Annotated in this window: 47 protein-coding genes (1 of these 47 running past the window's edge); 16 read left to right on the top strand and 31 right to left on the bottom strand. The window is 39.4% G+C overall.

Going from position 1 to position 57671, the window contains the following annotated elements; all coding sequences use genetic code 11:
• Window positions 1-231 precede the first annotated feature (231 nt).
• From GGR21_RS17660 to GGR21_RS17695, 8 genes are all read right to left on the bottom strand, one after another.
• On the bottom strand, window positions 232-1761 hold the full coding sequence (locus GGR21_RS17660) for a BACON domain-containing protein (RefSeq protein ID WP_183308568.1): 1530 nt from the start codon (window positions 1759-1761) through the stop codon (window positions 232-234).
• Between the two features lie 27 nt (window positions 1762-1788).
• Window positions 1789-3186, bottom strand: coding sequence for a BT_3987 domain-containing protein (locus GGR21_RS17665; protein WP_183308569.1), 1398 nt, complete (start codon window positions 3184-3186; stop codon window positions 1789-1791).
• Between the two features lie 31 nt (window positions 3187-3217).
• A complete protein-coding gene (locus GGR21_RS17670; protein WP_183308570.1) occupies window positions 3218-4354 on the bottom strand; it encodes a DUF1735 and LamG domain-containing protein in 1137 nt (378 codons plus the stop codon).
• Between the two features lie 5 nt (window positions 4355-4359).
• Window positions 4360-5406 (bottom strand): glycoside hydrolase family 18, encoded by a 1047-nt coding sequence (locus GGR21_RS17675; RefSeq protein ID WP_183308571.1) that lies wholly within the window; start codon window positions 5404-5406, stop codon window positions 4360-4362.
• Between the two features lie 13 nt (window positions 5407-5419).
• Window positions 5420-6985: a RagB/SusD family nutrient uptake outer membrane protein gene (locus tag GGR21_RS17680; RefSeq protein WP_246348107.1), complete on the bottom strand. Its 1566-nt coding sequence runs from the start codon at window positions 6983-6985 to the stop codon at window positions 5420-5422.
• A 12-nt stretch (window positions 6986-6997) separates the two neighbouring features.
• Window positions 6998-10351, bottom strand: a complete 3354-nt coding sequence (locus tag GGR21_RS17685) for a SusC/RagA family TonB-linked outer membrane protein (protein WP_183308572.1) — start codon at window positions 10349-10351, stop codon at window positions 6998-7000.
• 177 nt (window positions 10352-10528) lie between these two features.
• On the bottom strand, window positions 10529-11545 hold the full coding sequence (locus GGR21_RS17690) for a FecR family protein (RefSeq protein ID WP_246348108.1): 1017 nt from the start codon (window positions 11543-11545) through the stop codon (window positions 10529-10531).
• Window positions 11546-11683: 138 nt separating this feature from the next.
• Window positions 11684-12271, bottom strand: coding sequence for an RNA polymerase sigma-70 factor (locus GGR21_RS17695; protein WP_183308574.1), 588 nt, complete (start codon window positions 12269-12271; stop codon window positions 11684-11686).
• Between the two features lie 1081 nt (window positions 12272-13352).
• Here GGR21_RS17695 and GGR21_RS17700 point away from each other — a divergent pair.
• Window positions 13353-14084, top strand: coding sequence for a sensor histidine kinase (locus GGR21_RS17700; protein WP_183308576.1), 732 nt, complete (start codon window positions 13353-13355; stop codon window positions 14082-14084).
• Between the two features lie 44 nt (window positions 14085-14128).
• Window positions 14129-14890, top strand: a complete 762-nt coding sequence (locus GGR21_RS17705) for a LytR/AlgR family response regulator transcription factor (RefSeq protein WP_183308577.1) — start codon at window positions 14129-14131, stop codon at window positions 14888-14890.
• A 22-nt stretch (window positions 14891-14912) separates the two neighbouring features.
• On the opposite strand, the gene GGR21_RS17710 is transcribed toward GGR21_RS17705, so the two are convergent.
• Both GGR21_RS17710 and GGR21_RS17715 read right to left on the bottom strand, forming a co-directional pair.
• The gene (locus tag GGR21_RS17710; RefSeq protein WP_183308579.1) at window positions 14913-16121 is read right to left on the bottom strand and encodes a hypothetical protein; all 1209 of its coding nucleotides are present in this window, start codon (window positions 16119-16121) and stop codon (window positions 14913-14915) included.
• Window positions 16114-17454 carry a DUF4270 family protein gene (locus tag GGR21_RS17715; RefSeq protein WP_183308581.1) on the bottom strand — a complete coding sequence of 447 codons (1341 nt, stop codon included), beginning with the start codon at window positions 17452-17454 and terminating at the stop codon, window positions 16114-16116. Before GGR21_RS17715 ends, GGR21_RS17710 begins: the two co-directional genes overlap by 8 nt.
• A 280-nt stretch (window positions 17455-17734) precedes the next feature.
• Here GGR21_RS17715 and GGR21_RS17720 point away from each other — a divergent pair, with 280 nt between their 5' ends.
• The 5 genes from GGR21_RS17720 (at window position 17735) to GGR21_RS17740 (ending at window position 21712) form a co-directional block, all read left to right on the top strand.
• A complete protein-coding gene (locus GGR21_RS17720; protein WP_183308582.1) occupies window positions 17735-18751 on the top strand; it encodes a Kelch repeat-containing protein in 1017 nt (338 codons plus the stop codon).
• The gene (locus tag GGR21_RS17725) at window positions 18738-19085 is read left to right on the top strand and encodes a DUF4907 domain-containing protein (protein WP_221233035.1); all 348 of its coding nucleotides are present in this window, start codon (window positions 18738-18740) and stop codon (window positions 19083-19085) included. Before GGR21_RS17720 ends, GGR21_RS17725 begins: the two co-directional genes overlap by 14 nt.
• 190 nt (window positions 19086-19275) lie before the next feature.
• Window positions 19276-20175, top strand: a complete 900-nt coding sequence (locus GGR21_RS17730; protein WP_183308585.1) for a nucleotidyltransferase family protein — start codon at window positions 19276-19278, stop codon at window positions 20173-20175.
• A 263-nt stretch (window positions 20176-20438) separates the two neighbouring features.
• Window positions 20439-21308, top strand: a complete 870-nt coding sequence (locus GGR21_RS17735) for an AraC family transcriptional regulator (RefSeq protein ID WP_183308586.1) — start codon at window positions 20439-20441, stop codon at window positions 21306-21308.
• A gap of 146 nt (window positions 21309-21454) precedes the next feature.
• Window positions 21455-21712 (top strand): hypothetical protein, encoded by a 258-nt coding sequence (locus GGR21_RS17740; RefSeq protein WP_183308587.1) that lies wholly within the window; start codon window positions 21455-21457, stop codon window positions 21710-21712.
• A 262-nt stretch (window positions 21713-21974) separates the two neighbouring features.
• Here the strand turns inward: GGR21_RS17740 and GGR21_RS17745 are convergent, their stop codons facing one another.
• The gene (locus tag GGR21_RS17745; protein WP_221233036.1) at window positions 21975-22739 is read right to left on the bottom strand and encodes an NUDIX hydrolase; all 765 of its coding nucleotides are present in this window, start codon (window positions 22737-22739) and stop codon (window positions 21975-21977) included.
• Window positions 22740-22951: 212 nt separating this feature from the next.
• Between GGR21_RS17745 and GGR21_RS17750 the strand changes: the two genes are divergently transcribed.
• The 3 genes from GGR21_RS17750 to GGR21_RS17760 all read left to right on the top strand — a co-directional run bounded on the left by GGR21_RS17750 (window position 22952) and on the right by GGR21_RS17760 (window position 28713).
• On the top strand, window positions 22952-25279 hold the full coding sequence (locus GGR21_RS17750; RefSeq protein ID WP_183308589.1) for a glycoside hydrolase family 3 protein: 2328 nt from the start codon (window positions 22952-22954) through the stop codon (window positions 25277-25279).
• A gap of 27 nt (window positions 25280-25306) precedes the next feature.
• Window positions 25307-27529 (top strand): TonB-dependent receptor, encoded by a 2223-nt coding sequence (locus tag GGR21_RS17755; protein ID WP_246348109.1) that lies wholly within the window; start codon window positions 25307-25309, stop codon window positions 27527-27529.
• Window positions 27530-27795: 266 nt separating this feature from the next.
• Window positions 27796-28713 (top strand): endonuclease/exonuclease/phosphatase family protein, encoded by a 918-nt coding sequence (locus GGR21_RS17760; RefSeq protein ID WP_183308662.1) that lies wholly within the window; start codon window positions 27796-27798, stop codon window positions 28711-28713.
• Between the two features lie 21 nt (window positions 28714-28734).
• On the opposite strand, the gene holA is transcribed toward GGR21_RS17760, so the two are convergent.
• Window positions 28735-29739 carry a DNA polymerase III subunit delta gene (gene holA / locus GGR21_RS17765; protein ID WP_183308591.1) on the bottom strand — a complete coding sequence of 335 codons (1005 nt, stop codon included), beginning with the start codon at window positions 29737-29739 and terminating at the stop codon, window positions 28735-28737.
• Between the two features lie 3 nt (window positions 29740-29742).
• Window positions 29743-30516 carry an AMP nucleosidase gene (locus GGR21_RS17770; RefSeq protein WP_183308593.1) on the bottom strand — a complete coding sequence of 258 codons (774 nt, stop codon included), beginning with the start codon at window positions 30514-30516 and terminating at the stop codon, window positions 29743-29745.
• A gap of 74 nt (window positions 30517-30590) precedes the next feature.
• Between GGR21_RS17770 and GGR21_RS17775 the strand changes: the two genes are divergently transcribed.
• On the top strand, window positions 30591-31040 hold the full coding sequence (locus GGR21_RS17775) for a type I restriction enzyme HsdR N-terminal domain-containing protein (protein ID WP_183308594.1): 450 nt from the start codon (window positions 30591-30593) through the stop codon (window positions 31038-31040).
• Between the two features lie 52 nt (window positions 31041-31092).
• Here the strand turns inward: GGR21_RS17775 and secG are convergent, their stop codons facing one another.
• Genes secG through GGR21_RS17795 form a run of 4 tightly spaced genes read right to left on the bottom strand, consistent with a single transcriptional unit; the run spans window position 31093 to window position 34028 of the window.
• On the bottom strand, window positions 31093-31473 hold the full coding sequence (gene secG / locus GGR21_RS17780; protein ID WP_183308596.1) for a preprotein translocase subunit SecG: 381 nt from the start codon (window positions 31471-31473) through the stop codon (window positions 31093-31095).
• Window positions 31470-32255 carry a hypothetical protein gene (locus GGR21_RS17785; RefSeq protein ID WP_183308597.1) on the bottom strand — a complete coding sequence of 262 codons (786 nt, stop codon included), beginning with the start codon at window positions 32253-32255 and terminating at the stop codon, window positions 31470-31472. The genes secG and GGR21_RS17785 overlap by 4 nt, the downstream gene beginning before the upstream one ends.
• Window positions 32256-32271: 16 nt before the next feature.
• Window positions 32272-32775, bottom strand: coding sequence for an LPS assembly lipoprotein LptE (gene lptE, locus GGR21_RS17790; RefSeq protein ID WP_183308598.1), 504 nt, complete (start codon window positions 32773-32775; stop codon window positions 32272-32274).
• The gene (locus GGR21_RS17795; RefSeq protein WP_183308600.1) at window positions 32772-34028 is read right to left on the bottom strand and encodes a sigma-54 interaction domain-containing protein; all 1257 of its coding nucleotides are present in this window, start codon (window positions 34026-34028) and stop codon (window positions 32772-32774) included. The genes lptE and GGR21_RS17795 overlap by 4 nt, the downstream gene beginning before the upstream one ends.
• A gap of 225 nt (window positions 34029-34253) precedes the next feature.
• Here GGR21_RS17795 and GGR21_RS17800 point away from each other — a divergent pair, with 225 nt between their 5' ends.
• On the top strand, window positions 34254-35369 hold the full coding sequence (locus GGR21_RS17800) for a DUF4419 domain-containing protein (protein WP_183308602.1): 1116 nt from the start codon (window positions 34254-34256) through the stop codon (window positions 35367-35369).
• Here the strand turns inward: GGR21_RS17800 and GGR21_RS17805 are convergent.
• Together GGR21_RS17805 and menA are read right to left on the bottom strand one after the other, a co-directional pair.
• Window positions 35359-35850: a metallophosphoesterase family protein gene (locus GGR21_RS17805; protein WP_183308604.1), complete on the bottom strand. Its 492-nt coding sequence runs from the start codon at window positions 35848-35850 to the stop codon at window positions 35359-35361. The genes GGR21_RS17800 and GGR21_RS17805 overlap by 11 nt on opposite strands.
• Window positions 35850-36755: a 1,4-dihydroxy-2-naphthoate octaprenyltransferase gene (menA, locus tag GGR21_RS17810; RefSeq protein WP_183308606.1), complete on the bottom strand. Its 906-nt coding sequence runs from the start codon at window positions 36753-36755 to the stop codon at window positions 35850-35852. Before menA ends, GGR21_RS17805 begins: the two co-directional genes overlap by 1 nt.
• Before the next feature lie 678 nt (window positions 36756-37433).
• Here menA and GGR21_RS17815 point away from each other — a divergent pair.
• Window positions 37434-38978 (top strand): glycosyltransferase family 39 protein, encoded by a 1545-nt coding sequence (locus GGR21_RS17815; protein ID WP_183308608.1) that lies wholly within the window; start codon window positions 37434-37436, stop codon window positions 38976-38978.
• A gap of 210 nt (window positions 38979-39188) precedes the next feature.
• Here the strand turns inward: GGR21_RS17815 and GGR21_RS17820 are convergent, their stop codons facing one another.
• Window positions 39189-40448, bottom strand: a complete 1260-nt coding sequence (locus GGR21_RS17820) for a DNA recombination protein RmuC (RefSeq protein ID WP_183308610.1) — start codon at window positions 40446-40448, stop codon at window positions 39189-39191.
• 114 nt (window positions 40449-40562) lie between these two features.
• Here GGR21_RS17820 and GGR21_RS17825 point away from each other — a divergent pair, with 114 nt between their 5' ends.
• From GGR21_RS17825 to GGR21_RS17835, 3 genes are all read left to right on the top strand, one after another.
• A complete protein-coding gene (locus GGR21_RS17825) occupies window positions 40563-40907 on the top strand; it encodes a hypothetical protein (protein WP_183308612.1) in 345 nt (114 codons plus the stop codon).
• A 427-nt stretch (window positions 40908-41334) separates the two neighbouring features.
• On the top strand, window positions 41335-42273 hold the full coding sequence (locus GGR21_RS17830) for a bifunctional methionine sulfoxide reductase B/A protein (protein ID WP_183308614.1): 939 nt from the start codon (window positions 41335-41337) through the stop codon (window positions 42271-42273).
• Window positions 42274-42411: 138 nt separating this feature from the next.
• A complete protein-coding gene (locus tag GGR21_RS17835; RefSeq protein WP_183308615.1) occupies window positions 42412-42843 on the top strand; it encodes a DUF5606 family protein in 432 nt (143 codons plus the stop codon).
• A gap of 69 nt (window positions 42844-42912) precedes the next feature.
• On the opposite strand, the gene GGR21_RS17840 is transcribed toward GGR21_RS17835, so the two are convergent.
• The 11 genes from GGR21_RS17840 to GGR21_RS17890 all read right to left on the bottom strand — a co-directional run.
• Window positions 42913-43983: an SGNH/GDSL hydrolase family protein gene (locus tag GGR21_RS17840; RefSeq protein ID WP_183308617.1), complete on the bottom strand. Its 1071-nt coding sequence runs from the start codon at window positions 43981-43983 to the stop codon at window positions 42913-42915.
• A gap of 89 nt (window positions 43984-44072) precedes the next feature.
• Window positions 44073-47519 (bottom strand): DUF1080 domain-containing protein, encoded by a 3447-nt coding sequence (locus tag GGR21_RS17845; RefSeq protein WP_183308618.1) that lies wholly within the window; start codon window positions 47517-47519, stop codon window positions 44073-44075.
• A 67-nt stretch (window positions 47520-47586) separates the two neighbouring features.
• Entirely contained in the window at window positions 47587-48846 is a 1260-nt protein-coding gene (locus tag GGR21_RS17850) for a Gfo/Idh/MocA family oxidoreductase (RefSeq protein WP_183308663.1), read from the bottom strand.
• An 869-nt stretch (window positions 48847-49715) separates the two neighbouring features.
• A complete protein-coding gene (locus GGR21_RS17855) occupies window positions 49716-50819 on the bottom strand; it encodes an ABC transporter permease (RefSeq protein WP_183308620.1) in 1104 nt (367 codons plus the stop codon).
• Window positions 50816-51916: an ABC transporter permease gene (locus GGR21_RS17860; RefSeq protein ID WP_183308622.1), complete on the bottom strand. Its 1101-nt coding sequence runs from the start codon at window positions 51914-51916 to the stop codon at window positions 50816-50818. Before GGR21_RS17860 ends, GGR21_RS17855 begins: the two co-directional genes overlap by 4 nt.
• Window positions 51913-52650, bottom strand: a complete 738-nt coding sequence (locus GGR21_RS17865) for an ABC transporter ATP-binding protein (RefSeq protein WP_183308624.1) — start codon at window positions 52648-52650, stop codon at window positions 51913-51915. The genes GGR21_RS17860 and GGR21_RS17865 overlap by 4 nt, the downstream gene beginning before the upstream one ends.
• Before the next feature lie 81 nt (window positions 52651-52731).
• Window positions 52732-53625 (bottom strand): ABC transporter ATP-binding protein, encoded by an 894-nt coding sequence (locus GGR21_RS17870; RefSeq protein WP_183308625.1) that lies wholly within the window; start codon window positions 53623-53625, stop codon window positions 52732-52734.
• Between the two features lie 68 nt (window positions 53626-53693).
• Window positions 53694-54590 (bottom strand): HlyD family secretion protein, encoded by an 897-nt coding sequence (locus tag GGR21_RS17875; protein ID WP_246348110.1) that lies wholly within the window; start codon window positions 54588-54590, stop codon window positions 53694-53696.
• 2 nt (window positions 54591-54592) lie between these two features.
• Window positions 54593-55864 (bottom strand): TolC family protein, encoded by a 1272-nt coding sequence (locus tag GGR21_RS17880; RefSeq protein ID WP_183308629.1) that lies wholly within the window; start codon window positions 55862-55864, stop codon window positions 54593-54595.
• 13 nt (window positions 55865-55877) lie between these two features.
• Window positions 55878-56492: a TetR/AcrR family transcriptional regulator gene (locus tag GGR21_RS17885; RefSeq protein WP_183308631.1), complete on the bottom strand. Its 615-nt coding sequence runs from the start codon at window positions 56490-56492 to the stop codon at window positions 55878-55880.
• A 289-nt stretch (window positions 56493-56781) separates the two neighbouring features.
• Window positions 56782-57671 carry the 3' portion of an ATP-dependent DNA helicase gene (locus GGR21_RS17890; protein ID WP_183308632.1) on the bottom strand. Its footprint extends 520 nt past the window's final position, so the window shows 890 of its 1410 coding nt (coding positions 521-1410); the start codon falls outside the window, past its right edge; its stop codon occupies window positions 56782-56784.

Below are 57671 nucleotides of genomic sequence, written 5' to 3' on the forward strand. Positions count from 1 at the left end.
GGAAGAGGCTAGCACGGCCATTCCAAACAATAGATAACCTAAACACCTATGTATATTCTGAATATAATCTGATCTCATTGTAGTATTATGGTTTTACATAAGCTGTTCTTCAATATAATTCTTTTTAAATAAGGGACATAGAAGAGACTGTATTTCCGGTAGAAAATGTCTTCCCCAGTTTAAAAAACACCCCTGCTGGTATGCAGGGGTGTTTTTTAAAGATCACCTGTTTTATTTTACAACAATATCCATTGTGTTGTAACTATTAGTAATTTTAAGAGTACCCGCATCATAAGCGTCTTTTTGAGCCTGAGTCACATATACAGTCTTCAATTTGCCTCCGTACCTGTTAGCCGTTACAGTAGTCATCGCAGGACAACCTGTAATGTCGATCCATTCTACCTTTTCGTAACTCGCATAGTATGACGATGTCATATTTAAAGTTAAGGAAGTCAATTTACTACTCGAAATAGTGAACGATTCGGCACAATTAGAGTTATTATAATAATTGTATAGATATGTCAATGAAAGACTTGTTCTATTCATATCTCCCAATATCAGTTCTTCTATTGGAATATAACTCAATGTTAAAGTTGTAATCTTTGTATTATTACTAAGATCGAGTTTTTTCACATCCGAATAATACAAGGAGAACGAGGTTAGATTTTCAAACCTTTCTATTCCTGCGACTGATTCCATTGCCGAATAAGCACTGGAACTAAAAGACAAAGAAGTTGCCGTATACCCTGAATAAGTCATATAATACTTATTATCTTTAGCAACAATATATCCAAGAGCAACAAGACGGGCTGCAAAAACGGCATCAGGCACATCAAATAATTCCGGATTTGGATCTACCTGAGATATATTTACAGTAGCAGATGTACCCGAAGCTGGAGAAATGGTAACAACTCCGCTACGAGTCCAATTTCCTGCAGCACAAGTTATTTCAAATGTTTTTGTTATAATATCCGTTCCTGTTGATGATGTTTCCACTGCACTTATCCATACTGCATTGGCGGTAGTAATAGACGGATTGAAATTGACATTTCCTGTAGCGGTTACAGTGGCAGTTCCCCCGGCAACTCCAAATTCAAAGTCGGAAGTTCCACTGATGATAACTCCTGTAAATTTGGTCTGAGTTACAGTAAATGAAGTTTCCCAATCAGTACCTTTAAACATGGTAATCTCTACAGTCCTGTCATAAAAGGTAGTATTAGCCTCAAAGACGAATTGTACCCATTTTGTTTCGGAGTCGTCTTTTTCCGCACGAATAGTTACCCAGTCTTCCGATATATCAGTATTGAAAACATCGAGATTGGTGTTTACCATAACTGTTATACGACCACCGGCAGTGGCCATTGTATATGAATCACTTATTTTCGTAAATTCTACTATCTCTTCAGGAAGCTGTTTTACTGTCAGCTTTTGCGTAGCATTGCCACAAATAAAATGCAGATTTACTTCCCGTTCTTCTCCGGTATCATTCGTCGCTGCCGAGAATGTAACAGTAGTGCCATTGCTACCTTTTGTTGCAGAAGCTGTTACCCATGAAAGATCTCCGGTAAGTCGCCAATCAGCAGTAGATGTCACAGTTACCGCACTGGAAGAACCTGTTGAAATCCCTTCCATATCCAGCAATATGTTTGCGGCACTGATTGATATCTCCTGATTCTCAAAGCTTTCTGCATTGTCATTGCTGTCGCCACACGCAGTAAATATTGCAGCCAGCGACATTAATATAATTAATAACTTTTTCATACGATAATCATTTTTTAATATAAAACATTACCATTCCACAGGATAGCTTTTCCCGGTATAATAAAGTTCATCATTAAACATAGTACTTGCAATAGTACGTAGTGCCGGGAGTCCGAACGAATTCCAGTTGGTGCGATGCTCACTCAGTGCGAATACCATAATCCCCCCCCAGTTACCACTTACAATTGTTGAAGGCGAGCCCGTAGTACCAAGGGCAAATTCATAAGGACGAGGCATACCCTGCTTGGTTGTAGAACCTGCAAAGCTGCTAATAGCAACAGTAGAACCGTAATTAGATGTAAAATAGTCTACATATTCTCCGGCTTTTACCCCATCAACTTCATTCAGTCCATTAATCGTAGAATAGGCAAAAACTACATTCAATTTGTCAGGCATAGCCCTTTTAGCTTCAAATATCAGCCTTGACGCATTGGCTTTACTTGCCGTAGAAAACCCGGGAATAGAAGCGTTGGGAGAAGTATATTCGTCATCCCAAAAAATACCATCCAAACCATATGCTTCTACCGCAGGTTTAACCTGGGTTTCGATAAATTCGATAGCAGTAGACTCCTGCAAATGAGACACTCCCGCAGGATCATGATTACCCATTAATCCCATAAGAACCTTTATACCCATATCCTGAAGCGGTTTGATATACCGGTCTCTATTATTCAGAATAGGACCAATACTGTTATTCATGTGAATATATACTTTACCTGTAGAGGCATTGTAATTCATATTAGCAGAAAACAAAGCTACAATATCGAACAATGGTTTGCCCTCGTTTGAGAGGAAAAATTCACAATGTATACGTGGATCGGCATCTCCGGTTTCCATACAGCTCAGCACTTTGTAGCCGGCACTCTTATTGGGATCGAGACGTTCGCCCTGTGCCACCACAAAGAAAAGATACTGCTCTTGTGTCTCGGTCAATTTTACTTCAGCATCATCAGTCGAAATACGAAGAGGTATAACATAGGTTGTACCCTCAACAAGGTTAGCCGAAGGCGAAATGGTTATTTTCACCGGTTCAGATTTGTTATATCCCGGAGGTATTACAACTACACCATCTTGTCCGATAGTGACTAAAGAAACCGGAAGCATAGCAAAATCCTGCTTGTTGGCGCTATTGTATGCTGTAAGAATACTTTCGTCGATAGTTATTTTCATATCCACAGCCCTATCCATGCTTTTGGTTATTCCTACCTCTATCTGTTTTTCAACATCGGTCTGGTAAAGATCGACGAGCCTCTCCGCCGGAGCAATAGCGTTTTTAATATATCCATATGGATGATTTGCAGCCTCATATTTACTATAATCGCCATTTGTGACCACAATATCATCTGTACAAGAAACCGACAGAGACATTATTGCCAGTAAAGCAGGTACAAGTACATATATTCTTAATTTCAAATACTGTTTCATTTTACAATCATTTTTAGTTAACAGACAACTATTATTCAGGCAACGATACACTGGTCCACTTCAATGCTGAATTTGCCGTAACAGAAGTGTTATTGCCGGAGTGATCCGTTATTGTATTACCATTGCCCTCGTCAAATTTCCAATAAGCTACAAGACCTTCCGAGTCTGTACTTACAGCATATATATGCGCTGCGATCTCTTCCTGTGTACGGACTTTATTCCATACGCGTGTTTCGGCGATCATTCCCGGCCAGTAACGGTTGTCGTTATACGATTTTCCTATATAGCAACCGGACGCAAGGCTGAATGTGCCACTCGCGGCTGAGGTAGTTGACATCAATTCTCCGTCGATATAGATACGGATTGTATTGGATGCATCATGTGTCACCGCCAGATGGAACCATCTGCCTACAGGAGCTTTGGTACGGTCATTCGCATTGTCAGGATATTTACCTGAGGAGTTTTTAACAACCATTATCTGTCCCGGATCAAATGTATCTCCTAAACGGATAAGGAATGAACTTTCTGTTCCGAAGAAGGTCATAATGTGGCTATCTGAGCCATCTCGTTCCGCCTGGCGGAGGTATAACAAACCTTCTATGGTTACTTCTGTCATGCCAGTTACAAGAGAACTGTTACCCCAGTTGACAGGGAAAGAATTTTCTTCGATATCGGCTGCCCAGTTGATAAGAGCACCACCTTTGAATATATAATAATGGGTGCGGGCACTTTCCAACAGTTCTATACCGGCACTGGCAATAGTTACGGGAAGGACGTAAACAATATCCCTGTCGAGCAGATTGACATCTTTAAATTCGATTTCGATATCAGTTGAACGTACACTTTCCTTTGCTATTCTTGCTTTAGTTTCGGGGATTGTATAATAGTCCGACGGCAGGATCACTGCATTGTCCGAAAATGAATTATTATAAGTCGCTACAAGAGACTCATCAACTTTGAAGATAAATTCGATATCCTCAACGGCCGGCCTCGGAACACTTACATTCAACAATGTGGAATATTCTGAGACATCCGGTTTAATCAGGTATGTAGTAAGTTTAGAGTCTGAATCAATAAATGCCTTACTGTCAAAATCTTCATAATCTTCGTTACACGAGAACAGTATAACAGCCAACAGGCAAAATATACATATTTTAATCTTGTTCATATCTTTCATTCTTTTGGTGAAGGATTCATTGTGCTGATAGAATTGCGGATATTCATATAACTATTACCCGAATTGTAGTAGTCGTTCTGTACATTTAGAATACCCAATCCTGCCTTTTTAAATTTAGATTCATACGTATCAATCCATTCGGCAGCCAAAGGTATACAGGAAACTAACTCATTTTCACTGTTATAGTAATATCCGGTCTTAAGGTCTGTCGCATCGAGAGATTTAGTATTTACAGTAATCAGAAAACGATCGGTCGGCACTCCGTCCTCAATAGTCAAAAGAACTTCATAGCTAAGCCCCGAAGCGTATTTCAAAGACTCGGTACGGACAACGATGAATTCGGCTTCCTGCAAGATGGATTTATCTGTCAGGTTCTGCGGATTCCCTTCGAAAATGAATATCTTATCAGACTTCTGGGCAACCCATGTGCTTATCTTCGACATGAAGGCATTTTCCCTGGCCAGATATGCTTCTTTAGCCTCATCTCCCAGATGGATTGTCTTCATTCCATAAAAAAGGACTGAAATGCCATCGTAGCCATATTTATCAATAAGGGCGAGTTTCTTATCTACAAAATCTGCTGCATATGCAAGGAAACCATCTGCCGATTCATCTCCCTCTTCGTTTTGTGACAGGTATTGTTCATACTCTTTTTCTATATCAGGATAACTGATAGTGAAGACAAATTTCATTCCTTTATTTTCACGGACGCTTTTCATATCGGACATAACCCATGACGAGAGATCGTCAGGATTAGTCAGGTTTACGACATCTATACTATCGGGAATAGCGCTGATCTGTTCTCCCCGGCTAACCGGTGCATTTTTCGTATTGTCGAACCATACGTAGGTAACTTTATGGTCAGTATTGCGATATGCCCGCAGATTAGCAAGATACTGGGCATAAAGCTCCGGATTATCTTTTTCTATATCAGCCTCGATGAGGTTGATACTTTCAGTACCGGTCCAGTCGTCACAGGATGCAAAGGCAACTAAAAGACTGGAAACAATAGCTATGATCTTATATTTAAGCATTTTATTCATGGCTTGTCATTTATTATGGTTTGCAATCCCACCACACACGGGTAGCAATATTGTCTGCTCCGCCCAGAATAGCTACTGCAGCATTATAATTACTTGTATTATTAATTGCCTCCTGTGCAGGATACGGGCATCTTCTTGGTACGTCCGAATTGGCGAGTATGTTATTAGGACTATTATTCACAACAACAGGAATCATTACAGGATATCCCGTACGACGGCGATCAGCCCAGGCTTCTTGTCCCAGCGGGAAATTGGCCAGCCATTTCTGTATAATGATCCGTTCCAGGCTTCTTTCAAAGTTGGTTTCATCGGTTGTATCCCATTTAACTGTTACAGTCGACAACTGTGTATTGTAAGAATATTTTCCTCCCGGATCGGTGTACCCGTTAGGGTAAGAAGCCGCATCGGCCAGATATGTTTCAGCACCGGTTACACCCCATTGGCTGAACGATAATGTAACCCCCTGGTTGTAGAACGTTTCGGCTGTTCCGCCCATATTCCAACCACGTAAAGCTCCCTCAGCCCTCAGGAACATAACTTCCGCCACATTCATCCATTGCAGAGGGGTAGTCCTGTCTATGTTGAATATGGAATAATTCTCAAATTCGCTTACACTCCCAATGGATATTCCCGAACGATAACCGGCATAATCTACCGATGTAAATCCTGATTTTATGAAATAGGCAGCTCTACGCGGATCATTATAGGCATTCATATATGCCGTCATATCTGCAACCGAACGGTTGTCGCCATCGTTATATTTAACAGCTACATTTATCGGATTACCATCAACGTCGAAAGTTGTGAGGGCAGCATTATCATCATTGGATGTCATCACTCCGATCGAGTGATTCACTGCTTCTTCTGCTTTTGTTTGGGCTGTACCCGGTTCTGCATATACGATACGCATAGCAAGGCGCAGTTTCAGTGAATTGGCCAGTTTAACCCATTTTACGAGGTCTCCCTTGTAAATAAGATCTGCATTTGTACTGATCGATCCTGTCTGGCGTTCTGTCAGAGCATCGATCGCAGTATCAAGCTCGTCAAACATCTTCATATAGACATCCTTTTGAGAGTCATAAGCAACTTGTATCGCACCATCTGCACCGATCTTGGAATAAGGTATCGGCCCGTATGCATCAGTTACCCTATGTATGGCCAGGACTTTCAGTATTTCTGCTATCGAAAGAGTGATCGGGTCGTCGGTAAGGCTGTTTAATTTAATATAAGCAGGATATACCTGAGGAATAACTTCGTTGAACATAACACTCGACCATCCGTCAGGCGCATCGAATGTAGAGAATTTATTCGGCCACGAACCAGCTTTCGATTCAGATGCATATCTGCCATAAGCACCTCCCAGCAATATATCAGTCTGATGACAACGGTTAACATCTGTCGAAATCACATTGGATTGCATTGTGCGCAACGGTGCCGATATATTGTATCCGTCACGCCCCTGTTCCTCCGAATCAGTCGTATACGGATCTTTATTTATACTTTCGTAATTAGCTGTACATGCGGCAGCTGCCAGCGAAACAGCAAGCACGAGAAGCGTTTTGAATGTTTTCATTTTCATAGTCATTGCGAATTAAAATTTCACTCGTACACTAAAACCAATATTCCTTGTACTTGGAGTTATAAAATAGTCTAGCCCCTGGTAATAGTTGTCGGTAATTGTGGCAACAGATTCAGGATCGAATGGAGCTCTTTTATAGATCATCAACAGATTACGTCCGACAACAGATACAGTCGCATCACATATTTTTGTCCATTTTCTTGGTATTGTATATCCGATAGATGCTTCCTGCAGACGAACATTGGTAGCGCTGTAAGTATAATATTGAGGTATTCCGTCTGAATTGGCCACTACATTATACCAGTTATATGCATCCAGAAGATTTCCGTTTATTGATACTCCTCCATTATCACGGGCCGCCGCCGAAGCTTCCGACACTCCATAGTAGTCGAGAGTGGCTTGTGTGCGTGAGAATACAACTCCACCCAGACGCGCAGTTATAAGGAAACCCAGATTGATTCCTTTATAACTAAAATCATTTCGCCAGGCCAGATTTGCTTTAGGGAATACACTTCCCAGTTTCTTCCACTGGCTCATGTCTTTTATTCCCCGGATAGCCTGTACTTCTCCATTTTCGTCTACATATATTTTTCCGTCACTATCACGTACCAGGTCTGCCGAAGAGTAAAGGTCTCCCAATGTTCCTCCTTCAGCTATCAGGTAATGTACATCACCTAAGCCCCCCATATCGAGATGAGAAAAAGAGAACGTTTCTCCGGTTTCATAGTTTGTTACATTTCCGGCAAGTTTCATAACCTTGTTCCTGTTAGCACTGAAAGTGAAGTTACTGTTCCATGCGAAGTTTCCCCATTTTTTATCATATCCCAGACTAACTTCAATACCACGGTTGCGCACATCGCCCGTCTGTATATACATGGTATTGTATCCCGATCCCGGAGATATTCCTGTGTTGATAAGCTGATCCAGCGTATTGGTGTTATAGAGTGTGACGTCGAGATTAAAATCATTAAAGAGCTTTGCTGTAAGCCCTACTTCATATGAATGTGTACGCTCGGGTTTCAGATTTTTAATAGGGTATGAATCGTAAGTGGTAGACCATTGATTACCAGACCACGAATATGTCGGATTTGATAAATATCGTTTGAATGCAAGTCCCACATTGGCGTAAGAACCCCTGACTTTAAGGTAATTAATTTGTTTGGGTAGTTTGATAATCTCCGATAATATTACGGATCCTCCTACCGAAGGATATGTGAAGGAGCTATTGACAGATTCAGGGCCTGCCAGTTGTGAAGGCCAGTCGGTACGAAGAGTCGCCGATAAGTAATATGTACTCTTAAAGCCAACTTCGGCACTGGCAAAAACCGATTGCTGCTGCTCTTTTATTCCCGACACATCTCTTTTTGAAAGAGAGTTACTTATTTGCAAGATGTTGAACACATTAGGAATAAGGGCTGTTTCTCCTTCAACAGAACCGTCACGTATGGGACCATATATGCCATTTATATTTGTACGCGTATCCTGTATCGATCCACCTACAAATGCATCAAGGCTCCAATCCTCTCCGAAACGCCGGTTTACCCTTGCCATGGCATCGGCATATATCTGCCTGTTGTCTAATGTGCTTTCACCATAAAGTCCGTTTGTTGAATTTTCAGTAAGCAAAGTATTTGTAGAGGCGTAATATTTTTTTGTCGATTTTTCCCGTGAATCATCTAAACGGACACGCCCTGACAATGTCAGCCAATCGAGAACTTTATAATTTAATGCCGCATTCAGCATGTAACGGTCTTTCTTGTTCTCCCGCAGGTTACGGTAATTCACCCAGTAAGGGTTTTGCAAAACATACTCACCGGGAGCCATATCCCAGTTTTGGGTGTATATTTTGCGTTGATCGTCATAATGCTCAAACATTTTTACATTGTTCCAGTCATTTCCGCGGGGATAAAGATAAGCTGACGCAATAGGGTTACTATATACCCCCTGGTTGGTCATATTCAGGTCTTTTTGCTTAATATAACTCGCTCCTACATCCAGAGTCATCTTATCATTGAGAAACGAAGTTGTATTGCGGAATGTAAAATTGTAACGGTCGTATTCGTTATTTGGAATAATACCTTCGGAATTCACCACTCCGGCCGAGAAATAAGTCTGGTTCTTATCGTTTCCTGTTGTAAGAGAAACGGTTTCGGTTGTAACAACTCCTGTATTAAAATAGTCACTGTAAGGATCATAGCCCATATAGTTAGAGCTATTGAGCTTACTACCCCAACTCATGTTGGTATCACTTGTGCCATACCTGTTCTGAAAATCATATTTAACAAATGGTTTCAGGAATTCAGTATTTTGTGTTATAGTCACACTTGTTTTGCCTGCCTTTCCCTTTTTTGTAGTGATAACAACAGCTCCATTGGCTGCACTACTTCCATAAAGCGCAGCAGCGGAAGCACCCGTAAGGATAGAAATAGATTCTATATCTTCGGGATTAATGTCTGCTGCAAAGTCAGACGAACCTGTCGAGTCGAACCCCGTACTGGTGTCGTTTGTTCTGGTTACATTATTCATTGGTACTCCATCGATGACATAAAGTGCATTCGACGATTGTTCTATCGATCTGGAACCGCGCATTACAACTTTACTGGCTCCTCCAATACCGGACGAACTGGCATTGATGTTTACTCCGGCGACTTTACCATTGAGCGCATTTATAAAGTTAGCATCTTTTACTCCGACTATATCTTCGGAAGTCACTTCCTGTACATTGTAACTAAGTGCTTTCTTTGAGCGTTCGATACCAAAGGCAGTAACCACAACTTCGCTCAGTGTAATATCTTTTTCCCGTAGGGTAATTTTGAACTGAGTCTGATTTCCGATTGTGGTATTTACCGGCTCATAGCCTACACAGGATACTGCTAAAACCGCATTTGTTAAAGGAGGCTGGGCTTGTAATATAAAATTCCCGTCCACATCACTTATTGTACCGCTGGTTGTTCCACTGACGGCAACGACAGCTCCGATAACAGCATTTCCCTGGTCATCGGTAACCGTTCCCGATATTGTAACCGGTTTATTGTCTGAAGGGTTTTGTTTTGAAAGGAGGATATTGGAGTTACTTATTTTATAAGCTATATCCGTACCCTTTACCATTTGTGCCAGAGCTTCACTGACTGGCTTATCCTGAACGTCAATACTTATTTTGCGTTTGATATCGATCTCTTTGTTGGAGATAAACAGATATTTGGTCTGTTTTTCGATCTCATTCATGACACTTTCCATCGGGACATCCTGCATCTTTATCGTCACACGAATATTTTGCGCATGAATCGGTAGGCTTATCAGGAAAAAACCAATGGCAATGACGTACGCAAAAAGCCATTTTTTTTGCTGAATACTTTTTTTATCCATAACTTTGTGAAATAAGAATCATTAGTGGTTAGAACTTTAAAGTTAATCTGCTGTGATTGCTGGCCTGCTAATGTCACGAGCGTTGGCAGGCTTTAATTTTTCATCACAGGCTTAAATTGTTTTTCCGGTATTTTAACTCATAGGCTATAAGGGTTTAGTTCATATATAAAAATTTAATTACAGGATTGTTATCACTCCTGTTTCGGGGTCTTTCTTATAGGAGAAATTCGATGCATCCTGCAGCACTCTCAATGCGTGGTCTATTCCGTCAGAAACCCGTATCTTACCCCGGCTGTAATTGATATTCGGCATATTCTTACTACGGATATCTATCTGTACATTATATGTACGTTCAAATTTGGCCATCAGTTCTTCGAAACCTATATTGTGTATACTGATAATTCCTTCAGGCCAAAGGTATTCATCATGGTTCTCGATTTTCTTCAATTGTAAATATCCGTCAACAAGTAATACTTTATCGTTGACCTTCATTATAATCGGGTTATCTTTTTTCAGACGGTTTGTTAGTTTTATAGAACCTTTCATCAATGCCGCTGAAAAGAAATTATCCGATTCGTATGCCTCGATATTAAATTTTGTTCCAAGGACTTCTATATCACAGGCAAAAGTTTCTACAATAAATGGATGTTTTGTATCGTGCTCCACATCAAACATCACTTCTCCCGAAATTCTTACACGACGCTCTTCTCCCGAAAAGACAGAGGGATATTCCAGTTTTGCACCGGCATTGAGCCAGACTTCGGTTCCATCTCCAAGCGTCATATTTATACGTTGCCCATCAGGAACCTCCACTGTTGTTTTTTGACTGGACAGACCGTTTAATGTATTCTGAAAATATTTATAACCTATTCCTGCAACTATAATTATTGCAATGGAAGCAGCGATTGATACCCTCGAAAGTTTTACCAAAAGGCTAGTCCGGCGAGAAGGGACCGATGCATTCATCTCCTTTATTTCCGGGGCACAAAGGGCCAAACCTTCCATCATGAGTTGCATTGCATCCAATTCCTTTTGGTTCTCAGGATCGGCATCCAGCCAATCGATCAGAAGTTTTTCTTCCTCGGGAGTGGTTTCACATTTCAAAAATCTTAGTAGCAATTCTTTTTCCATATATTTAGTAGACACATCAGAAACTGATGTTTGTAATCCGAATGATATTTTTTTTAATTTCAAATTAAAGTGTTGTTCATACATTAAAGACACACAGCTTGTTTCGATTTGTAATTAAAAAATATAAATTTTCGGATTGTTTTTTAGATTATACATAAAACACAATAAACAAGACACTTGTGAGAAGAGAAAAATAATACATTAGAGAAAAACACGAGATAGATATACTAGAATAAGAGCCGGAAGATAATCTTTTAAGGCTAATCGAAGGATTTGTGTTGCTTTTCTTATTTCAAAAGATACCTGATTAAAAGACAATCCGAACTTCTCTCCGATCTCATTATATGTCTTTTCTCCAAAACGGCTGGCAAGGAATATCCGTCGTGTCTGTTCCGGCATGTTTGCAAGTTCACGCTTGATTATAGCAGATATTTCTTCCAGAAACAGATTATTCGGGTCAGTTGCTTCTAAAGTTACAATACGGGAAGATATCAGCCGTAATGCCGAAGAATGAATATCTTCGTGTACTCTCAGATGTACGCTTTGATCTCTCAACCAGTTTAAACAGCGTCGCTTAACCGAGATCAGGATATATGACGGAATACTTTGTACTGCTTCAATTTTCTCCCTGTTTTCCCAGAAAGATATGAAACAGTCCGTTACTAAATCTTCTGCGATCATAATATCGCGGACGTAGGAACGGGCAACAATTACAAATTGAGGTTTGTACCGCTCGAACAATTGGCCAAATTCCAAAGAGGTTATATGAGTAGACGATCCTTGAGACATCTTAACCAGGATTTGTTTGTTATGTTTCTCTAGTTATCAGGTATTATATTTATTCATCGAAACTTTGGTGTCAATATAAAGACACATACCTGATTACTGTTTGTAATTAAAAATGAAAGTTTCATTTTTTACATATAAGATTACATATTTTTTTCTATTTCTTCTCCTCAAATATTTGAATTTATTAATTACAATATGTAAAATCAAAACGGGTAATTTTATATTTAACATGTAACAAATATACAATAAAAACACAGCTATACAAAGCCAACCACAATATCATTTTGACATATTTAAACGCACAAAACCGCTTATTTCTATTCAGAGATGCAGCATACCTTAACAAACAACACAAACAATGCAGCTATTTGCCACTACCCCTTTCTCTTACTAAATGATTCGAAGTGAAATAAATCTAATTTCAGATTTTGTAGGCTTTAGATTATTTAGAAACTAAAAGTAGTTATAAAGACACCTACATCAAGATACATTACAAGTGCTAAATTTACGTTTTCAGGTATTGTTCACTATTCTATAATTGCAGCATAATCAAATATGTGAAAGTGAGTATTTCAGTCACCCGTAATGAATCCCCCCCTGTTATTTTATATATCCGACGGTTCATTAATCGAGTCATTCGTCATTTATATCTATTAAATGAACTTATCTGCCGATATTTATATTTCAGCAAATTTGGTTTTTTTATTTTTAACTGCTAAATTTTCACTTAATGTACAAAATATCGATAAAACTATTTCTACACTTCATTATCTGGACTGGTATTTTTATCATAATAACATTAATGCCTTTACGCCCGGATGAACCATTTTCTTTAAGTAGAAACTATCCGTTTATTATCACATTTTTGTTTTTAGTCTGCTTTTTCTATATAAATGCGAACTATTTGTCAGTTAAGTATCTGTTCAATAAGAAATACAGTATCTACATCATCTCAATCATACTGGTTCTTTTATTATATATCTATCTTCATCATCACATTATTGTTCTATTTGCCCACTCAAGATACAGCGTTCCCCCTCAGTTTCCAATAAAAGCGCCTCCCGGTTTACCTAATATGGAAATGGAAAGAGTGATTTCGATGAGACGGGTAATGCTGCCGCTTATTCAGTTCTTCCTGTTCTGGATACTTAGTTTATGTTATAGGCTAGCTCTTGAATGGATATCTGCAAATAAAAGGAATAAAGAGATTGAAACTGAAAAATCAATTATCGAACTGTCTTACTTAAAAGCGCAGATAAATCCTCATTTCTTATTCAATACATTAAACACAATTTACTCTTTAACGCTGAATGGTAATAAAAAAGCAACAGATGCAATATTATTATACTCTCAGATAACACGTTATGTATTGGACAAAATAGATACAAACCTGGTTCCTCTGGAAGAAGAAATTGAATATATATCCAATTACATTGATCTGCAAGTCTTGAGGTTTACCGATTCTTTAAATATAGAATTCGATGTCAGGGGTGATATTAAAGACCATGAGATTGCTCCTCTTATCTTTATCTCTTTTATTGAAAATGCTTTTCAGTATGGGATAAGCAATCATTATTCGTCCACTATATTTATCAGCATAGAAGCAACGGATGATCACATACGTTTTATTTCAAAGAATAATAAATATAAAAAGGATGAATTTCAGCATATCGGAAAAAATACCGGTATAAAAAATACGCAGAGAAAACTAAATCTGATATATCCTAACGAGCATAAACTACACATAGAAGATACAGAAAACTCCTTTTTTGTCGATTTATTAATTTATAATAAACGGATAATAAATAATTAATCCGGTTGTTATATATATACTCCTTGTTTTCAAATCTGTTCATTATGAATAAAAAAATAAATTGTGTTATTATCGACGATGAACCTCTCGCTTCGGACGTTTTAAAAAACTATATGGGTAAGACCCCTGAATTTGAGATCACCGGAATATACAATAATCCGATAGAAGCGTTGAAGGGATTAAACAACAAGAAAGTAGATGTTATTTTCTGCGATGTGGAGATGCCCGATATAAGTGGATTGCAGTTACTGGAATCTTTATTTATAAATAAAGAAACTTTGGTTGTCATGGTTTCGGCCCATAGCAAATATGCCATTGACGGTTTTAATATCGATGCTATTGATTATTTATTAAAGCCTGTATCTTTTGCAAGATACCTTAAAACAACGCAAAAGATACTTCACTATGTGAAAGATAAAAAGAATAAAGGCAGGAATACAGAAACACAAACAGCCGAAACAGAGTCTTCTAAAGATTATTTCTTCATAAAATCGAACAGTAAATTATTAAAGATTAATTATAATGAGATTCTCTATATTGAAGGGTTGGGCGATTACATAAAAATCCACCTGGATAATTCCAATAAAGCTATTTTAATTTTGGATAGTTTAAAACATCTGGAAGAAATATTATCTGACGGTTCCTTCCAGAGAATACACCGTTCATATATAGTGCCTATTTCTAAAATAAAGGCGATAGAATATAAAAAAGCAATAATCGGAGATAATAACTTATCTCTACCCATAAGCAATTCTTATTATAACTCTTTATACGAGAATCTGGTCTCCAATAATATAAGAAAATAGCTGCTCATTTATTTTTAAGATATTAATCTAATTTTCTCCGCTTAAACCACTGTTCAAAGATTGTACAATTCACAGTCAGCATAAAATATGATTCTTTTATGTAACTGGCAGGGGCGGATAAAGTATTTCCGTATTCGAATCCAAAATTCAGATGTTGGGCACCCTTGCTTACAGGCAGACTATAACCGGCTGTAACAGAATAGTTATAAGCATTTTCTCCTCCTACTTTTATATACGATTTTGATAATGATGCACCAACCTGTATTTGTCCCTGATTTCTAATCCTGTAATAACTGTCACTATTAGGTATATAACCGAATCCGGCGCTAACCCGGTAAGAATCTACAATCTTAGCACTACCTATACCCGACTCTAACCCACTCCATCTTTGATATTGAAAGTCCATACCCCAAATAATTTTTTTGATATCATGGGAGAATCCTATTCCCATTGTTTCGGGAATAAACTGATTAGTCGACCGGTCTTTTTCATCCTTCACTAAATTATATTCACTATCGTATATTGTTGTTTTATTTGTCATCGATATATTCTGTTTATACCCATAGGTTGCACCGATAGTCCATCCTTTCCTATGATACTGAACACCCAGAGTATTATAGAATTGGGAAACCTGGGATTCTTTTTCGAAAAGATATTCCGCTTGATTTTCCGTTTGCTTTAATGTTCCGCTGATATACTTTGTATTTATCCCGACAGAAAGATTATCCGTTATCTTTATTCCGTTTGATAAATACAATTCGTATAGTCCTCCACTTCCTTCAAGGTATACCGATTTTGTGGAGGTTGAACCATCAATGGGTTCTTCACTGTGTATACGATAGCCGACATCACTGAAAGGCTTTATCCCTAAGGATATCCCCCATTTTGGAGCAAGCCTGAATCCTAACGCCAGTTTTTTCAGGTTCCCATTAAAGGCGCCATCTGTCTTACCTTTACCAGAAAAATATGATTGTTTACCAGAAACCGATATATCCATTATAAATTTTAGACTATCCAAACCACTGATTCCCGCTGGATTCGAAGGATTCAGATAATCAAAATCCCTTATACCGATCCCTATATTAGCCATTCCCGAAGTCCTCCCATAGTCCCGGTTTTCGATCTCGCCCAAGCCAAGCATTGAATAGGGCGAATAAGTTGTCTGAGCCTGTATATTCAAAACAAAACATATTGAAAACAGCATTAATACAAAAGACTGTCTCTTAATCATTATCATAAGCTATAATATATATAATCAGTTTAACCCTGTTTTCTTCTTCAGAGAACATTGAATCCCCCAACACCAGGCTTTTCAAAGTATTATTCTTTTCCGTGTCGTCCAGATAAAGCTGCAGCGTCGACTTATACATCCCTATCACACCCAACTCGCTTTGCATGTAGCTTGTAACATCAAAGGCATAATAGTTTTTATTATAAATATAATCTTCGACTAACGTCCCCGACTGCACCTGCGTCGTACTGGCATCCACATATATATCCATAGGTTTACCGGTTTCATCCAGATAGTTTAACGACAAATTTGACGGCAAGGGAGTAAATGCATTATAGGTTCCTGATGCAGGATAGAAATAAAGATATGCTGCAGAAATGACTACATAATCGCCCAGTTTCAGTATTTCATTCAGATCGGGAAAGCTCAATTTTGTATATAACCCGGTCAGTCCCTGTAAATAAATTTTATTTTCAGTTTCGGCCGAAGGCAGCGGGTTGTTATAATTCAACGAACTGAGCAATGTATTGCTCCTGTCTACTTCTATCTGAGAGAAAGCAGTACTCGTATTCACCGTCATATCTATTTCATTTTCTTCGGTAGTAACGGCCCCTATGGTCGTATAATGAAGCCTGATAACCGGATATTCACTATTCAGCGTAAAACTATTGACTGCTGCATTATCATTTGTCCCCGGAGAAAGCTTTATACCTTTAAAATATGTTTGAAAGTTTTCATAGGTTTCCAACAAATCAGATTGAGCCTGCATGAGGTCGATCAGCTCCAGTCCGAATTCATCAGGCAATCTTAGCTCCAGTATACTATCATTTTCATAATGCTCATTAGGCCTGTTGAAACGGTATGTCGCCCACGGAGTTGTTTCAGCCGGAACTGATGATGTCGAATACAACCTGCTGTTATCATCAAGTTCTATAATCTGCCCTAGCTTATATATATTTAATGTTTGCACCTGAGTAGTATCGCCATAACTAAAATTATCATACTTCAGAATCAGGGTAATGGAGTCGAACTTAACTGTAACAGTTGCATTAGAGCCAAACTCAGATGTACTATAACCAGGCGGGTTAAAATCGAAATAAGAATGAGCTGTAATAGTCCCGAAGTCAGAAGATGTATATTTGCCTTCAAATATTCTGGATAGGCCAGAGGTCACGGATGAGTCTCCCAGTTGGGTTTCCAGTTCGACAGTACAACTCTCGACAAGCATATTCCGTCCATTCACAGAAATCAGATTATCCCCTACAGAAAAGTCATCGCCGATACACGATACTAAAGAAAAGATGCACAATAAAAAAGAAGAGAAATATTTCATAATCATACTTTGGTTGACCGTACAAAGAAAGATCAAGGAAATATCACACGAAAATATAATCGATGAACTGTATTATTCAGTCTTTAAGTTATCCTTCACATGCCATAACTTGAGTGTTTTTGAGAAGAAATCGATTAATAACCAGTTAACGATGATTTTGAATCATTCACCGTAAATTAAATGGCACTGGTCGATATTTTTTTTTCAAAAAAGAAAGCCTGTATACTTTTACAAGCAATTATTAAACGACGATGTATTAATAAAACTATATTAAATTGTTATGAACAAATTTCACATTAGGTTACTGATAGTACTTTCTCTAAGCTTATTTAGTCTTTTTTCCTGTTCCGATGATGATGACGATCTCATTGGCAACTGGATCAGACGCTCAGACTTTGCAGGACCGGCCCGTGGTGATGCATCCTGCTTCGTTATAGACAGAAAGGCATATGTAGTTGGGGGCTATGATGGAAGAAAAAGATTGAATGATATCTGGGAGTATAATTTTGACCAGAGCTACTGGACACAAAAAGCCGATTTTCCCGGAACGGCCAGAGGTTCGGCTTTTGCATTCGCTTCTGAAGATAAGGGATATACCGGAACAGGATATGATGGAATAAATTATTACAAAGACTTTTGGGAATTCGACCCTATAAATAATCAATGGACACAAAAAGCAGACTTCCCGGGAACAGCCCGCTATGGTGCCACCGCATTCTATCTGGATGGAATCGGTTATGCCGGTACAGGCTTTAGTACGAATTATTTTATGGACTTCTACAAATACGACCCACAGACCGACACATGGGAAACCGGGGTCAGCATTCAGGGGACAAAGCGGTCTTATGCCAGTAACTTCATTATAGATAATAAAGCATATGTTGTAGGAGGCGTTAATAATGGAAGTTATGTAACAGATTTCTGGATGTTCGACCCTGATACTCAGTCGTGGACAGAAAAAGCCCAAATCGCGGATAAAACAGATTACGATTTTGATGATGATTATACCACAATAGCCCGGTTAAATGCCGTATCATTTGTTGTTGACGGGTTAGCTTATTTCACGGTAGGAGAAACCAGTGGCCTCAACAAATACACATGGGAATATAATCCATATTCCGACAGATGGACCGAAAGGACTTCATTTGAAGGTACAGCCCGGACTGCAGCTGTAGGTTTTGCTATCGGTAACAGAGGGTTTGTACTGACAGGCCGCAGTTCGTCATCATCATCTTCTCTCTATTTCGATGATATGTGGGAATTCAAGCCCAAAGATGAATACAATGAATATGATTAAGAAAACATTAATATCGACACTGATATTATCAGCAATTTGTGCCGCTTTATTACTATATTTCATATTTAGAACCGAATCCGGATTTCATAAGGAAACAGAGGTATATAGTATCGAAACATTTGAGTACAATAAAGGCTGGGGTTACCAGATCAGTAAGAATGGAAAAATTATAATATACCAGTCTTGTATTCCTTGTATAGATGGACAAAAGTCCTTTCCCGATAAAAAATCAGCAATAAGTACAGGGAATCTGGTGCTATCTAAAATAAAAAATCATGAAAATCCTACCGTTACGATGGAAGAACTTAATGCAATACTTAAATTAAATAATTAAAATAATTCCTTCAGTCAGAAATGGTTGCCCTTATCAAGGGGCAACCATTTTTATATTTGGAATATAAACAGATGTTAGAATTCTATCATTCTTCTTATTTATTCATAAAAGCAAAAAGAATGAAGTAATAACTATAAATACGGAATCGTTAATTCTGTGGTTAGTTAAACATCTTAATAATAATCAAAGAATGATATACGAAGGATTAATTCTCATAGAACAGAATCTGAAAACGATTATTGAATCAAATTTAGCCAGAACGGGATTACTATACCGAATATATTCACGGATAAAAGAAAAAAATTCCATTGAAGAAAAAATTATCCGGAAAGGATATAAAAAAAACGGTAAGCTGGTTCAGGATCTCATCGGGCTTCGTGTTATGACGTATTTTAATGAAGATATTGAAGTTTTGGTTGACTACTTTTCCTCTATTTTCAGAGTAATAGATCTGCATCATGACAGTCCGAAAGTAAATCAGTTCGAGCCTTTTATGATAAATATCGTATGTCAGCTGGAAGGTGAATTACTCAAAGAATTCAATACATGGAAAAATACATACAGCGATAGTTTCAGATATATAGATTCTACCTTTGAAATTCAGGTGCGTACAACATTATCAGAAGGCTGGCACGAGATAGAACATAACATGCGGTACAAATGTAAGGATGAATGGACATCGCTGGAGGATAAGTCCAGATTGCTGAACGGGATATACGCCTCTCTCGAAATCAGTGACCGTACATTATTCACCCTGTTCGAGGATATAGCGTACCAACATTATAAAAGTAAAAATTGGGCTGGGATGCTTCGCAATAAATTCAGATTAAGATTTGAACTGGAATCACTATCTCCTGAAATCGCTTTTGTTTTTGACAAGAATACAGAGCTCGCAAAGCAATTCCTGAAATTAGAAAGGAATTCAGTGTTATCGAACCTTGTCAGTTATCAACTGGCGATAAATATTACTTTTGATAATATTGTCTTTCTTTGCAATTATTTATTTTTCAAAGATGAAAAATTAGAAGCACAGACTCCATCCGATTTGATCAAGCATTTTAATGAAGCGTTTGGTATAAACCAGAACTAGTTTAAAACAGAATTATCTATACCTCACATATCCGGTGGACTATTTTAGGTAAACCTTAATTTCTTCCTGGCATACCATATTTTGGCATACGGATACTGTTGCGTACTGATATAGCTATAAAATTTAAACATGCTCTAAAACATGATAATCAGGAATACCTAATTTACCTTAAAAATGTCTTTCTCCACATCTTTTTCGTTTACCCTGGCAGCAATTGTAAAAACTTATATTATAATTTTACCAATCTTCTAACCGAGATTGTTATGACAAAAAGAATTCAAAAATTCACATTCGATAATCCACCTTCATCTAAATATGTAATAGAAAATTTTATAGTATCGGATGGCACACGTCCCAAAAACATCTCTTTTGAACACCCGTTTATGTTCGAAGGAATAGTTTTTGCAATGTGTCTGAAAGGAACCGGGCGAATCCAGATTAACTATAGAGAGTTCCGTATAGAAAAGAATTCAATTATAACCATTCCTCCTAATCAAATAGTTCAGGCGATGGATCGATCGGAAGATTTCCTGATAGAGTTGCTTGCTTTCTCCTCTGACTATCTGATAGACATGGCCTTACCTAAAGACTTTGATATTCCTCGGAAAGTCATAGCCATGCCGGTACTTAATCTTACCGAAAAAGACATTCAAAAAATACTGGGATATCATACATTTATAGTAACAGCTTTCAATAGCGAGAAACATATTTTCTTCAAACATGTAATTAAAGGTCTCCTGTATTCTCTGTTTATGGAACTTGCTGCCAAATATGTTAACAGCAACATCCAGGAAAGGAATCAGCCATCGAACAGAGGTGAGGAGATCTCTATACAATTTCTTCACTTATTAAAAGAGCATCACAGGCAGGAAAGAGCAGCCTCTTTCTATGCAGATAAATTATGTATCACTACAAAATATTTATCAGGGACATTAAAGAAAGTTACCGGAAGATCAATAAATTCATGGCTCGAAGATGCTATTATCATGAGTGCAAAAGTTCTTCTTAAATCTACAGACCTTACAGTTCTGCAAATATCAGAAGAACTGAGTTTTCCTAATCCGTCTTATTTCGGACGTTTTTTTAAAAAGCTTACAAACATGACGCCAAAAGAATTCCGGGATAAAAAATAATTCCCGGTAAACAATAATGCTCACAGTTAATTATAACTTATGCGAATCAGCAGTTAGATTTAATAGTTCTATTTTTTACTGCGCGTAATAGAAGATTACTTGCCATCCTTTTTTCCTAAGCAAAAAAAGGATGCAAAAATGCTTTGGTGGCTCGTCCTTCGTGCGACCCGTTACAGGCTCAGGGACTAAACCAAATAAACTCGCCTACGGCTCAGACAGTATTTGGTTTCACGTCCCTTTCTCCTGACGGGTGCCCCGCACTTCGGACTAATGCCACCGGGCGGACGCCTGACAAGGCAGAATATTTCTTGGCCGCATCGCGACTCGGGCATACGTTCCGCAGGCGGGGCACCCAATCCGGCAGTGGAGGCGTAGAACAAAAAGCTGTTCGAGCTTACACATAAGATCCATATTAAGCAATGCTGATGAGCGAGTTCTTTTGTTCAGCCGCAACGCTGGTTTTGGGTCGCCGGGGAATGCAGCCTTGATTTTTTGTAACTTTTGTATCAAGACAAAAGTTGAGAAAACAAGCCGACAGGCGCGTTAGTGAAATTGAACGATTATTTATTACAATCATAATTTCAACTACTGATTGGCATAACTTATAAATCAATTAATTCTTCTGAAATACAACCTGCTCCGAATAGCTTTATAGAGGAAAAAACGTCAATAAAAAGAATAGTCGATTATATCTTTCCTGTCCTTATCAAACGAGTATAGTATAGGAGGATTATATGAACTGGTACTCTTTATCTCATCCAGTTGCACAATAGCTCCGGTAGACATTACTTTACGCTGAAAATTACGCCTGTCCATTGTTTTGCCCAGAATAATCTCGTATATCTTCCTGAGTTCACTCATGGTAAACTTTTCGGGAAGCAGTTCGTAACCAATAGGAATAACAGGGAGCAACGAAATAATGGTCTCTTTTGCTGTTTTAATTATATTATCATGATCGGAATATAAAGCAGGCAGGTTCTCAACATCGAACCATTTTGCCGTATCTTCTTTTACCGATACCAGTTCTACATCGTCAAATTTCACAAAAGCATAATAACCTAAACTTATAAATCTTTGCAAAAACCATTTATTAGTATTAGTAACATCACGGCCTTTATCTGCATTTTTCTCAATATACTCTATATTCTGATCCATTTTTGTTCTTTTAGGATCGCTAAATAAATGAAATTGTCTGAGATAAACATTCGTGAGGCCTGTACGGCTGGCTAATATTCTGGCTGCTGCCTCATCTGCACTCTCGTCTTTAAACATAAAACCTCCCGGTAATTGCCAATATTTACTGATATCGAATTTATTTAAAAGAATACGGAGTTTCTTTTTATGGAAGCTCAGGATGACGCAATCAATAGAAAATCCGGGATGAATGTTATCTACCGTATATGGATAAAACAAGTTCTTTTTCTCAATCATAAACCAATGGTACTTACTATATATTCACTTAGAATCTCATCAATCATTACAAAGATAATGAAACAAATAAAAGATTAAAAATCTGCGTCACTAAAACACATAAATTATGTTTAAAAACATATCTGCGTATTTTATACGCAGATATTTAGTGGAATTTAAAAACATTAAGTTAAGTTTGCGTTATATTAACGCAGTTTTTAAATAAACCAACCATGAAAAAATTATTTTTATCCCTTGGAATTATATTCCTGTCAGTGAATGGTTATTCTCAAGAGTCTAAAAACTTTGAGATCGTTGAGAATAATAATGGACCAACGCTGGGTTATTCATCAGAATCCGGAGTTAAAATACTAAGTGTGAACGGATTCAAATTCAAAGATCTGAACAGAAACGGCAAACTCGACAAATACGAAGACTGGCGTCTGCCTGTAGATGAACGGGCTAAAGATCTGGCAAAGAGAATGAGCGTAGAACAAATCGCCGGATTGATGCTTTATAGTGGTCATCAGGCCGTGCCTGCCAATGAATTTGGTTTTGCTGCAGACACATATAATGGTAAACCATTTTCTCAAAGCAGTGCAAATCCCTGGGATTTATCAGATGCACAGAAGAAATTTCTGAAAGACGATAATCTTCGCCATGTACTATTGGTCGGAGTACAAAGTCCTGAAGTTGCAGCAAAATGGAGTAACAAAATGCAGGCCTATGTAGAAGGAATAGGTTTAGGTATCCCTGCAAATAATAGCTCTGACCCCCGCCATTCAGGACAGGTTACAGGTTCTACCGTAGCCGAATTTAATGCAGGAGCAGGTGGCGAAATATCTGTATGGCCTGATGGATTGGGTATGGCAGCTACATTCGAACCCGAACTGGTGAAAAGATTCGGACAGATAGCCGCACAGGAATATCGTGCATTAGGTATCGGTACAGCATTGTCCCCACAAATTGACCTTGCAACCGAACCTCGCTGGTACCGTGCAAGCATGACTTTCGGTGAAAGTCCTAAACTGGCTACAGATATGACCCGTGCCTATATTGATGGTTTCCAGACCTCATTTGGGAAAGATGAAATAACCGATGGATGGGGATATAAGAGCGTGAACGCCATGGTGAAACACTGGCCAAGCGGAGGCCCTGAAGAAGGCGGGCGTGATGGTCACTGGGCTTTTGGCAAATTTGCCGTTTATCCGGGCAATAATTTCGAAACTCACCTGAAACCTTTTACCGAAGGCGCGTTCAAGCTGGATGGAAAAACAAGTATGGCTTCAGCTGTAATGCCATACTATACGATCTCCTATAATCAGGCTAAAGATGGAACCAATCTGGCAAACGGATTCAGCAAATATATAGTAACAGACCTCCTACGCGAAAAATATGGCTATGATGGTGTAGTTTGTACCGATTGGTTAATAACCGGTGATGAAGGAAAAAGTCCGGGAGATTTCATGGGAAAACCATGGGGTGTAGAGGATAAAACCGTTGCAGAAAGACATTATATCGCCCTGATGGCAGGTATGGATCAGTTTGGAGGAAACAATGAAATGGGGCCTGTAATCGAAGCTTATAATATGGGAGTAGAAGAACATGGTAAGAAATTTATGAGAAACCGCTTCGAACAATCGGCGGTTCGCCTGTTGAGAAATATATTCCGTCTGGGACTTTTCGAAAACCCGTACCTCGATCCGCAGGAAAGCGCAAAAATTGTTGGAAACCCTGAATTTATGCAGGAAGGTTACGATGCACAGCTCAAATCGATAGTAATGCTGAAAAACAAAGGAAATGTATTGCCTATAAAAGAAAGAAAGTCTGTATACATCCCTGAAGTTTATTCTCCAGCAGTAAAAGACTGGTGGGGCAACTGGTCGAAACAAAGTCTTCAGATGCCTATAAGTCTCGATCTTCTGAAAAAATATTACGACATAACAGATGATCCTGCAAAAGCCGATTTTGCTATTGTATTCATTTCCGGCCCGTACAGCAATAATGATGGTGGAGGTTATGACAAAAAAGACCGCAAAGCCGGAGGGAACGGATATGTACCTATCACTCTCCAATACGGGACATACACAGCCAACGACGCGCGCGAACATAGTATTGCTGCCGGAGATCCAGTAGTAGACCCTACTATAACAGACCGCTCATATAAAGGAAAAACAGTCACGGCATCCAATACTATGGATTTAAGAACTGTATTGAATACCAGAGAGATGATGGGGGATAAACCTGTTATAGTAGTAACAAATCTGTCCCGTGCTATGGTGTTCAATGAATTCGAAGATAAGGTAGATGCTATTCTGGCCCGTTTTTCAGTAAAAGAACAAGCCATACTGGATATCATTTCGGGTAAATATGAACCATCAGGACTTCTTCCTATGCAGATGCCCGCCAACATGTCGACTGTAGAAAAACAATACGAAGACGTACCGTTCGATATGGAGTGCCACAAAGATACCGAAGGCAATGTGTATGACTTTGCATATGGACTGAACTGGAAAGGTGTCATCAAAGATGCACGTACTATTAAATACGGAGTAAGATAATATAATAACCTAAAAACAATACTACTAATGAAAAAGATATTCAGAAATATAAGTTTATTCATGGCATTTACTGCATTAAGTGCAACAGCAAATGCCCAGGATAAAGCGGCCAGCGATTCCATAAAAGCTGCGAAAACCGAAGGTAGTGACCGTAATGTAATGCTTAACGCAGCATCTGCCAACGCCGGGCCCCGCAACGTAAATATCGGGCTTCCTGCCAGTGTAGGGGGAACTACAGTATTGGAAAACGATCTGCCAGTAGTATATTTCTTCTGGCCCGAAATGCCATATAAATCGTGGAGAATGGATGCCATGACAAATGGAGTGAAATTACTCGATTTGGGAGAAACCGCTATCAATATAGGAGATGTAGGGTTTTCGGTCGGCACATATAATAATATGGGTACAGATATATTCAGTGGAAATATAGGGTTAAACTCCAACCACTTCGGATTACTTAATGGAACTGCAAATTTCAGTGGCCCTATTACAAAAAAAGGATTGAAATTTTCGGCCGGGGCGTTTGTGAACTATGACCCGGGTACGTATAAAGTGAAAAATAACGATATCGACAGATATTTCAATGACCAGACTCAGTTATATAAAGTAGCTTTGACGCAAGATTACAAATTTGAAGGAGGAACGGGATCTATTTCAGCCTTCTACAAATATGCAAACTCAAAATCGATGAGTATGCAGCAATATGCACCATATAAATACCATCTGGACGGTTCGGTAACAGAACTGGATGATTTCAAGATTGGTAACGACAATTATATTGCCAGCCAGAAATTCAAGGTGAAGGACGCACGTACAGGCGAGATAGTCGAACGGGATGCCCTGAACGATTACGGTTCGGAAAGCAACACATTGGATTTGATCTGGAAAAACAAGCTAAACAACGGACTCAATATCAATTTCATAGGACGTTATCACTCCGCAAAGTCTGGAATGTACCTACCTATTATGACAGGTATCAGTGAAGATGGCACTACACAGGGAGTAATGGCTCTGGCTTCCAGAAAAACACCGATCAAGTCACTGACAACATTATTCGAAGTCGGGAAGAAATCAGGAAATCATGATTGGAAAATAGGACTAAACCAATGGAATTATGGAATAGATAAGTTTGTTACAGAAGGAGCTATATACAGTCAGACCGTTGAAGCAAATCCGAAAGTGATAAGTGGAAGTGAAGCATACGGCCAGGTGAACGAGTATCATAACGGTACAGAAAATAAAACGGCTCTATTACTGACTGACAAATGGAATATTGCAAATATATTAACACTGAACCTCGGCGCACGTTTTGAATATCAGAGTCTGAGAGGTGACTATATCAACAATAGCGATTGGGAAACTAACCGCAAGGCTGGCAACACTTACCTGTCAACAAAAAAAACAGGCATAGATAAAGATTGGTTTAATAAAGCATTCATGTTAAGCGCTGTTTATAAAATGACTAAAAGCTTCGGTCTGTTGGGCGAAGCGACCTATAACGAACAGGCGGGACATTTGGAAAACTATTCGGCAGGCAATGAGCCTAATCTCAAAAAATCAAAAATTCCGGGAGCAGGATTCGGAGTATTTTTCAATCACTCTTTATTCAGTCTGGTATCGAAAGCCACATATATCAAGCGTGACGAATATCGTTCTACAGTGAACTTCACAAACCCGAACGATGTGAATCATGTCGAACGGCCGACAGTATCATACGATATCGAGACTTTAGGATGGACTACAGATATTATGGCAACTCCGTTCAAGAACTTCAGCTTGCACCTCTTATTTACGATACAGGCACCTAAATATAAAAATTATGAAGGAACTGTTATTTTCAAGAATGATTCCGATCCAAGTAAGGAGGCATCTATCGCTTACAATTTCAACGATAATACAGTAACCGGAGTTTCCAAGGTATTAATAGAAATAGACCCCAGTTATCAGTGGAAAAACCTGCGTATATGGGGAAGTGCCCGTTACTTCAGCAAAGAGTATGCGAATCTTACTAATTCACTGTCTTTCAAAGGACGCTGGGAAACCTTTGCCGGAGCTAATTATAATATAAATAAAAATCTGGAACTAAGTGTCAGTGCTGTAAACCTGTTGAACCAACGAGGTGCTCAGGGCACAATTTCGGGAGCAGATCTGTACACAGAAGAAGAAGCCCAGAAAATGGAAGGAAGAATACTTTCGGGAACATATATCCGTCCGTTCACTATGGAATTTGGTGTTAAATACCGGTTTTAAGTAGTATTGGTTTTTAAGTAATTAAACACAGATCGAGCCATTAAGAAAAATCTTAATGGCTCAATTATTTTTATATAAAAGAATACATTGTAATCCCCGTCTCAAAAAAAACAGGAATAAAATTACCTGACGAAAAAGTTTTGAAGTCATTTATTATAACTATTTCAAAGAAAACAAGTATATTCAGCCGGCAAAATTTGGAGCTTAAATAATAAGCTTCAATAGGATAATCCATCCCCTTCAAAATGATATAAAAAGCAGTTATGATGAAAAAATCAGTATTTACTCTCGTGTTTGTTTTCTTTAGTATTTACATTGCCAATGCCCAGGACCTTGTTGTAGGAACATACAATGTACGCAATGATAATCAGGGCGATGCAGAGAAAGGCAATGGATGGGAACAGCGTTGTCCCGTTATCTCGCAATTAATTCTATTCAATGATTTCGACCTTGTAGGAACACAGGAAGTAAAACATAACCAACTGGAAGACCTTCTCCGGGAATTGCCACAATACTCTCATGTAGGTGTAGGGCGCGACGATGGCGAGACTAAAGGTGAATATGCCCCGATATTTTATAAAAAAGACCGGTTTGAACTACTGAAGTCAGGTAATTTCTGGCTCGCAGAAGAAACCGGTTATCCGAATAAAGGATGGGATGCCGCTTTACCCCGTATATGCAGTTGGGGTTATTTTAAAGATAGAAAAAAGAAAAAGAAGATATGGTTCTTTAACCTGCATATGGATCATGTGGGAGTAGAGGCCCGCAGGCAAAGCGCCCGTCTTGTGCTCGACAAAACAAAGGAAATGTGTGGTAAAGATGCAGTAATTCTTACCGGAGACTTTAATGTAGATCAAACGCACAAAAGTTATGAACTTCTCGCCACTTCGGGCATCCTTGCTGACAGTTATGAAAAAGCCAGGACACGTTATGCCCTTAACGGGACATTCAATGCCTTTAAAAGCAATCTGATGACAAACAGTCGCATCGACCATGTTTTTGTATCTGACAAATTCAGTGTAGACCGATATGGAGTACTTACAGATAGCTATCGTACGCCTAAAAAAGACAGCAAAGAAATACATGTAGGGGATTTTCCGAAAGAGGTCTTCTCTGTAGATTCTGAAAACCGCTTACCGTCTGACCATTTCCCTGTAAAAGTGATATTATCCTATAATAAATAATGTGAATATTGAAAAGGGGGTTCAGTGAGTGATCTTATACAGGAGTTCTTTTAGGAGTTCACCGTCCGGAGTTGAGATATTCCCTACCCCTTTACCTCTGGCATCATAAGCGCGAAGAAGAGAAATAATCTCCATGCACTTAAAGGCATTGTAGTTTTTCAGGGCTGTTACATAATCTTTAGCCTGATAGGGATTCCTGAATCCGAGTTCGGCGGCAATACCCTGCTCGGTCTTATTCTTTGCCCAGTAGCAGATCATCAGGTTACTGAAAAAGTTGAAAAGGACAACCAAAGTAACAATCATCGGGTTATTCTTTGGATTCTTTTCGAAATAGTCCGCTATCTGGTTAATCTTAAATACATTCTTTTCGACAACAGCTTTAAGCAACTCGAAATTATTAAAATCTTTACTAATCCCGATATTCTCCTCTATCAGCTCTGCTGTTATTTGCTTCTGCCCTTGCGGAACGGCTAACAGAAGTTTGGCTATTTCGTTTGTAAGCTTACTCAGGTCATTGCCCAGATAATCGGCAAGCATCTGCGCTGATTTCTGGTCAATACCGAGTCCTTTTGTCTGGACATAAGAAGAAATAAACGCCGGGATTTTATAGTCTGGAATCTTTTTCGATTCAAAGATTACTCCGTTCTTTTCTATTGCAGCCGATAATTTCTTTCTTTTATCTAAAGTCCCGTTTTTATAATTGAGGACGAGTATTGTTGTATGAAGCGGATTTTTAGCATAAACCTCCAATTCGTCTATTTTACTGAGGTTTTGGGCTTCCTTTACGATAATCAGCTGATATTCGGACATCATTGGAAAACTACGCGACAAGGTAACAACCGAGGCTACATCAGTCTCCATTCCATATAATATAGTCTGGTTGAAGTCCCGTTCTTCTTCGGGCAGTACTGTATTTGCCAACAGGTTGGTCAGTTCATCGATGTAGTAAGGTTCATCTCCCATAAACAAATATATGGGACTGAATTTACGTGCTCTTATATCAGCTATTATCTGTTCGAAAGTCATATTTTACTCAAAACGTAGATGTTTTACCGTCGAACCATTATTGATAAGCGTTGTCAGGGCTTTTATACCGATCATAACATGCTCTTCAACAAAATTCTTTGTCACCAGATTATCGCTTTTTTCTGTTTTCACTCCTTCGGATATCATTGGCTGATCAGATACCAGCAACAAGGCTCCGGTAGGAATGTGGTTAGCAAAACCGCAAGTGAACAGAGTAGCTGTCTCCATGTCTACTGCCATTGCCCGTATCTTACGCAGGTAGCTCTTAAACTCGTCGTCATGTTCCCACACTCGACGGTTAGTAGTATAAACCGTTCCTGTCCAGTAGTCCCTGTTAAAGTCCCTGATATTAGAAGAAACAGATCTCAACAGGCTGAAGGCTGGAAGCGATGGAACCTCAGGCGGATAATAATCATTCGATGTACCTTCGCCTCTGATTGCAGCAATAGGCAATATATAGTCACCGACATTGTTTTGTTTCTTTATTCCACCACATTTACCGAGAAAGAGCACCGCTTCGGGTTCAATAGCACTCAGCAAATCCATAATGGTGGCAGCATTGGCGCTACCCATCCCGAAATTAATAATTGTAATGCCATTTGCCGAAGCATTTGCCATATTACCGTCAAGCCCGATAATAGGAACCTTGAAATGATTGGCAAATACTTCCACGTATTTACTAAAGTTTGTCAACAATATATGTTTGGTAAATTGCTCCAAAGGCCTTTTGGTATAGCGCGGCAGCCAATTTTCTACGATTTCTTGTTTTGTTTTCATATTAACTTTACTTTTGTTTCTGTATTAAACAAATTTTCCCTCTTATAGTTGTTCGTGATTAACAAAGGTAACAAATGTTGGACTTAAATTTACCCCCATTCGGCATAAATGTAAAAAAAATGAACGGCAAGCTTACGGTTTTCGATCCTCTGCGCCGGAAATTCGTAGCACTTACACCGGAAGAATGGGTGCGCCAGCATTTTGTGAATTACCTACTTACAGAAAAACATTATCCGCAATCGTTAATAGCGAACGAGATTCAGATAAACCTGAATAATCTGAAAAGACGCTGCGATTCGGTTGTGTATGACCGTAGCTTGACGCCAATGGTTATCGTTGAGTATAAAGCCCCTGACGTCACTATCACTCAGGATGTTTTCGACCAGATAGTCAGGTATAATATTGTATTAAAGGTGAAATACCTGATTGTATCGAACGGGTTGAACCATTATTGTTGCAGGATGAACTACGAGAATCAATCGTTCGAATACCTGCCGGATATCCCCGATTATACAGATCTATAAAAAAAGCTTCCGTTGCCGGAAGCTTTTATATTATATCAAAATATTTTTTCTATTAATTAGCCGGAGGTGTAACCGGTTGTTCGCCTGCCGGAGCCGGAGTACCAGGAGTACTACTTGGCATCGGTAAAGCCGGAGTAGACATATCGGGAGCACCCGGAGTTATAGGAGCTGGAGCACCTACGGTAGGAGCTGGAGCACCGGTTGTTGATGATTTAGGTGCGATCATTACACACACTATACTCATTACCATTATAAAGCCTGCAAGTCCCCAAGTTGTTTTTTCAAGAAAATCTGTAGTTTTACGAACACCCATAACAGTGTTTGCCGAAGAGAATCCAGAAGAAAGTCCTCCTCCTTTCGATTTCTGAACAAGGACTATCAGTATTAAAGCTATAGCTGCAATTACAATTAATACGGTAATAAGTGCGATCATTTTATATTTTTATATTTCGAATTTATAATCAATTTTTCGAGAAAACTCAATTGGTCTGCAAAGTAAATATTTTTTTTCGGATAATTCAAACTTAAATGTTTAATTATTTTATATGCCTTCTCATACTTCTTCTGCCTTATATATATTTTAGCCAGGGTTTCGGTAAAAAATACATCTTCATTCAGTTCATCTCCATTTTCATTCGTTTCCTGCTCAACCGGAGGAATATTCACAGTATTTGTGTCAAATTGTATACGTATCTCACCTTCGGTTTCGGTCTTGTTTATAAAGCTGTCTATAATATCCTGATGTTTTAATGATGATTGAACCGGATCTTTTCCGGAAACCTCATTACCTGTCTCTTCTTGCGGTGAAGACTGTAAATAAGAGAAATAATCGGTAGTTGCCAGACTGGAATGGATAATACTATATTCAAGACCTGTTTCGGCATATGCTTCGCCTTTCGACTGGAAGAAAGCATCCAGTAAAACACTGGTCTTGTCTTCGGGCAATTCTTTTTTACCTGTATTCTCAAAGAACAGGTCATATTCTTCACTGAATATATAATAGAACAAAGCCCTGCGATCGTTTATAAAAATACTCTGTGCCCTTAATTCTTCTTCAAAGCTGTCATTTTCTGAAATATAGATAGCTTTAAGATAGGCAAAGATAGCAGTCTGAAAATAAGGATACTTGTCGATAAGCCCTTTCAGCTCCTCGATTTCAGAAGATTCCGGGATAGATTGTTTGCCGGCAAACTGATATATTCTCTGGATATCCATAAAACAGAACTACTCTCTACCAGTTAGACATGGTTGCCAGGAATATCTGATCCACAATATCTTTTGTCAGTTCATCTATCAATCCGTCCTGCACATCGGTAAGCATCAGGCTACTATCGAAGTCACGAAAAGCGGTTATTGTTTCTTCCTTGTCCTCCGCCGCATTTTTATTATTTCTATAACGGTATTTGATACCTAAAGTAAGGCGGGTCTGAGCAGAAAACATATCCTCCTGTACCGAAAGCGGGGTAAGGTCGTAACGGACAATCTCACCTTCGAGTTCCAATGCCGGATTAATTGTTGTAAACTTCAGCTTTGTACTTCTGGTAAATACATCTTTGAGGCGTTCGTTAAAGGTCTGAGCTAATGGCAGGTAAACCATAGGCGCCTGATTCTGAAAGTCGCGGATATCGATGGTCGGCGTTTCCTCGTAATTGATAGAAGCACCGTTGAATTTATATGATACTGTACATGCTGTAAGTATAAAAGAGAAAAGGAGAAACAATATTATTTTCCTCATAGGTTTTCCAGATTATATTCTTTTATTTTTCGGTAAAGGGTTCGTTCTGATATTTTTAGATCCTGCGCCGCATTCTTGCGTTTCCCGTTATGGCGATCAAGAGCCTTTATTATCATATCTTTTTCAACATCCTGTAAGGATAAAGATTCTTCTTCATATTCGGGAGTCTCTATAATATCGGCATCCGATATCGCATGTACATCTTCTTTTATTGGTATCGGCGCTGTTTTCTCAACAGGATTAACGACCATCGGCGTCAACGTCTTGTCAACACTTGCCATCACAGGAGAAGATACGATATCGGCCGGCTTCAGGTTTCCCGAAACCAGATCGTGAACAACTTTTTTCAGTTCGTTCATATCTTTTTTCATATCGAAAAGAACCTGATAGAGAATTTCACGTTCATTATTGAACATTTTCTGGTCGTTTGCTGCTCCTGTGCTTACAGGAACGAGGCCGACTTCATTGGCAGGAAGATAAAGCTTCAGAATATCAGATGTTATTTCCCGTGTTTGTTCAATAATAGAGATCTGCTCAGTAATATTTTTCAGCTGACGTATATTTCCCGGCCAGTAATAGTCCTTTAGCATCTGACGGGCATTATCCGTCAAAGAGATAGACGGCATGCTGTACTTTTCGGCACAATCGCTTGCGAATTTCCTGAAAAGTAATGGGATGTCTTCCTTTCTGTCCCGAAGGGCAGGTATACGGATAGGCACAGTATTGAGGCGATAGTACAAATCTTCACGAAATCGTCCGTTACGTGTAGCCGTTATCATGTCCAGATTGGTTGCAGCAACTACCCGTACATCTGTTTTCTCTACTTTAGATGACCCTACTTTTATAAATTCACCCGTTTCGAGTACACGTAGAAGCCGTGCCTGAGTAGACAAAGGTAGCTCTCCTACTTCATCGAGAAACAGTGTGCCTCCGTTAGCCACTTCAAAGTACCCTTTACGTTCGCCTGTCGCTCCCGTAAAAGAGCCTTTTTCGTGTCCGAAAAGCTCGGAATCGATTGTTCCTTCGGGTATCGACCCGCAGTTTACGGCTATATAAGTGCCATGTTTACGGTGGCTGAACTGATGTATGATTTGCGGAAAGTTCTCTTTACCCACACCGCTTTCTCCTGTCACCAGCACCGACATATCGGTGGGTGCAACCTGAAGCGCTACATCGATCGCTCTATTTAGGTCGGGACTGTTACCTATAATCCCAAAACGTTGTTTTACTTGTTGGATATCCGGTTTTGCCATATTGTTAGTTACATGTTATTTATATAGAAATAAACATGATGAATTAGCGTAATGTTTAACGAAACCTGACAAAATTACATATTTATTCCTAATCCTGTCAGCCTTTTTAGTGAAGATTATTTAAGATGCAGATAATACGAACCGAAAATAATTTGAAATCACCCGTCACAATATAATATAAATAGGTTATATTCGTATTGTAATATCATTGAAGCACAAATAACTATGAAAAAAGTATTTCTGTTTATTCTGACAGTTCCATTCTTTTTAACTTCATTGGCTCAACAATCCAATATATATGAAATAGAAAAACTGGAGAAACCCGATAAGCTATTAAACACTGTTTCTCCTGACATTCTGTTTAAAAAAGTAGAATGTAAAATACTAAAGCTATCTGTTGAAAATGACTTAGTACCTAATATCTCGCATGCTGTGATAGGGGGATTCCTGGAGGCCTACAAAGAGCACCGGCCCGTGACTATCAGCCCCGACATAATGTGGCTGCTTATATGTCAGGGGTTCGGCCAACATGTAAATAATAATGCAGAGGAATTAAGAAGTAAATTTGTCGATTTTCAGGGGCAAAAATTATTGGAAGTTATTCGCGAAGTTTCATCGGAGTCATCACTGGAAGAATTCCCGTGGGAAAGTATATTTCCCGAATTTACAGAAAAAATAGGGGCATATACGGGAAAGGAACTGACAGAAACCCTTTCTGCTGATTTTACTACTACCACGAATGCTTCTCTGATCGCTTCGCAGATTACAATAATGGAGTCTGTAAAGAAATATTTCAAATACAAAGTCACCATGATCGGATGTGGCATCCCGTCAGTCACCATCGAAGGAACGACAGAGGACTGGGAGAAGATATTAACAAAACTCGATTTCCTGGCCCAATATGATCTCGAATGGTGGACATCGGCATTGAAACCAATAATAGAGGAAATAATAGATACCAAGTCAGGTAAGTTTAATAAAGAGTTTTGGATGGACATGATTCGTTATCATCGTGAAGGGTTATATGGTTCGAAGCAGGATATCGATGGATGGCTGGTAAAATTCTATCCTTACGGGAGCGATAAAAAACGCAGAAATCTGAAAAAAGTAAAAAGCCTGAACGATCTGCCATCCGAAATAGTAAAAGTTCCATTCGTTTTCTCTGTTAATTCAGACGCAAACACAACAGTAGCCTCATATAATATGGAATTCTGGGCAGGTTTCTTCGGACTAACGCAAGATTCGGAAACATATAACCTGAAACCTGTGATAGGCTGGGCAATAAACAGGCTGGATGAGGAGGACAAAGTAATAAGTATAGAAGTAGATATCAATCGTTGAGTTCTATCACATCCAGATTAGATATATTCCCTTTATCCAGATCGAAACGGATTAGTGTACGAACCTTATGAAACCCGTACTTACCTGCTGCTCCGGGATTAATGTGCAGGCAATTAAGTTTCTTATCGAACATTACTTTTAATATATGAGAATGGCCGGTAATGAAAAGCCTGGGAGGGTTTGCATATAACATATTCCTCACACGGGGATCATATTTTCCGGGATAACCTCCGATATGTGTCATTAAAACATCGACATCTTCCACCGTGAAACGCAAAAATTCGGGATAGGCCATCCTGATTTTCTGATCGTCGATATTTCCATATACTGCCCTGAAGGGTTTCAATGCTTCGAACCGGAGAGCCAGTTCCAGCGAACCGATATCCCCCGCATGCCAGATCTCATCACAGTCAGCAAAATATTTTTCGTATTTGTCATCCCACCAGTTATGGGTATCCGATAATAAACCTATCTTTTTCATCAGAGATTAATGCATATACAAAAACAAACAGAAAGAACAAATGTACCCATCGAAGTATATTTCAGATACGGGTCTAAAAGCCTGTTTTCTTCGATTCTAAATATATTGGCCAATAATTTTATAAATATTAGAAAGCATACTAAATACAGGTATTGATACCATTGGCTTGTATACAATGCAGAATAAACAATAAAACATGTCAAAGCTCCAAATGTGAGGAAGGCATGGTATCGCTTTGCATTCTTTATACCAATACGCACAGGGATTGTAATTTTTCCCGATTTGCGATCATTATCTATATCCCGCATATTATTCAGATTGAGAACGGCTACAGTTAAAAATCCCAATCCAATGGCAGGAAGCCAGGGCTGAAAATCTACAACATGAGTATGCAGGAAATACGTTCCTACAACTGAAACAAGCCCAAAGAAAGTAAACGAGAAGATATCTCCCAAACCTTTATAACCATATGGATTTTTTCCGGCAGTATATTTTATGGCAGCAATAATACAAGCCGCTCCAAGCGTCAGAAAAGTGAGTATATATCCGATTTGCATAAACTGTAAAGCAATATACACAAGCAAAAGCCCGACAATAGCAGCGAACACCATCGCAATGACTATTCCTTTTTTCATCTGCCGGGGAGTAATGGCTCCACTCTGAACTGTCCGTTTAGGCCCTACCCGCTCACCGGTTATATCCGTACCGTGCTGAAAATCACCCAGATCATTAGCCATATTGGAGAGTAATTGTAATATAGTCGCTATAAGTATTGTCAGAATGAAAATCGTTGTACTGAATTTATCTGTGCTGTATGCAATGCCGCTACCACAAAGAGCTGTAGCTACAGCCAAAAAAAGTGTACGTGGGCGCAATGCCGATATCCATGATTTTACAGATGCCATTTTCTAAATGATTTGAGAATGCAAAGATACAAGATTTGAAGTGAAAGAAAATAAAAAAGTTTATCTATAAGATAAACAATGAGAAAATGTGAGGATATGCCAATGTGCCAATGAAAAAGAGAAATAATATTTATATAGCTTCTGGTTTCGTAAGGGTAAACCTATGTATCTGCCCGTCTGAACAGAATGCGGGCGGGCATAGGGCTCCGTCCATACAACGGGAATAACCGTAAAAAAAATACTGCAAAAGTGTAACTTTTGTAACTTTTTGCCTCGCCTAGGTTTCGGCGATCGTTAATTGTAAGTTTTTTGAAACCCAGAGTAAAAAGAGCAACCAAAGTTCCTTATTGATTACCATCATTGGCACATTGGCATATTTACTAATTAGCACATTGAACGGAGCAGAGCGAAGTGTCAGGTTTGTCAGATTTTTATTAATGAATGACTACATTATGCTGATGGACGATGTTTGTAAAAAACAGGATAGTATAAAAAAGAAAAGGTTGTCATCCCGACAACCAATCTTCATTGTTAACCTTAAATCTAATACCATGAAAAACACAGTACAAAGATAGTATATTTTTATGTTATAAAACATGTTTCGTCGTTTTTACGCATTTAATTAACATGATTTAACTTCACGTTCTTTAAATTTACACTAAATATTTTTGGTTACTTATGGCAATAAACGAGATAGAACAAGAGAACCGGTATTTAAGTCTGCTTATACTTTTTGGGTTTATTATACTCAAGATGATTATACAGTACCAGGTGATTGCTCCCGGATATGAATTACACAGGGACGAGTTTCTGCATCTCGACCAGGCACACCATCTTGCCTGGGGATTTCTGTCTATCCCTCCTGTTACTTCCTGGACATCGTTACTGATTTATTGGCTGGGAAACAGTGTATTCTGGGTTAAGTTTTTCCCGGCCTTGTATGGTGCCCTGACAATAGTGCTGGTATGGAAAATATCAGAAGTGCTGAAAGGAAAGCTTTTTGCCTGCATATTGGGCGCTACGGCATGCCTCTTATCCTCTTATCTGCGTATAAATACTTTGTATCAGCCTAATTCATTGGATATCCTTTGCTGGACATTCTTATTTTACTGCCTCATACAATATATATCTTCGGAGAGGAATAAATGGATATATTGGTTTGCAGTAGGATTTGCAATTGGCTTTCTCAACAAGTATAATATTGCATTCCTTGTTATTGCTTTAATACCTGCACTGCTATTGACAAAATACCGTAATATATTCACGAAAAAAGCAACATTTTCAGCCGCTCTTCTTGCTCTCATAATCATTCTACCAAATCTGATATGGCAAATCAATAATGGTTTACCGGTAATTAAACACATGCAGGAACTAACTGATTTACAATTGGTAAATATAGAGCGTTCGGCATTTTTAAAGGAACAACTCCTGTTTTTTGCTCCATCCTTTTTTATACTTATCATTGCATTTGTGGGACTTATCTCTTACAAGCCTTTCAAAGATTACAGATTTGTTCTTTACACTTATATATTTACTATCTTCTTTTTTCTCATCTTCCACGGAAAACCATATTATGCATTAGGGCTTTATCCGGTACTTATTTCATTCGGAGCTGTTTATACCGCCTATCTTACAGAGCTGAAACGTACCCGGTTATTGCGGCCTGTTATATTCCTGGTAATTCTCGGAATAAGTATCTTTTATATACCTGCAATCTGCCCTGTATATTCGCCTGAGAGGATACAGAACGACCCGGAAATATTGGAAATGTACCGAAAAACCGGACAATTACACTGGGAAGACGGAAAGGAACATCATATTCCACAAGATTATGCCGATATGGTAGGATGGAAAGAATTAACGGATATTACACTTTCAGCCTGGAATAGTTTCAATGAAAAGCAACGGGAAAAAACGCTGATATTATGCAACGAATACGGACATGCCGGTGCTATAAATTATTACAGCAACCGACTACTAGATGCCGCATCTATAAGTGCAGATTACAGAGACTGGTTCCCGGGAAAAGAAAAGATAATAGACAATATTATAATGGTAATAGGAAATATTCCTGACAATGCACATCTATACTTTGATGATATTTACAAATTCGGCGATATCAAAAACCCGTTATCACGGGAGTATGGTACTTCTGTGTTTATATTAAAAAATGCTCATGAACCGATGAACGGACAATCGCTCAAAGAGCTTTTATTAAATTAATGGTGGTGAGTCTTAGTCTCTGATTGTTTTGTTTTTGGTTTAATTAGAGAAGGTAATCTATATAAAAAAGAAAAGGTTGTCATCACGACAACCAATCTTCATTGTTAACCTTAAATCTAATACCATGAAAAACACAGTACAAAGATAGTATATTTTTATGTTATAAAACATATTTCGTCGTTTTTGCTCCATTTTACAACATTATTTAACTTAAATATCACTTTCAGGAAGCTCCTTTTGGGCTTTAATGCCCAGTTCTTTCAGCATTTCGGCCTGACGGATAAGATTTCCATTTCCTTCCTTTAGTTGAGAGAAAGCTTTATCATAAGCTTTTTGAGAACGTTCTATATTCTTACCTACATCTTGCAGGGTTTCTACAAAACCTGCGAACTTATCGTATAATGCAGCCCCCCGCTTAGCGATTTCTATAGCGTTACGGCTCTGATATTCCCTTTTCCACAAATCAGCCACGACCTTCAGCGATGCAATGAGGTTGGTCGGACTGATCAACAGAATCCGTTTTCGGTACGCATAGTCCCATAAGGAAGAATCGAGTTGCATAGCAAGTATATAGGCCGGTTCGGTAGGGATGAACATCATCACAAAATCAAGAGAATCCACATAATCCTGGTAAGATTTCCTGCTAAGTTCGTCAATATGCTGCTTTACAGATGCAATATGTTCTTTTTCCGCTATAAGCTTTATTTCATCTGTTTCAGCTTCTACATATTTTACATAAGCGTTTAATGATACTTTCGAATCGATAATAATCTTGCGCCCACCGGGATATGCGACAACAATATCAGGCTGCATATAATTTTGCTGGTCATTTCTAACCCTGTTACCATTTTCATCGGTTATATATTCCTGAGAAAAATATTCTTCACCTTTTTTCAATCCCGATTTTTCTAATATAGACTCAAGGATCATCTCACCCCAGTTTCCCTGCACCTTATTGTTCCCTTTTAACGCCTTAGTAAGATTATTGGCATCCTCACTGATCTGGTTATTCAGGGCAACAAGGTCTTTGATTCTTTCCTCGAGTGAGAACCGCTGCTTAGACTCCTTGTCGTAGGTTTCCTCCACTTTGGTCTTAAATTCTACCAGTTTCTCATTCAAAGGCTTCAATATAGCTTCTATATTAGCCTTATTCATATCGGTGAAGCGATGCGATTTCTCTTCCAGAATCTGGTTTGCAAGTATTTGAAAATCCTTATTCAACTGACTGCGGGTATTGATAAGTTCCTCTTGCTGATTACGCAATTGCTCTTCCTTCGATTGCAATAACACTTTCAACTCCGACAGTTGGCTAATGTTATCTATCTTATCCTGTTGTAAAACAGATTTTTCTTCCGAAAGCCGGCTAATTCCATCTTTCAATTCCTGTTCGCGCTGCTTATTCCCTCTTTGCATGAAAAGGATGAAAACAACCGCCAGAATAAGAATTACGGCAGCATAAACTAATTCCATATCTGATTTGTTTTTAAGAAGTGGAAAGTTATTTAAAATATCAGGTTTAACAAAATTTGCCTGTAAAAACTTGTGAACATTCTCCTGTGAAGATATATTTGCCATATATTCACAATGAAAATATTATATAGTAAATATATTCCACCTAAAGGTTTCGGAGCGATAAACCTGTTCGGTCTGGTTATTGTACGTAAAGATTATGGCAGGCTTACGGACGCAGAAGAGAACCATGAGCGTATACATACAAGGCAAATGCTGGAAATGCTTATCATTCCTTTCTATATTGCGTATAGCATGGAATGGTTCATCAGACTGATACAATACAGGAACGGGCTGAAAGCCTATTATAACATTTCCTTCGAAAGGGAGGCTTATGACCGGATGTACGACTCCGGCTATCTGAAAAGGCGGAAATTATTCTCCTTTATATATTATTATAAATCAAAGGAGAATCAGTAGTGGAACTGCATTTTATTTCAGAGACTTTATCTATAGGATAAACAATGAGCAAATGTGATAATGAAGAGGTGATCTTTGAGAAATAGTGAAAAATCTATCAGGTTTGCCTCGCCTTCGCTTCGGCGATTGCTAATTGGCTCCGCTTTGCTCTGCCGAACGCTGTTTGTCAGTTTTTTAATAAAAAAGCTAATAGCTAACAGCAAAAGCGTGTCAGGTTTTGGTTGAAAAAGATACAAAAGTGTAACTTTTGTAACTTTTTTGATACACAAAGTAAAAAAGAACTGGAATTTTTTGTTGATTACCATCATTGGCACATTGGCATATTTACTAATCAGCACATTGAACGGAGCGTAGCGAAGTGTCAGGTTTGTCAGGTTTTAACAATCTCAACTATTGATTCGCATGGATTATAAAAAAGGATTAGATTATGAAAAAGTTAATATACTTACTTTGCATCATGTTGATAAGTGTATCATGTGCTCAAAGTCAAACCTCAAATAAAACAAATAAGGAGAATATGGAATATAATAAACTAACACCCGAAGAAGAAAGGGTAATTATACACAAAGCGACAGAAGCTCCATACACTGGAGAATATTTGAATAATAAACACAGTGGGACGTATGTTTGCAGAAGATGTAACGCACCATTATATAAATCGTCGGACAAGTTCGATTCTCATTGCGGATGGCCTTCTTTCGACGACGAAATAAAAGGGGCTGTAAAACGCGTCCCTGATGCTGATGGAATGAGAACAGAAATAATCTGTGCAAACTGCGGAGCACATTTAGGACATGTATTTCTGAACGAAGGATTCACTGCAAAAAATACACGCCATTGCGTTAATTCGATTTCATTAAAATTTATACCCGAAGAAAATAAAATGATAAAGAAAGCTTATTTTGCCTCAGGTTGCTTCTGGGGAACAGAATACTATTTTATGAAAGCCGCCGGAGTAAAACATACGGCAGTAGGTTTTATGGGAGGTCATGTGGATAACCCTAGTTATGAACAGGTCTGCCAGAAGAACACAGGGCATCTGGAAACTACCGAAGTAGAATATGACACTTCAAAAACTACTTATGAAGATCTTGTTAAACTGTTTTTCGAAACACATGATTTCACACAGACAAACGGACAAGGTCCTGACATCGGCCCTCAATATCTGTCATGCATCTTCTATTCGGACGAATCTGAAAAAGAAACGGCAGAAAAATATATCGGAATATTAGAGGCAAAAGGATATAAGGTAGCTACTATGCTGAAACCCTTATCCACATTCTGGAAAGCAGAGGATTATCACCAGCAGTATTACGAACATAAAGGCACAAAGCCCTATTGCCATGTGTATAAAAAGATATTCTAAACACAAAGCATCTGTTTGTATTTTAAAACATTAAGAAAAATGCAAATAAATTATTAATTTTATATTACCATATTTAAGGTATTCGCACTATTTTTGTTGCTTGAAAAATTGAAACCAGTAATATAAAACCTAATAATTATGCTTAAGACAATCTTATCTGTTTCAGGGAAACCGGGACTTTACAAGTTAATTTCCAGCGGAAAGAATATGGTAATTGTGGAGTCGCTCATTGATAAAAGAAAGATGCCTATACATGCACGTGATAAAGTTGTGTCTCTTGGCGACATTTCTATTTATACCGAAACAGACGATGTTCCTTTAAAGAATATTTTTTCATCTATTAAAGAAAAGGAAGCCGGGAATAAAGCTTCGGTAAATACAAGTGCAAAGCCAGAAGAATTGAAAAAATATTTTCTTGAGATACTGCCGGACTTCGATAAAGACCGTGTATACCCTACAGATATCAAAAAAATGATCGGCTGGTATAATATCCTTATCGACGCCGAAATAGATTTTGAAAAGGAAGAGGTTGAGGAAAGTGAAGAAGAAAAAACAGAAGAGGATAAGTAATAAACAAAAATACACAAAAGCCCTCTAAATATAATACTTAGAGGGCTTTTTTCTATCTAACGTTAATATCTATTCTAATCCTATATCTTTTATCTTAGGAAACAACAACTCTGCATACCTCATAAATCCCAGGTCTGTAAAGTGAATACCATCGACCGTGGCCTCTCCGTCATCTCCCAGCATATTCTGGGATGAAAGCAGGTGGATATTCTTCTCTCCACGGGCTTTTAAAGAATCGAAGAATACATGCAATGCTTTATTCTTATCATTCACTTCTTTTTCGATGCGGGTATCGAATAAAGTATGTGTGAATACCGGATCTTCCACAAAGAGTATTGGTGTGCCGGGGTGCCTGTTCCGAATGATTGAATAGAACTTATCAGCTTTCTCTTCTATCTCCTTCACTGATGCATTAGGCACAAAGTCAAGGATAAAAAGCGAAGCATCTACACCTGCAACGACCTCTGCAATCTCATAATCTAGTCTCGCGTTTCCGCTAAAGCCCAGGTTTATAAACTCTCGATTGAGCCAGCGAGACAGAATATTGGTATGCGCCATCCCAGGACGGGTTGCACAACCTCCCTGCAAAATACTGGTTCCATAACAGACCACAGGTTTCTCTCTTATGGGAAGATTGACCTGAGGTTGAGATATAGTAGCCGCAGAATCTATACCTATCTCCAAAGATGTAACACCATCGTATAAAGAAAGGTATAACATATATTCCCGGGCAACAGGCTCCATATTGCTAATAATCGTAGCCTCGTTGTTCTTCCCACTAGGGCGTGCGCTATTCACAAAGCGCCATTTCCCATCAACTAAGGTATAAAGGTCAAGTCCTTTGATTCCTGTCGGGGTCATATGGTTCATTACCCTGTCATAGAGGACATTCCATTTAGTGGCAATAGTACCGGAATTAGAACGGAATCTAACAGCCAGTCCGGCAGAGCATTTTCCTAATTCCCATACCGGCTTACGGGTTATGTTCTCTAATGAATCGGGTAAGCGTTCATAAAGAGTTGCGGTATGATTGGTAGCTTTCCCTAACAAGGGAAAACCAGATGCTTCATAATATACAACTTGCCCCCATATTATAATTGATAGTAAGCTAAAAGATAGTAATAATGCTAATCTTTTCATAATCTTATATTTTAAGAAGATAGAAAGAGATCGTTTATACAGCCGTCTCTTTCTATCTCACACATTTACGAGTTCACTAAAAGGGTTTCTTACTCTTTAAGTTCTTTAATTCTGATATTTCTGAACTTAACAGGGGAACCATGTCCGAGGAAGCCGATATGTCCTTTCTTGTTGAAGAGTCCCGGGTGTTGTTTTCCATCAGCTGTTCCATTTTTGGTCGCCTCGCGGATATTCCCGTCCAAGATCACCGTTCCGTTCAGGGTGACTTTAATATGATCCCCGTCGGCAATGATCTCCTCATAGTTCCATTCCCCTACCGGCTTCAGATAATCGCCCCTTTTTGCTCCGATGATGCCGTATACCGACCCGTGTACCTGCAGTGGGGTAATGTTTTTATATACCGGATTATCATGATCCAGTATCTGTATTTCCATACCGTGGTAAGCCGCATCCACTCCCATAGGTGTGCGGATGCCCACTCCGTTGTTAGCCGCAGGTGTCATCTGGAACTCGAAGCGGTACACGAAGTTAGAGAATTCGTCTTTTGTATACAGGTTGCCTCCGTGCCCGCCTTTCGGGTCTAAGGATATACACCCCCCGTCAATGGCATAATCTACAGTGTTACCTGTCCAGCTGTGCATATTGGTTCCGTCGAACAATATCCTGAATCCTTCTTTTTTTTCATCTGCCGAAAGTTCAAACGGCCTGGGGCTTTGCAGCTCCTTCACATAGATATTTCGGTAATAGACCTTGCTGCCATGTGCTTGCAATTCGATCTGTTCCTTGGCAAAGACAGGCAGTGTCCTGTCCCAATAGTTTTCCAGTATGACATTATCGACAACCAGTACTCCGTTCAGTTTGACGGTTACCCGGTCACCAACCATCTTAATGTAGAAGGTATTCCATTCCCCCAGCTTATTATCCGCCACAGTAAGGGGTTTGCTCGGATTGTTCTTATTGTTGTATAATCCGCCTGATCCTACCTGTGCTCCGACCTTTACACGGGCTGTATCCCATATCTGTACCTGCGGTGTGCCACGCAGATAGATACCGGCATCTGCTTCGGGGCCTGCCGGATCCAGGTTCCAGTCCACATACATTTCAAAGTCACCGTACTGCTTGTCTGTACACAGATTCTCTCCACCTATGCCGTCAAAGAATAAGATACCGTCTTGTGCCGACCAGTGTTCGCCAGCTACTTTATCTGCTGCCTGTTGCTTTTTAGCCAGTTCAGCAGGCTTCATCTTGCCCCTTGCTATCGGGTTCTCCACCAGTCCTTTCCAGCCGGTCAGGTCTTTTCCGTTGAAGATGGATATAAACCCTTCCTCATCCGGCATTTCTGCCAGATGTTTGCGGATAGCTTCTTTCTGGTAGCCTGCATCCGGATTATTAAGTACTTCAATGACTTTGTTCAACAGGTCTTTTACATTCTTTCCGGTAAAGCTTTTGTTATTGAGTGCAATATTCATCACAGCCTGAGCTGCCGACTCCTGTACTGCTTTATTATCGAGATATTCTCCGGCAAGGAGCATACCCAGATAAGAGTTGGTCTGTCCCAGTAACTTCAGTATATTATTTTTCTGTGCGTCTGTCTTTGCTATTTCCAAAGCATTAGTTAAGAAGAGCCGACGATTCTCACCTGTCAGGCCTGCATCTGATGCCAGCTGGATATACCTGTTTAATGCACGGTCGAAGTAGATGGTTGCAGACGGGTCTTTGCATATATCCAGCAATTGGCCGGCTACCTCCCTACCCTTCCAGTCCAGCAAGGCCTGGAAAGCGGCGTCTTTGGCTGCTCCGGTTTGTTGGGCGAACAGGGCGGAGATCATTTCCAGAGCTTTTGGTTGCCCGGTTGATGCTAATACCGGATAATAAAGGTATTGTTTACCGGCCTGAGCTTTGTCTATCTGCCCGGAGACCATGGTTAACTGCGTATTCTTGTCCGTACCTTCCAAAGCTGTTATAACGGCCTGCTGTACAAAAGGGACGGCTTCTGCTCCGGCATTTTCAAGTAAAGTATACAGCACAGGAAGATCCTGTGAAGAGACCACATCTTTCAACGCGGCGTAAGCTGCATTTCTTACTTCCGGAGACCCGGTGTTCACCTGACTGATAACAGCCTGTGCATTGGCTGTGTATTTACGGTTAGCCATAAGCCTTAAACAGGCGGTTTTTCCCGCATCAGGGGTAGCTGGTGCGGACAGGTAAAATTCCAGCGGCTCAGATATATTGCCTTCCACTGTATTCAACAGCTTTTCCCCCAGGGATACGGTGGCCGCATCAACATTATTGAGCAGGCCTGCCAAGGCGAGAACTGCCTCTTTTCCGCCCATCCTGGCCAGCAGATTAGCGACTGATGTCTTCAGTTCTATATCTTCACTATACAGGTCTCCAATGAAAAATTTGTTATCGAGGGCTTTTATTTCAGCTTGCTTACTTATATCATCAGCCTGCTGGCACAGCCAGTTCGATATATCAGTTTTTATTTCCGGAGTTGCTTTTGCGTATATTTTGAGCAGTCCGTTATAGAATGCCTGGTCTGCATATGCGGCAGCAGAGTTTAACGCGGCATACCGGTATTCCCGGCTCTTGTCCTTGAGTGCTTTTTCAGTCAGCTTCAATACATCTGACGGTTTTGCAGCTATCAGTATTCCCTGAGCAGCACCTTTTATGAACGTTTGCCCATTCTTTTCAGCAACTTTCATCATGTCATTGGCTGCTTTCTCTGCATCTTTCACATCTCCTTGTGCCAACACCCGTTTAACCAGAGCAATATAAGCTTCTGTTGCACCTGACTTTTCCGGTGCATAATTAACCCTCTCTGCAGCAGTAGCCAATACTTTCAAAGAAGCTTTACTACCACATTGGCTTATTGCATATAATGCCACATTCCGCAGGTCGGAGTCAGTGGCATTGTCCAGAACACGGATCAGCTCCGGTTCGGCTTCTGCCAGTTGCAATTCTCCGATAGCATTGATAATGTCTTTTTTAGGTTTATCTCCGGTTACTGTTTTCAGGGAACTTAACAGGACAGAGCCTGCATTAGCCGACTGCCTGCCGATGGAAAACAGGGCACGTGCGGCCGGGCCGCTAAGGTTCTCATCATTCAGGTATGAGGATAGTTTCTGAACGGCTTCGTCTTTACCGCATATTTCCAGTTGGCGGATTATAAAAGCTTTGATCTCCCTGTCACTCACCATGTCCAGGGCTTTAATATAAGCATTGGATACAACAGTGCGGTTGGCTTCCTGTCCGTCGGCGGCTACATAATGGGAAAGTCCACTCAGTGCATATTCTACCGGGGCATTACTTCCTTTACCGGGAAGGTTCATCATCTTTACCAGTTGGAGAACACCCTCTTCTCCGGCAGATGCCAGATCCCTGATCTGGGTGTTATATTGTTCTGTCTGCTGGGCCGGCATCTGGGCCAGCACATCGGCGACGATTGTTTTTGGTGTCCTGTTAGCCGGATACTGCGCCAGTAAGGTAACCGCGCAAATAAACAAAAGGCCGGATAATAGATATAGTCTTTTCATAATATAAATTCGTTTCTTGCTTTATCCTTTGTTTTTATTCTTGTCTTAATACGCTGTATTCGTTTCCCTAGATATGCCATGGTGAACGCATGGGCTGGTCAAGCAGGCGATTGGCTGCCTCGTCGTTAATAAACTCAAGCTTAACGGGATCGAAGTGCAACGTGCGGTTCAGCCTCAGGGCCGCAATACCCATATTGACAATGGTGGCAGAACGGAATCCGTTATCTTCATTCAGGGCAAATTTCTTGCGGGTACGCACACTTTCTATAAAGTCCGTTACCTGTGGGGCTGGTTCGGGGTAGTCGGCCAGTTTCTTTTCCCAGTTGGGTATATCACAGACGAAGTTTTTGTATACATTGCCCTTCGGCCCTGCTATATATGGTGTATCCGGGTTACCATAGTCACCACCCCACAAGACAATCTGGCAACCATCCTCATAAGTATAAGTAATCGATCGCCATGTGCCGATAGCATCCGGATGTTGCTGCGGAGCATCCACTTCCACTTTCACGGGGCTTGTATGGTCTTTACCCAGAATATATTGTACAGGGTCTATATAGTGTTGCCCCATGTCGCCAAGGCCTCCCCCGTCGTAGTCCCAATAGCCACGGAAGGTGCCGTGTACCCGGTGTGCGTTGTAAGGTTTGTACGGGGCAGGGCCGAGCCACATATCGTAATCGAGTTCTTCAGGAACAGGTTGTGGTTCGAGGTATTCTTTACCGACCCAGTAGAATTTCCAGTCAAAACCGGTATGTTTGCTGATAGTCACTTTCAGTGGCCAGCCCAGCAGGCCGCTCTGAACCAGCTTCTTCAATGGCTTAACAGGTGTACCCAGTCCGTAAAAGTTATCAGTGAAACGGAACCATGTGTTCAAACGGAACATACGGCCATACTGCTTGACGGCTTCCTGTACACGTTTGCCTTCGCCGATGGTGCGGGTCATGGGTTTTTCACACCAGATGTCCTTGCCGGCCTTGGCAGCGTCAACCGACATGATCCCGTGCCAGTGCGGAGGGGTAGCAATATGTACAATGTCGATATCCTTGTTTAGTAATAACTCACGGTAGTCATGGTAGGCTGCAATCTTTTCTGCAACCAGATTTTTACCGAGTTCCAGATGCTTCTTATCTACATCGCAGACGGCAATCAAACGTGTGCCCGCATAATTAAGATGGCCTCGTCCCATACTTCCGGTTCCAACGATAGCCTTAGTTAACTGATCGCTCGGAGCAAGATAACCATTACCGCCCAATACATGGCGGGGAACTATGGTCAAAGCTGCTGCTCCGAGAATAGATCTCTTGAGGAATTTCCTCCTGTCAATCATTCTGTTTTTGTCCATGAGATTTAAGTATTATATATGTTAATTAACATTTTTCTTTTGATGTTGAAAACTTCAGGCCTACTTTTGTAAGATATTTTTTCATACTAAATGTCCGGATTAAAATCGGTTATATAAAGCTAATTATATGCATTTTCGGAGAAGAGTATCACATATATCAGGCTAAATTATTATTTAATAGCCTATCCAGCGGCACACTCTCCTCTTATTACAATTGCCATATACACAGATATTTATACATATCAATTATATTGATTGCAACATGTTTTTCATTCATAGTTCTTACTAAGATTCATTTATATCTTCCATTTAACTCCAAAAATTTACATGGAGAAAAATCATTGTGTTTTTCCTTAAATGAATCAATTCAGACTTATCTGCCTTAAAGATACAATAATTTTTGTTTTTCCAGCATTTGTTCAAACTTTATAGCTATTCTTTTTTATAGCTATCTGATCCGCCTCCACTTTGTCGGTTTTCAATTTTAGAAGGCCCTTTCCAAAGGAGAACTATTAATATCAAATTGCAACCAATGAATGTTAAAACTTTACAAACTTTACGTGTTTTTCAATTTTTACAATCTCCATTTCTTTCATATTGACATCATATCCCTCGTTATCCTATCAGTATATCATTCTTTCAAAGATCGTTTCTACTGCCTACCAACTACGATCTACTCAAATACTATAGATAAAGTTTCTGAAATAAAATACAGGCGGACACGCGTGTCTGCCCGAAACGGCGGGCGAACGCATAGGTTCGTCCTTACTGAGATCATCTGAAATTATAGCAAATACATTGTTAACCGCACATATATCTTTTATTGAATATAAACTCCAATGTCTAATAATCTACTATCCATTTGTTTTCCTGTAACTAAGAATAGCTAAAGTATTCAACACAACAGCAAAACCTATAATCTTCAGTAAATCAGGCAAGATATCCATAAACCCACTACCTTTCAGATAGATAAGCCTTATCACTTCCACAAAATAACGTATAGGATTGATATATGTGATCTTTTGCGCCCATTCCGGCATGCTGGTGACAGGGGTAAACAATCCGCTGATCAGTATGAATATAATAAGGAAGAATAAGATCATGAACATTGCCTGCTGCTGTGTTTTCGCAAAATTTGAGATCATCAGTCCAAAGCCCGTAAAAGCCAACAGATAGAAAAACGCAAAGATGTAGATATTTATTATATGTCCCATAGGGAACAATCCATAGATAAGCCATGCGATAAACATCCCGATGGAAAGTATGACCAGGCCTATAACCCAGAACGGAATAAGCTTCCCTAATATAAAGGTAACTTTAGAGACAGGAGTAACATTGATCTGCTCCATTGTTCCTATTTCCTTTTCGCGGACAATATTCAACGAAGATAGCATTCCTCCGAGCATAGATACTAAAACAACCAATATGCCCGGCACCATATAATCCTGATAGCGCATTTTTGTATTATACCGGTAATATGGTTTTATTTCTACCTGTGAAGCATTGCCTGTACTTCCCTTCATGTCGAGCATATAGCTATTAATTATCTGGCTGATATATGATAATCCCAATCCTGCTTTCTGTCCGTTCACGGCATCCAGAGATAACATTAGTTCTCCTGCCGAGCCGTTCAACAGATCTTTTTCAAAATCATGTGGAATTTCCAGAATGAGGTCAGACCTTCCCTGCTCGATAGAAGATAAAGCCTGTTCATATGTTGACGAATAATCTGTCAATATGAAAAATCCTGAAGAAAGTATTTTGTCTGTCATTTTTGTGGATATGGAACTTTTGTCATTATCTACTATACTCAGATATATATCGCGCTGGTCGAAAGTCGCTGCCCAAGGCAATATAGCCAGTTGCATGACAGGCATAAACAGAATCAACTTCAATAAGAATTTGTTACGGAATATCTGTAAAAACTCTTTCTTCAATAAATATCTTAAATTTTTCATAGCCTGTTTTTAAATTTCCTGATACTAAAACTCATTAAAAAGATTGTCATACATAGTAAAACCAGAAATTGCACCCATATTGCTTCAAATCCGAGTCCTTTTATCATCACACTCCTTAAGGCATCGATAAACCAGCGTGCAGGGACAATGTATGATATCCATTGCAATATATCGGGCATACTACTAACCGGGAATATCAGCCCTGATAATAACATGGAAGGAAGCATAAGCCCTACACCACATGCTATCATTGCGGTTTGTTGTGTATTGGTTATGGTAGAGATTAACAAACCTAAAGCCAGAGCCGAAAAAGTATATATAACCGACAGAAATAAGATCAGCGGAATACTTCCGACAATGGGAACATCCAATACAAATGTCGCAAGCAACAGCACCATAATAACATCGAGAAAGGCAACGACCAGATATGGAACGGCTTTGGCAAACATAATAGTAACCGGTTTTAATGGTGAGACCAATAAGATCTCCATTGTCCCCAGCTCTTTTTCCCTTACCACAGAAATGGAGGTCATCAGTGCACAAATAAGCAGCATGAGCATACCTATCATTCCGGGAACGATATTATAAGCGCTTTTCATTTGCGGGTTGTAAAGCATCTTTACTTCCGAATTTATCACAAGCCTATTTGTTCCGGCCTTGGCCTCTTCCTGTTGAAATTGCATTACGATTGTCTGAAAATAGTTGACTATGGTGGAAGCATCGTTCGGATTGGTTGCGTCTACCATCAATTGTATATCGGAGCCTGTACGTCCTATTTCGTTTCCGAATGTGGTTGGAATGATCACGGCCATTCTGACTTTTCCGCTTTGGAAAGACTTTTCTACTTCATCTGCTGAATTCAGGTAACCGGCAAAGCTGAAATATTCATTCGCTCCCATTTTTTTGATAAGCTTTTCCGCTGTAGTCGATTTGGATTCATCGAGAACAACGAAGCTTGTATTTGTGATCTCCGTGGATACGGCGAAACCCAGTATAAGTAACATTATCACCGGCAATACAAGCATGATCAGCAATGTCAGCGGATCGCGGGTGATATGATATATTTCTTTTCGTATAAAACTTGTAAACTGTTTCATTCTCCTGATCTTTTCGCTTCTCTGGCCAAAGCATGAAATACTTCGTCCATTGATTCGGCATTAAACTGTTTCTTCATTTCTGACGGGCTGTTCAGTGCTCTTATCTGTCCGTCGACCATAATTGAAATCCTGTTACAATACTCGGCTTCATCCATATAGTGTGTAGTCACAAAAGAAGTGATTCCCTGATCGGCCGCCTTGTAAATCATTTCCCAGAATGTGCGCCGTGCCATAGGGTCAACTCCACCTGTAGGCTCGTCCAGAAAGACTATTTTAGGAGAATGAAATGTTGATACGGCAAAAGAAACCTTTTGCTTGATACCCAAAGGAAGGGATTCGACAAGGGATTTTCTTTCTTCGTGCAATCCCAGTTCGGAGACTACTTCTTCTGTCTTGTTTTTAATCTCTTTCCGGCTCATGCCATATATTCCACCGAATAATTCGAGATTCTCCAAGGTTGTCAGATCGGAATAAAGTGAAAATTTCTGACTCATATAACCTATATTCTCCTTTATTTTATCTGCCTGTTTATAGATATCAAAACCAGCCACTTTCCCTTCTCCCGAGGTCGGGTTTAGTAACCCGCACAGCATACGCATAGCCGTAGTCTTTCCGGCTCCGTTTGCTCCGAGGAATCCGAATATTTCACCTTGTTCGACAGCGAATGTGATATGATCGACAGCGGTGAAATTACCGAACCTTTTAGTGAGGTCTTTTACTTCAATTACATTCATTTTTTTGAGTTCTAAAGTTTTAAGTGTACTAGTTTACTAGTTAAAACTGATTGATTTTCTAGTAAACTAGCAAGCTAGGAACTAGTATACTATATTCATCAATTGTATAAAACAGTCTTCAATGTCTGGAGTTGTCCTTTTGACTTCCACATCCGGATAATCTATCCTCATATCTTTATCCTTAAATACCATATGCAGATATTCTCCCGAGATATAAACTGATCTGATATTATCCTGATCTTTCAGCTTTTTCAATAGATGATAGTTATTACCGGCTTTTGCACTATATAATTCATAGGGGTAGCTATCTATGATTTGCTGTGGTGTATTCACTGATAATATTTTCCCTGACTGGATAAGCGCTATACGGTCACACATAGCGGCTTCATCCATATAGGGAGTAGATACCATAATGGTTATCCCCTGTTGCTTCAACTGTTTCAGCATACCCCAGAATTCTTTACGGGATACAGGATCAACACCGGTAGTCGGTTCATCCAGAAACAGCACTTCGGGTTTATGTATCAGTGAGCAGCAAAGTGCGAGTTTTTGCTTCATTCCGCCTGACAATTGCCCGGCTCTCCTTTTTTTGAACGGCTCTATTTGTACATATATATCTTTAATCAGGTCATAATTCGTCTCGATTGTTGTACCGAAAACATCCGCGAAAAACTTCAGGTTTTCTTCGACAGTTAAATCCTGATAAAGGGAAAATCGTCCCGGCATGTAACCAATCGAATTTCTTATTTTCCTGAATTCGCCCACAACATCCAAACCTGACACGGTAGCAGAACCCTTATCTGCCAGTAGCAGGGTAGTCAGTATTCTGAACAAGGAGGTTTTTCCCGCTCCATCGGGACCAATCAGTCCGAAGAGTTCCCCATCCTCTATTTGCAGGTTTATATCTGTCAGGGCGATAACCGGATCTTTGGCGCCGTAGCTTTTGGATATATTATTTATGGAAATAGTTTTCATATTTAAAGTAGTTACAAGTTTTGTCGCTTTGCACCATTGGCACATCGGCATATTGGCTCATTAGCATATTATTTAAAATCCACGTCGCCATACATCCCTATCTTTATCATCCCGTCAGTATTTTCGACAGCAATCTTCACTGCATAAACCAGATTACGACGCTCGTCTTTGGTCTGAATGGTTTTAGGGGTAAATTCCGCTTTGTCGGAAACCCAAGAAACAGTTCCTTTGTAAGATTTCTGCTCTCCATCTGTTGTATTGATATATACAGTAGCTCCCTGGCCTATTTTTACATCCGGCAACTGGTCGGAAATAATATATGCCCTAAGGAACAAATGCTTCGTATCGGCAATCCTGTACAATGGTTTACCCGGAGAGGTCATTTCCTTCACTTCCACATATTTGTTCAATACCGTGCCCTCTATCGGGTTTATAATACGGCTTTTTTCCAACTGATCTTCTATTTGTGCTACCTGTATTTCGTAAACACCGCTTTCCTCATCCAGACTGTTTACAGAAGTAGACAGTGTATTGAGTTGCGCTCCCAGGCTACTTTTCAGTACTGCCAGTTGGGAATTCACATCGTCCAGTTGCTTCTGAGTGGCAGCGCCATCGCGGAACATGCTTTCTATCCGTTTTTTATCCAATTCTGCTTTTGCGATCTGGTCTTTTGTTGCCGCTATTTGTAAGGAAATATCCGGACGCTTTACATTTACAGCTTTCGTTGTGGCCTGTAATTGCAATTTTTTCAGGTATAATTGGGTGGTATCAATATATCCCAGATATTGGTCTTTGTTCAGATAATCTCCCTCGGTTACATTGAATTCTTCTATTTTTCCCGTGGCTTCGGCCGAAACAAGAATCTCTGTCGCTTCGAACGTACCCGATGCATCATGATCGAATCCGTTGCGGTTACACGAAAACAAGATAAAAGCTGTTGCTGCTAGTATTATTAATCGTTTCATAATCAATTTCCTTGTATATGTTTGTAATTATAGATATTCATTAGATATTGTATTTCGTGCAAAGCTTTGGATTGCCGTGCCATTGATTCGGCATTGATGTCGCGTATCAGCTCGTTCATCTGATATACACCATTCTTATACTTGCTTTCACTAGCTATTTTCACCCGGTTCCGCAGACGGATTATATCATCGTCTTTCTCTAACAGCTTTTTTGCTTTCTTTACTTCCTCCTGTTCTTTTGTCAACTGTACATTTGTATTGAAAAGGAATGTTTCGCGCTGAACTTCTATGTTGCTTATATTATTCTGAATCAGCTTCTTTTCATTTTTCTTTGTATAAAGGCTTCCGAAATTCCAGCTTAGTTTAACTCCCCCGATTGCAAATAATTTGAATTTATCTTCCAGCATATTCAATCCCGGTCGGCCATATCCACCTTGCGCAAACAGATTTATGCGGGGCATGTTTTTAGCATTAATGGAACTTTCCTGTTTATTCTGCATATTTATCTGCGAATTATACAAACTCAGTTCGGGACGGTTGATATCTCCGCTTAAAATGAAATCATCCTGAGGATTCTGCAATATTGTATTTTCATCCAGCGGTCTATGTATAAATAATGACAGCATTTGTAATGTTGCTTTTCTGAGACTTTTCTGTTCAATACGCTGTTGTTCCAGTCCTAAAAGTTCTACATCTATCAGATCGACGTCGGACTGCATAGCCACCCCGTTATTGAACATAGAAGTGACAGTTTTCTTGTTCGATTTCAGATTCTGCTCTGTCAGGTCTATGATTCCAAGCTGTTTGTCGATAGATAGAATACCGAAATACAGTTGGTTAATCTGGTCTTTTACCGTATACAGGTTAACTTCTATGCGTTGATTTTCCACCTCGCTGTTTGCTCTGGTTATTTTCTGTTGCGAAGAAGTCGCCCCTCCATCCCAGATCAGTTGGGAAACCTCAACCACGGCTTTGTACTGATCTTTATCCAGTGATGGAATTTCGATCGGTATGGAAAGCGCAGACAAATCGATTGGTAGTTTAGTCACATCAGACTGATAGGTAGCTTGCGCATTGAGGCCAAACTGAGGCAGATAATTCTTCGAGAGGTTCTGTAACGTGTATTTTTCAGCCTGTTCTATCAATCCATATTGCTTTATAAGCGGGTAATTATCAACAGCCAGTTGCTTGCACTCATCCAATGTAAGAACTGTTTGAGCACTTACTGATGCAGTGAAAAATATTATCCAGAAAATAAAAACTACTTTTTTCATAATTGTGCTTGATTTATTCATCTAACTGTAGCATTCCCTTTATCCACATCGGAATAAGCTTACGCCTTTCTTCAAGGAAGCCTGATATATTGTCAATATTCGTATCATAGAGGTATACTATCAGCGGACGTGCAATAACCGGCATCACCGATAATGATATTGTGTTCAGCATAATATGTAATGGAGACATTTTAATTCCTTTTTTGTTGAGCTGCTCGTTTATCTGGTGGAAAAGGCAACTTTCAACCAGCATGTCTTTAGCAATGCCTCCTTCTTTTATCATTCTTCCTGAATCTACCTGTAATTCATTAAGGACAAACAAAGCCAGATTAGGATTTCCTTTTATAACATCAATATAACCATCGACTATCAGGTCTATTTTATAGGACAGCGAAGTTGTGGGATCACTTATTATTTGACGCAGGAAAGAAAACATTTCGGAAATGCTCTCTATCATTATAATATGGAAAAGATTTTCCTTACTACGAAAATAATAATGGAGTAGAGCCGAATTTATTCCTGCAGCTTCTGCTATTTCCCGGGTGCGGACCGCATCAAACCCCTTTTCCTGAAAAAGCCTTTTGGCTGTTTCTTTTATACGGTTTTCGGTATTGTCATCCTTATGCATAATTTTATCATTTATTGATTATGCACAAAGTTAAATCAATCAATTAATTTAATTATTTGATTAAAACATATTTTAACTACAATATATTAAAACCATAAAAACGGAATACTCTTCTCTTATTGTCATGTTGAGGAACGAAACATCTATTTTAAGAGATTCTTCACTTCGTTCAGAAACAACGTTCTACGGAACGAAGTGCAGTCAATGACAAAGGGTGTATTTGCTTCAGAGACAGCTATAATAACAAAAGAGGCTTTAATCCTTTATATAGAATACTTCAAAAAATATTTTATTCAAATTCATCCGGTAGATTTACCAGATAAAGTTTATTGCTGGCACGTGTAATTGCAGTATAAAGCCAGCGATAGAAGTTTATGCCCAAATGCTCTTCTGAAATATATCCCAGATCAAGAAATACATTCCTCCATTCTCCACCCTGTGCTTTGTGGCATGTAACAGCATATGCAAATTTAACTTGTAAAGCGTTGTAGAAAGGATCGACTTTCAGTTTTTTCATTTTTCCGGCTCTGGTCGATATATCGGCATAATCCTCCAATACGTTCAGAAACAATTCTTCTGATCGTTCTTTAGTCAGTCCTGCCGCATCGGAATGGAGGGTATCCATCAATATTTTCACCTCCAGTTCGATATCGTAGTCAAGACTCCGAATCAATACTTCACAAAACCGGAATCCGTAAAGATCTTGTTCTCGCCGTACCCGCAATACTTCTACAATCTCCCCATTAGCCAGAAAATCAACATTCTCTACATTCTCCGTCCAATAATAGTTATTCTTTGTAATCATCAGCATATCACCGGGAGATAATTCTTCCTCCCGGTATAGAATACGATTCCGAACTCCCTGATTATAGATATTGCATCTTTTATTGGAACGTGAGATAATCATCGTATTCTCAAGGCCTTCCTTATCATAAGAAGATGAGATTTCGTCAATCAGATCTTCGCCTGAAATTTTTACAATATCCGCAAAGTTTTTTAGTTTCAGCTTGGGATAAGCTTCAGTCTTTCCTTTTGTAAGGGCATTACGAATAGCCGTCGCATTTCGCAATATTCCCGAACCTTCGGCTTGCCGTACAATTTGCGACAACATGGCGCTATGCACTTCAAGTCCGTATCCGGCTAACTCCGAAACTTGCAGGGCGGGGCTGTCTTCCTCTC

Origin of the sequence: Dysgonomonas hofstadii (genome assembly GCF_014196915.1) — a bacterium.
In the GTDB taxonomy this organism is placed as follows: Bacteria; Bacteroidota; Bacteroidia; order Bacteroidales; family Dysgonomonadaceae; genus Dysgonomonas; species Dysgonomonas hofstadii.

What these genes read in the sequence shown, in the direction of transcription:
- GGR21_RS17660 (WP_183308568.1), bottom strand. Translation starts at nt 1,761, where the DNA reads ATGAAAAAGTTATTAATTATATTAATGTCGCTGGCTGCAATATTTACT.
- GGR21_RS17665 (WP_183308569.1), bottom strand. Translation starts at nt 3,186, where the DNA reads ATGAAACAGTATTTGAAATTAAGAATATATGTACTTGTACCTGCTTTA.
- GGR21_RS17670 (WP_183308570.1), bottom strand. Translation starts at nt 4,354, where the DNA reads ATGAACAAGATTAAAATATGTATATTTTGCCTGTTGGCTGTTATACTG.
- GGR21_RS17675 (WP_183308571.1), bottom strand. Translation starts at nt 5,406, where the DNA reads ATGAATAAAATGCTTAAATATAAGATCATAGCTATTGTTTCCAGTCTT.
- GGR21_RS17680 (WP_246348107.1), bottom strand. Translation starts at nt 6,985, where the DNA reads ATGAAAATGAAAACATTCAAAACGCTTCTCGTGCTTGCTGTTTCGCTG.
- GGR21_RS17685 (WP_183308572.1), bottom strand. Translation starts at nt 10,351, where the DNA reads ATGGATAAAAAAAGTATTCAGCAAAAAAAATGGCTTTTTGCGTACGTC.
- GGR21_RS17695 (WP_183308574.1), bottom strand. Translation starts at nt 12,271, where the DNA reads ATGTCTCAAGGATCGTCTACTCATATAACCTCTTTGGAATTTGGCCAA.
- GGR21_RS17700 (WP_183308576.1), top strand. Translation starts at nt 13,353, where the DNA reads ATGGAAAGAGTGATTTCGATGAGACGGGTAATGCTGCCGCTTATTCAG.
- GGR21_RS17705 (WP_183308577.1), top strand. Translation starts at nt 14,129, where the DNA reads ATGAATAAAAAAATAAATTGTGTTATTATCGACGATGAACCTCTCGCT.
- GGR21_RS17710 (WP_183308579.1), bottom strand. Translation starts at nt 16,121, where the DNA reads ATGATTAAGAGACAGTCTTTTGTATTAATGCTGTTTTCAATATGTTTT.
- GGR21_RS17715 (WP_183308581.1), bottom strand. Translation starts at nt 17,454, where the DNA reads ATGAAATATTTCTCTTCTTTTTTATTGTGCATCTTTTCTTTAGTATCG.
- GGR21_RS17720 (WP_183308582.1), top strand. Translation starts at nt 17,735, where the DNA reads ATGAACAAATTTCACATTAGGTTACTGATAGTACTTTCTCTAAGCTTA.
- GGR21_RS17725 (WP_221233035.1), top strand. Translation starts at nt 18,738, where the DNA reads ATGAATATGATTAAGAAAACATTAATATCGACACTGATATTATCAGCA.
- GGR21_RS17730 (WP_183308585.1), top strand. Translation starts at nt 19,276, where the DNA reads ATGATATACGAAGGATTAATTCTCATAGAACAGAATCTGAAAACGATT.
- GGR21_RS17735 (WP_183308586.1), top strand. Translation starts at nt 20,439, where the DNA reads ATGACAAAAAGAATTCAAAAATTCACATTCGATAATCCACCTTCATCT.
- GGR21_RS17745 (WP_221233036.1), bottom strand. Translation starts at nt 22,739, where the DNA reads ATGATTGAGAAAAAGAACTTGTTTTATCCATATACGGTAGATAACATT.
- GGR21_RS17750 (WP_183308589.1), top strand. Translation starts at nt 22,952, where the DNA reads ATGAAAAAATTATTTTTATCCCTTGGAATTATATTCCTGTCAGTGAAT.
- GGR21_RS17755 (WP_246348109.1), top strand. Translation starts at nt 25,307, where the DNA reads ATGAAAAAGATATTCAGAAATATAAGTTTATTCATGGCATTTACTGCA.
- GGR21_RS17760 (WP_183308662.1), top strand. Translation starts at nt 27,796, where the DNA reads ATGAAAAAATCAGTATTTACTCTCGTGTTTGTTTTCTTTAGTATTTAC.
- holA (WP_183308591.1), bottom strand. Translation starts at nt 29,739, where the DNA reads ATGACTTTCGAACAGATAATAGCTGATATAAGAGCACGTAAATTCAGT.
- GGR21_RS17770 (WP_183308593.1), bottom strand. Translation starts at nt 30,516, where the DNA reads ATGAAAACAAAACAAGAAATCGTAGAAAATTGGCTGCCGCGCTATACC.
- GGR21_RS17775 (WP_183308594.1), top strand. Translation starts at nt 30,591, where the DNA reads ATGTTGGACTTAAATTTACCCCCATTCGGCATAAATGTAAAAAAAATG.
- secG (WP_183308596.1), bottom strand. Translation starts at nt 31,473, where the DNA reads ATGATCGCACTTATTACCGTATTAATTGTAATTGCAGCTATAGCTTTA.
- GGR21_RS17785 (WP_183308597.1), bottom strand. Translation starts at nt 32,255, where the DNA reads ATGGATATCCAGAGAATATATCAGTTTGCCGGCAAACAATCTATCCCG.
- lptE (WP_183308598.1), bottom strand. Translation starts at nt 32,775, where the DNA reads ATGAGGAAAATAATATTGTTTCTCCTTTTCTCTTTTATACTTACAGCA.
- GGR21_RS17795 (WP_183308600.1), bottom strand. Translation starts at nt 34,028, where the DNA reads ATGGCAAAACCGGATATCCAACAAGTAAAACAACGTTTTGGGATTATA.
- GGR21_RS17800 (WP_183308602.1), top strand. Translation starts at nt 34,254, where the DNA reads ATGAAAAAAGTATTTCTGTTTATTCTGACAGTTCCATTCTTTTTAACT.
- GGR21_RS17805 (WP_183308604.1), bottom strand. Translation starts at nt 35,850, where the DNA reads ATGAAAAAGATAGGTTTATTATCGGATACCCATAACTGGTGGGATGAC.
- menA (WP_183308606.1), bottom strand. Translation starts at nt 36,755, where the DNA reads ATGGCATCTGTAAAATCATGGATATCGGCATTGCGCCCACGTACACTT.
- GGR21_RS17815 (WP_183308608.1), top strand. Translation starts at nt 37,434, where the DNA reads ATGGCAATAAACGAGATAGAACAAGAGAACCGGTATTTAAGTCTGCTT.
- GGR21_RS17820 (WP_183308610.1), bottom strand. Translation starts at nt 40,448, where the DNA reads ATGGAATTAGTTTATGCTGCCGTAATTCTTATTCTGGCGGTTGTTTTC.
- GGR21_RS17825 (WP_183308612.1), top strand. Translation starts at nt 40,563, where the DNA reads ATGAAAATATTATATAGTAAATATATTCCACCTAAAGGTTTCGGAGCG.
- GGR21_RS17830 (WP_183308614.1), top strand. Translation starts at nt 41,335, where the DNA reads ATGAAAAAGTTAATATACTTACTTTGCATCATGTTGATAAGTGTATCA.
- GGR21_RS17835 (WP_183308615.1), top strand. Translation starts at nt 42,412, where the DNA reads ATGCTTAAGACAATCTTATCTGTTTCAGGGAAACCGGGACTTTACAAG.
- GGR21_RS17840 (WP_183308617.1), bottom strand. Translation starts at nt 43,983, where the DNA reads ATGAAAAGATTAGCATTATTACTATCTTTTAGCTTACTATCAATTATA.
- GGR21_RS17845 (WP_183308618.1), bottom strand. Translation starts at nt 47,519, where the DNA reads ATGAAAAGACTATATCTATTATCCGGCCTTTTGTTTATTTGCGCGGTT.
- GGR21_RS17850 (WP_183308663.1), bottom strand. Translation starts at nt 48,846, where the DNA reads ATGATTGACAGGAGGAAATTCCTCAAGAGATCTATTCTCGGAGCAGCA.
- GGR21_RS17855 (WP_183308620.1), bottom strand. Translation starts at nt 50,819, where the DNA reads ATGAAAAATTTAAGATATTTATTGAAGAAAGAGTTTTTACAGATATTC.
- GGR21_RS17860 (WP_183308622.1), bottom strand. Translation starts at nt 51,916, where the DNA reads ATGAAACAGTTTACAAGTTTTATACGAAAAGAAATATATCATATCACC.
- GGR21_RS17865 (WP_183308624.1), bottom strand. Translation starts at nt 52,650, where the DNA reads ATGAATGTAATTGAAGTAAAAGACCTCACTAAAAGGTTCGGTAATTTC.
- GGR21_RS17870 (WP_183308625.1), bottom strand. Translation starts at nt 53,625, where the DNA reads ATGAAAACTATTTCCATAAATAATATATCCAAAAGCTACGGCGCCAAA.
- GGR21_RS17875 (WP_246348110.1), bottom strand. Translation starts at nt 54,590, where the DNA reads ATGAAACGATTAATAATACTAGCAGCAACAGCTTTTATCTTGTTTTCG.
- GGR21_RS17880 (WP_183308629.1), bottom strand. Translation starts at nt 55,864, where the DNA reads ATGAAAAAAGTAGTTTTTATTTTCTGGATAATATTTTTCACTGCATCA.
- GGR21_RS17885 (WP_183308631.1), bottom strand. Translation starts at nt 56,492, where the DNA reads ATGCATAAGGATGACAATACCGAAAACCGTATAAAAGAAACAGCCAAA.